This window comes from Pseudoalteromonas sp. NFXS53 (genome assembly GCF_056629255.1).
The window spans coordinates 1-57671 of record NZ_JBWVBR010000001.1; the positions used below are offsets into that span (position 1 = coordinate 1).

Annotated in this window: 46 protein-coding genes and 1 pseudogene; 33 read left to right on the forward strand and 14 right to left on the reverse strand. The window is 39.2% G+C overall.

All coding sequences use genetic code 11. The features are described from left to right. The first annotated feature begins 578 nt into the window (after positions 1–578). The 5 genes from AC1HJP_RS00005 (at position 579) to AC1HJP_RS00025 (ending at position 7751) form a co-directional block, all read left to right on the forward strand. A complete protein-coding gene (locus AC1HJP_RS00005) occupies positions 579–1496 on the forward strand; it encodes a WD40 repeat domain-containing protein (protein ID WP_480359573.1) in 918 nt (305 codons plus the stop codon). Positions 1497–1507: 11 nt separating this feature from the next. Further along, positions 1508–2494: a WD40 repeat domain-containing protein gene (locus AC1HJP_RS00010; protein ID WP_480359574.1), complete on the forward strand. Its 987-nt coding sequence runs from the start codon at positions 1508–1510 to the stop codon at positions 2492–2494. Between the two features lie 90 nt (positions 2495–2584). Beyond that, positions 2585–3919, forward strand: a complete 1335-nt coding sequence (locus AC1HJP_RS00015) for a nuclease-related domain-containing protein (RefSeq protein WP_480359575.1) — start codon at positions 2585–2587, stop codon at positions 3917–3919. Between the two features lie 103 nt (positions 3920–4022). Further along, on the forward strand, positions 4023–4913 hold the full coding sequence (locus AC1HJP_RS00020) for a cation diffusion facilitator family transporter (protein WP_480359576.1): 891 nt from the start codon (positions 4023–4025) through the stop codon (positions 4911–4913). A 75-nt stretch (positions 4914–4988) separates the two neighbouring features. Further along, positions 4989–7751 carry a hybrid sensor histidine kinase/response regulator gene (locus tag AC1HJP_RS00025; protein ID WP_480359577.1) on the forward strand — a complete coding sequence of 921 codons (2763 nt, stop codon included), beginning with the start codon at positions 4989–4991 and terminating at the stop codon, positions 7749–7751. An 84-nt stretch (positions 7752–7835) separates the two neighbouring features. On the opposite strand, the gene AC1HJP_RS00030 is transcribed toward AC1HJP_RS00025, so the two are convergent. Next, on the reverse strand, positions 7836–12332 hold the full coding sequence (locus AC1HJP_RS00030; protein ID WP_480359578.1) for an EAL domain-containing protein: 4497 nt from the start codon (positions 12330–12332) through the stop codon (positions 7836–7838). Between the two features lie 269 nt (positions 12333–12601). Here AC1HJP_RS00030 and AC1HJP_RS00035 point away from each other — a divergent pair, with 269 nt between their 5' ends. Continuing rightward, a complete protein-coding gene (locus AC1HJP_RS00035) occupies positions 12602–12796 on the forward strand; it encodes a bacterioferritin-associated ferredoxin (RefSeq protein WP_349286917.1) in 195 nt (64 codons plus the stop codon). 140 nt (positions 12797–12936) lie between these two features. Continuing rightward, a complete protein-coding gene (locus tag AC1HJP_RS00040; protein ID WP_480359579.1) occupies positions 12937–13518 on the forward strand; it encodes a thymidine kinase in 582 nt (193 codons plus the stop codon). A 9-nt stretch (positions 13519–13527) separates the two neighbouring features. Here AC1HJP_RS00040 and rlmF read toward each other — a convergent pair whose 3' ends face one another. Beyond that, entirely contained in the window at positions 13528–14424 is an 897-nt protein-coding gene (rlmF, locus tag AC1HJP_RS00045) for a 23S rRNA (adenine(1618)-N(6))-methyltransferase RlmF (protein WP_480359580.1), read from the reverse strand. Positions 14425–14545: 121 nt separating this feature from the next. Here rlmF and AC1HJP_RS00050 point away from each other — a divergent pair, with 121 nt between their 5' ends. After that, positions 14546–15451: an alpha/beta fold hydrolase gene (locus AC1HJP_RS00050; protein ID WP_480360241.1), complete on the forward strand. Its 906-nt coding sequence runs from the start codon at positions 14546–14548 to the stop codon at positions 15449–15451. Here the strand turns inward: AC1HJP_RS00050 and AC1HJP_RS00055 are convergent. The 3 genes from AC1HJP_RS00055 to AC1HJP_RS00065 form a co-directional block, all read right to left on the reverse strand. Then, on the reverse strand, positions 15411–16868 hold the full coding sequence (locus tag AC1HJP_RS00055; protein WP_480359581.1) for a tetratricopeptide repeat-containing sulfotransferase family protein: 1458 nt from the start codon (positions 16866–16868) through the stop codon (positions 15411–15413). The two genes, AC1HJP_RS00050 and AC1HJP_RS00055, sit on opposite strands and share 41 nt — an antisense overlap. A gap of 93 nt (positions 16869–16961) precedes the next feature. After that, the gene (locus tag AC1HJP_RS00060) at positions 16962–19568 is read right to left on the reverse strand and encodes a TonB-dependent receptor plug domain-containing protein (protein ID WP_480359582.1); all 2607 of its coding nucleotides are present in this window, start codon (positions 19566–19568) and stop codon (positions 16962–16964) included. 276 nt (positions 19569–19844) lie between these two features. Continuing rightward, entirely contained in the window at positions 19845–20006 is a 162-nt protein-coding gene (locus tag AC1HJP_RS00065; RefSeq protein WP_138479592.1) for an oxidoreductase-like domain-containing protein, read from the reverse strand. A gap of 86 nt (positions 20007–20092) precedes the next feature. On the opposite strand from AC1HJP_RS00065, the gene AC1HJP_RS00070 reads away from it, so the two are divergent. Beyond that, positions 20093–20464, forward strand: a complete 372-nt coding sequence (locus AC1HJP_RS00070; RefSeq protein ID WP_480359583.1) for a hypothetical protein — start codon at positions 20093–20095, stop codon at positions 20462–20464. Positions 20465–20523: 59 nt separating this feature from the next. Further along, the gene (locus tag AC1HJP_RS00075; protein WP_480359584.1) at positions 20524–21888 is read left to right on the forward strand and encodes a leucyl aminopeptidase family protein; all 1365 of its coding nucleotides are present in this window, start codon (positions 20524–20526) and stop codon (positions 21886–21888) included. 62 nt (positions 21889–21950) lie between these two features. On the opposite strand, the gene AC1HJP_RS00080 is transcribed toward AC1HJP_RS00075, so the two are convergent. Both AC1HJP_RS00080 and AC1HJP_RS00085 read right to left on the reverse strand, forming a co-directional pair. Beyond that, complete coding sequence (locus AC1HJP_RS00080; RefSeq protein ID WP_480360242.1) at positions 21951–23420, reverse strand: aminoacyl-histidine dipeptidase; 1470 nt, start codon at positions 23418–23420, stop codon at positions 21951–21953. 72 nt (positions 23421–23492) lie between these two features. Continuing rightward, a complete protein-coding gene (locus AC1HJP_RS00085) occupies positions 23493–24557 on the reverse strand; it encodes a beta-ketoacyl-ACP synthase 3 (protein ID WP_480359585.1) in 1065 nt (354 codons plus the stop codon). 129 nt (positions 24558–24686) lie between these two features. On the opposite strand from AC1HJP_RS00085, the gene AC1HJP_RS00090 reads away from it, so the two are divergent. The 17 genes from AC1HJP_RS00090 (at position 24687) to AC1HJP_RS00170 (ending at position 46229) form a co-directional block, all read left to right on the forward strand. Next, entirely contained in the window at positions 24687–25088 is a 402-nt protein-coding gene (locus AC1HJP_RS00090) for a nuclear transport factor 2 family protein (RefSeq protein WP_480359586.1), read from the forward strand. A 98-nt stretch (positions 25089–25186) separates the two neighbouring features. Further along, on the forward strand, positions 25187–26416 hold the full coding sequence (locus AC1HJP_RS00095; RefSeq protein WP_480359587.1) for an ATP-binding protein: 1230 nt from the start codon (positions 25187–25189) through the stop codon (positions 26414–26416). Further along, the gene (locus tag AC1HJP_RS00100; protein ID WP_480359588.1) at positions 26413–26940 is read left to right on the forward strand and encodes a response regulator transcription factor; all 528 of its coding nucleotides are present in this window, start codon (positions 26413–26415) and stop codon (positions 26938–26940) included. Before AC1HJP_RS00095 ends, AC1HJP_RS00100 begins: the two co-directional genes overlap by 4 nt. A gap of 68 nt (positions 26941–27008) precedes the next feature. Beyond that, a complete protein-coding gene (locus AC1HJP_RS00105) occupies positions 27009–27413 on the forward strand; it encodes a DUF1761 domain-containing protein (protein ID WP_480359589.1) in 405 nt (134 codons plus the stop codon). Positions 27414–27634: 221 nt separating this feature from the next. Next, positions 27635–27895, forward strand: coding sequence for a CBU_0592 family membrane protein (locus tag AC1HJP_RS00110; protein WP_138479577.1), 261 nt, complete (start codon positions 27635–27637; stop codon positions 27893–27895). A gap of 123 nt (positions 27896–28018) precedes the next feature. Further along, positions 28019–30013, forward strand: coding sequence for a TonB-dependent receptor plug domain-containing protein (locus AC1HJP_RS00115; RefSeq protein ID WP_480359590.1), 1995 nt, complete (start codon positions 28019–28021; stop codon positions 30011–30013). 422 nt (positions 30014–30435) lie between these two features. Next, positions 30436–31869, forward strand: a complete 1434-nt coding sequence (locus AC1HJP_RS00120; RefSeq protein ID WP_480359591.1) for an imelysin family protein — start codon at positions 30436–30438, stop codon at positions 31867–31869. A 72-nt stretch (positions 31870–31941) separates the two neighbouring features. Next, positions 31942–33648 (forward strand): di-heme oxidoreductase family protein, encoded by a 1707-nt coding sequence (locus AC1HJP_RS00125; protein ID WP_480359592.1) that lies wholly within the window; start codon positions 31942–31944, stop codon positions 33646–33648. Beyond that, positions 33645–35051 (forward strand): di-heme oxidoreductase family protein, encoded by a 1407-nt coding sequence (locus tag AC1HJP_RS00130; protein ID WP_480359593.1) that lies wholly within the window; start codon positions 33645–33647, stop codon positions 35049–35051. Before AC1HJP_RS00125 ends, AC1HJP_RS00130 begins: the two co-directional genes overlap by 4 nt. A gap of 12 nt (positions 35052–35063) precedes the next feature. Then, entirely contained in the window at positions 35064–36239 is a 1176-nt protein-coding gene (locus AC1HJP_RS00135; RefSeq protein WP_480359594.1) for an imelysin family protein, read from the forward strand. 12 nt (positions 36240–36251) lie between these two features. Beyond that, positions 36252–37346, forward strand: coding sequence for a DUF1513 domain-containing protein (locus tag AC1HJP_RS00140; RefSeq protein WP_480359595.1), 1095 nt, complete (start codon positions 36252–36254; stop codon positions 37344–37346). 272 nt (positions 37347–37618) lie between these two features. After that, a complete protein-coding gene (locus AC1HJP_RS00145; RefSeq protein ID WP_480359596.1) occupies positions 37619–39067 on the forward strand; it encodes an SLC13 family permease in 1449 nt (482 codons plus the stop codon). A 13-nt stretch (positions 39068–39080) separates the two neighbouring features. Further along, complete coding sequence (locus AC1HJP_RS00150) at positions 39081–40838, forward strand: sensor histidine kinase (protein ID WP_480359597.1); 1758 nt, start codon at positions 39081–39083, stop codon at positions 40836–40838. After that, positions 40839–42191, forward strand: a complete 1353-nt coding sequence (locus AC1HJP_RS00155) for a sigma-54-dependent transcriptional regulator (RefSeq protein WP_480359598.1) — start codon at positions 40839–40841, stop codon at positions 42189–42191. Positions 42192–42357: 166 nt separating this feature from the next. Next, entirely contained in the window at positions 42358–43302 is a 945-nt protein-coding gene (locus AC1HJP_RS00160) for a porin (RefSeq protein ID WP_480359599.1), read from the forward strand. A gap of 10 nt (positions 43303–43312) precedes the next feature. Continuing rightward, entirely contained in the window at positions 43313–44761 is a 1449-nt protein-coding gene (locus tag AC1HJP_RS00165; protein WP_480359600.1) for an SLC13 family permease, read from the forward strand. 64 nt (positions 44762–44825) lie between these two features. Continuing rightward, positions 44826–46229 (forward strand): coniferyl aldehyde dehydrogenase, encoded by a 1404-nt coding sequence (locus AC1HJP_RS00170; RefSeq protein ID WP_480359601.1) that lies wholly within the window; start codon positions 44826–44828, stop codon positions 46227–46229. Positions 46230–46266: 37 nt separating this feature from the next. On the opposite strand, the gene AC1HJP_RS00175 is transcribed toward AC1HJP_RS00170, so the two are convergent. Genes AC1HJP_RS00175 through AC1HJP_RS00190 form a run of 4 tightly spaced genes read right to left on the reverse strand, consistent with a single transcriptional unit; the run spans position 46267 to position 48808 of the window. Then, positions 46267–46992 (reverse strand): tetratricopeptide repeat protein, encoded by a 726-nt coding sequence (locus AC1HJP_RS00175; protein ID WP_480359602.1) that lies wholly within the window; start codon positions 46990–46992, stop codon positions 46267–46269. A 60-nt stretch (positions 46993–47052) separates the two neighbouring features. Then, a complete protein-coding gene (locus tag AC1HJP_RS00180; RefSeq protein ID WP_480359603.1) occupies positions 47053–47691 on the reverse strand; it encodes a flavin reductase family protein in 639 nt (212 codons plus the stop codon). 3 nt (positions 47692–47694) lie between these two features. Then, positions 47695–48441, reverse strand: a complete 747-nt coding sequence (locus AC1HJP_RS00185) for an SDR family NAD(P)-dependent oxidoreductase (protein ID WP_480359604.1) — start codon at positions 48439–48441, stop codon at positions 47695–47697. Next, entirely contained in the window at positions 48422–48808 is a 387-nt protein-coding gene (locus AC1HJP_RS00190) for a thiol-disulfide oxidoreductase DCC family protein (protein ID WP_480359605.1), read from the reverse strand. Before AC1HJP_RS00190 ends, AC1HJP_RS00185 begins: the two co-directional genes overlap by 20 nt. Positions 48809–48986: 178 nt before the next feature. On the opposite strand from AC1HJP_RS00190, the gene ppc reads away from it, so the two are divergent. The 3 genes from ppc to cdd all read left to right on the forward strand — a co-directional run bounded on the left by ppc (position 48987) and on the right by cdd (position 53214). Beyond that, the gene (gene ppc / locus AC1HJP_RS00195; RefSeq protein WP_480359606.1) at positions 48987–51620 is read left to right on the forward strand and encodes a phosphoenolpyruvate carboxylase; all 2634 of its coding nucleotides are present in this window, start codon (positions 48987–48989) and stop codon (positions 51618–51620) included. A 318-nt stretch (positions 51621–51938) separates the two neighbouring features. After that, positions 51939–52307, forward strand: coding sequence for a hypothetical protein (locus AC1HJP_RS00200; RefSeq protein ID WP_480359607.1), 369 nt, complete (start codon positions 51939–51941; stop codon positions 52305–52307). Positions 52308–52353: 46 nt separating this feature from the next. Beyond that, entirely contained in the window at positions 52354–53214 is an 861-nt protein-coding gene (gene cdd, locus AC1HJP_RS00205) for a cytidine deaminase (protein WP_480359608.1), read from the forward strand. Between the two features lie 32 nt (positions 53215–53246). On the opposite strand, the gene udp is transcribed toward cdd, so the two are convergent. Further along, positions 53247–54005, reverse strand: coding sequence for a uridine phosphorylase (gene udp, locus AC1HJP_RS00210; RefSeq protein ID WP_480359609.1), 759 nt, complete (start codon positions 54003–54005; stop codon positions 53247–53249). Positions 54006–54162: 157 nt separating this feature from the next. On the opposite strand from udp, the gene AC1HJP_RS00215 reads away from it, so the two are divergent. The 3 genes from AC1HJP_RS00215 to AC1HJP_RS00225 all read left to right on the forward strand — a co-directional run bounded on the left by AC1HJP_RS00215 (position 54163) and on the right by AC1HJP_RS00225 (position 57111). Then, a complete protein-coding gene (locus AC1HJP_RS00215; RefSeq protein WP_480359610.1) occupies positions 54163–54942 on the forward strand; it encodes a DUF2189 domain-containing protein in 780 nt (259 codons plus the stop codon). A 283-nt stretch (positions 54943–55225) separates the two neighbouring features. Further along, complete coding sequence (locus AC1HJP_RS00220) at positions 55226–56338, forward strand: arginase family protein (RefSeq protein WP_480359611.1); 1113 nt, start codon at positions 55226–55228, stop codon at positions 56336–56338. A 56-nt stretch (positions 56339–56394) separates the two neighbouring features. Beyond that, positions 56395–57111: an amino acid ABC transporter substrate-binding protein gene (locus AC1HJP_RS00225; protein WP_480359612.1), complete on the forward strand. Its 717-nt coding sequence runs from the start codon at positions 56395–56397 to the stop codon at positions 57109–57111. A 24-nt stretch (positions 57112–57135) separates the two neighbouring features. Here the strand turns inward: AC1HJP_RS00225 and AC1HJP_RS00230 are convergent. Beyond that, positions 57136–57333: pseudogene (locus tag AC1HJP_RS00230) on the reverse strand (VF530 family protein); the annotation flags it as partial. A gap of 17 nt (positions 57334–57350) precedes the next feature. After that, positions 57351–57650, reverse strand: coding sequence for a DUF1496 domain-containing protein (locus AC1HJP_RS00235; protein WP_480359613.1), 300 nt, complete (start codon positions 57648–57650; stop codon positions 57351–57353). Positions 57651–57671: the final 21 nt, after the last annotated feature.

Sequence of the window (57671 nt, forward strand, 5' to 3'; positions counted from 1 at the left end):
TCAAGGAAAGGTTAGAGCAATCAAGGAAAGGTTAGAGCAATCAAGGAAAGGTTAGAGCAATCAAGGAAAGGTTAGAGTAATCAAGGAAAGGTTAGAGTAATCAAGGACTGGTCAATACTCGCAACTTCGCAAGGATGGTAATCGCGATTTATTTACAAGGATTGACAAAGGAGACTATATGGCAAGGACGCATAATGTTTGCAGTTGAATTCGATTACAGTTTGCATTGATTGAGTCATAAACATTGTTGTTCCTAACTATAATATTAATCAACAAAAGTTAGGCGCATAACCGTAACAATAAATGGTGCTAACTTTATTAATGCTAGAGTCATTAATCTTTGCCAGTCTTGTAGATTGGCTTTCTTCATTTTATTCACCAATTGCTTAAATTCTAGCTATTTTTATCTCTTCATAAAACATACAATCACATCATTCAAATTTGATTTTATTTTCAGCACTAAAATTGCATATCTGTGTCGGGTTTTCGGTTTTGTCTTGAGGTTTGTTTTGCATTATTTCAAAATTTTCTGCATTTTTATCATCATTACTTTATCTGGTTGTGATAAAGAGATTGTCTTGCAACAAGGTGTCATATCAGATCTCAATGAACAGCAGTTGCTCAATGCTCAATTTGCAAAGCAGGGAGCATTGTTAATGACATTAGATTTTGATGGGCAAGTGGCTGTTTTAAATGCTAATGATTTTTCAATAGAGTTTCAGATCGCTAAAAAGGAGCAATTGGAGAACACCAGGCTTGCAAGACTTTCTTCAGACGGAACTATACTAATTGTTGCCAATGAAAATGAAGTTGCAATATGGTCGGTTGTTGGAAAAGCGTTAATTGGAAAAACAAATTTCGCAGGTCTGCAAACTCTTGCCACTATATCGTCTATTGCACTTTCGAATGACAACGACAAATTAATTGTAGGTATGTCTGATGGCGCAATTAATATGGCGACTATTTCTACAAGATTAAATAACCGCTTTAAACCTCACACCAGACCTGTCACGCATATTGTGTTCACAGATAATGATCATTATTGGTCAGCATCACAAGATGGTTTGTTGGCCCATCGTGTTTTTGCTTCACCTGAACCATTAACAGAGCAGGAGTTCTCACATAGGATCACAACACTTGCTATGGACGAACAAAAAGAGCGTTTATTTGTTTCTGATGCATTAAAAACACAGTTCATTAAATCTAAGAAAGGCGAAAATGCGCATGTACAGCTTAAGTATATGGCGCGTTTTATGGTCTTTAGACAGGCTTACTTTATTAATTATGCCAATATACTCGCTACTTCATCATCTAAAAACCACTTAACATTTTGGGATACAGTAACGGGAGAAGAACTAGGGACTTGGACGAGTGAAGTACAAACTCCTACAGCTACAATTTTGGCAATGCACAGCAATGACAGAGGGGAGTTGTTGACAGTTAACTCCGATGCAATGGTTGAAAAGTGGGATCTAACTCAGTTGAATAAACTGTAATAGGAGGTTACATGATAAAACCTATTGGGGTTGTAATCACGATATTGATGTTATTGTTAGTTGGATGTGAAGAGTCTATCCAGTATGAGGTAGAGCAGTTAAATAATCATCGTTTTAGTCAAAACCTTGTTTATAAAGCACAGTTCTCTGATGACTTAGAGCAGTTATTGGTGATAGACGAAAAGAGACTGGTTAATATATGGCAAGTTAATAGCAAGCAAAAGATATTTACTTTGCCTCCTTCACAAACTCCTGAAGACTTAAGAGCTACTTTTTTCAAAAAATCTGAAAACCTTTTACTTCTTAGTGGCGCAAATCATGTAGATTTTTGGGATTTAAAACACCGTGTTCTGATTGGAACTTTAAAGGTGCAAAGCGACGAGCCCCTAGCAAAAATCTCTTCAATAAATTTATCAAGTTATGGTGGGATTATTGCTGTTGGTATGACAGATGGGACAGTTTTCCTTTTTAACAAAGCAAGTAACTCTTCGATTAAGAAAAAAGTGCATGAAGGTACGGTTAACCATATTTTTTTCAATAGCGCTGATAGTTATGTTGTAACGAGTGGAACCGATGGTAAAGTCGTTAAGTCATCAGTGAATAATCTAGAAAGACGCTATTCAAAACAATTAAATACAAGAATAAGTTCACTCATTATTGATGAGCATAGTAATAAGCTATTTGTTTCGGATGTCTTAGACAACCAACAAATTCACAAGCTAGATAATGGTGAATTATTATCTAAACTAAGTTATACCGCTAGATTCAGATGGTTTAGAAGTGGTCTATTTTATGATGGTGCTCGACTATTGATAACGACCACTCCGAAAACCGATATATCTTTGTGGGATACGTCTTCTGGAAAAGAGATATTTACATGGCATAGTGAAACTTTATCTCTGGGGAGCACAAATTTGGATATTAAATCGTTGGATAATAAGATTGTCACTATGACAAGTGAGGGCGTTTATCAGGAATGGGCTCTTAGGAAAAAATAATTAAACTACAAAAATTAATAATTTGGTTCTAAAATGAAGTTGTAGTTTAAGTATCAAGGGTAAGTAGGCTAAACAAGTTGAAGGACAAACATGTCAAATAGAATCTCTATGTTTTTTTTGGTTGTTATTTCGTTTACCTCGACCGCTTTTCAATCAAATCTATCTTATGAGCAATGTGCTCGCTTTTATAAAGAATATCAAAGTATTGCTGTGAAGATGGACACTGCCACAGGTGTTGAACTTCAATCTCTAGGGAATCGTTATGGCCGTTTGCAAGAGAGACTAGAAGCATTTTGTCAACACACTGAATTCTCAGATTCTACAAAAAACAAAACTAGTAAAGAGATTCAAACTCAGCCACAAACACAGCGGTTATTTTCAGATGATATGAAACAACAAGCATGGGAAGCATTTTATACTGCCCCTAGCTATTGCTTGTCTAATCCGCTCAGCTCTATCAACAAACTACGCTGTAATAACGAATTAACAAGATTTAAGGAGTTGTTTGAACAGCAGTGGCAACAAAACAAAGATATTACTCTTACTCAGTTAAAATCCGATCAACAAAATGGCGCTTTGGAGCTTGAACAACAAGGTGCAAGCTCAAAAGGCTCTGAGCCAAACAAGTCGCCTGAAATTAATGACACAAGCACACAAGTCAATCTCGATAGTCAGTTAAATGAAAACTCAAAACCTAAAGGCGAGCAAATTGCTACGGTTACTCACTTAGCCACAGAACAAGAATATCAAACCCCAACGACAGGGTTAGATACGCTTTTTTACTATGTTGATGATTACCTGTATTTGCTAATTCTATTGTTACTACTCTTACTTTCTATTAAATATATTCTTCCAAGCGCGAAGAAGCTGTTTACTAGACACTTTAGTTACGTGGCGGTCAATAAGTATTTGATGAAACATTTATCAGTTGATGACTATACACTGTATAGCAAAATCAGTTTACCAATCCCGAGTGGTATGGCAGATATTGATGAGCTTGTTTTATCTCCTTATGGTATTTTTGTGATTAGTTGCCAGTCACAAACAGGCCGAATTTATGCTGATACGACATCAGAAGTTTGGTCAGAGCAAATTGGAAAAGATAGAAACAATTTTCCAAATCCAAGCAGGCAATTACCAATGAGGCTTGCCGGTGTCAAACAACTCTTTGGTATTGAAGAGCACATTCATGGCTTGATAGTGTTTGACCAAGAGGCAGACTTCAGAACGAATATGCCAAATAATGTGTTTCATACAGGTCAGTTGCTTGCCAAAATTGAGCATTATGAAGAAAAAGTGTTTACGGAAGAGCAGATTTCACATTTTGTTCTTTTATTGAGTGAATATAAACCGAGTAATCCTTTTAAGGATATTTTGAGCAAAATAGGTGATAAGACTTCTCAAAATTCTGAGTGGGAAAGTTAAGATATCTAAGCTTTGTATCTATATTTTTGTGCACAACGACTACATTTTAAGATACAATTGCGACTGTATATCATTTCTCTTTGCTCAGGTACTCGCTTCTTAAATGACTGACATCACTACTCACCAGGCTTCCAGAAGACGTCTTTTAATCGCTCTGTCTATTACCTGTACTTTCATGTTGATCCAATTGGCAGGCGCTTATTATTCAAATTCTCTAGCTGTATTGGCGGATGCCGGCCATTTATTTGTTCATAATAGCTCTCTTTTTATTGCGCTCATCGCATCTTCTGTCGCAGTTCACTTAGCTAAAAACTACAGCGATGGTTATAAAAAAGCTGAATTCACCGGTGGCTTAATTAATGGTATGCTTTATTTGATGATTTCTGTCGTGATTTTGTATGAAGGCAGTGAAAGATTAAGTCATCACCATGACGGAAATGGTGAAGTTGTTAATACTTATCTTATGTCAGTTATAGCTGCGTTAGGGTTTTTATTTCACGGTTTGTCTGCTTGGGTACTTTATAAAGGCCGAAAAGAAAGCATCAATGTTTATGCTGTGTTTCTTCATTCATTTTTCGATTTGTTATCGACGGTCTCAACATTTATTGCAAGCATCTTGATTTACCTCACTGGTTTTCAGGTGATTGATATTATCTCTAGTATGCTTATTTCTGTGTTTGTGATGTTTACGGGTTTTAAAGTAGTGAAAACTTGCTTAAAAGGAATTTTAACCAAAGAAATGCATCTTCCCACTTCTGATCAAATAGAAGAAAAAATCTTAACGACAGATCATGTCGAAAGTGTACACAGTGTCACCATTTCACGAGTCGATGATGAGGTTGCTGTTGGTGCACATATTGTTTTAAAGCATCATTGTACAATTGATTTGCATGATCAATCCTGTCGTGAGCAGGTTGAGCAAGTATTAAATGATACCTTTGGTGTATCTCAGTGTGTACTTCAAGTAGAAAGTCATAACTGCCCTGAACATTAACTTAATGAATGCTTGGCAGAGAATGATTTTTATTTTACTTTATTAATACATAGAAAAAACAAGTCTTATTTTGCTTTGAATAAATCTATTTCACCTATTTTACTTGCATTTGTGTTGGGTATTTTGGGTGGTGCTATCAATCTATTACCTTTATGGTTCTTAGATAACTCAGAGTTTCTATTTGGGCAAGCGTTTGTGCTTGGCGCATTGGTAACGATTGGTTTTAGACATAGCTTATTGGTGCTGACAATTGTTACAGCATTCATTTTCTATCGGTGGGGCCACTCTTGGCCGACAATTGTTTTTCTTCTTGAAATCATTTGGTTGAATCAGTTTGCTTTATCAAAAGGCAAAATGGTGTTTTTCCGAGGCATATTATTTTGGATAATATGCGGATTACCTTTACTGTATTTTCTTGGCCATTTCCAATTACAGCTTCCAAACTTAGTCGTCTTCACTGCGTTATCTAAATATTTGGTGAATGCGATCGTCTGTTTAGCAATCGTTGATTTAGTCAGTCTATTTGTAAATAAAGCTAGGTGGCAAGAAATGCCACTTTACTCCATTCTCAATCGAACCGTTAATTTACTGGTTATTCTTATTATTGTAACGACTTCGATTGTCTTAACGAATAATCACTACAATAGAGTAGAGTCCGAAGTGAAGTCTAAGCTGTTAGACTCTGCAGAGAATATTAATAAGCAAATCGATGATTATTTACAAAGTTACCTTAGAGCTGTTCGCATAAGTGGGCATAGCATATCTCAAGGTGTCGATATCAACTTAACGCTAGAACAGTTAGTTGAAATGCATGAGGGCTTTAGAACCAGTATTTATATTTCGCCTGAAGCTGAAGTGTTGAATTTCTACCCTCAATTATTGGGTGATAGCTTTGTAGGTGACTTTCCTAGCGTAGCAGACCGTGAATATTTTATTGAAGCACCAAAACACCCTGAAGGCTATATCTCAAGCGTATTTAAAGGGCGAGGATTTGGTGATGAGCCAATTGTGGCTTTGTCGGTGCCTGTTTATGAATATGATACTTTAGTTGGCGTGCTTGAGGCATCGCTTAAATTTGAATCTTTTGAGCAATTTATTCCAACACTATTATCTCACCACGGTGAATTAGTTGTATTAGATACTAAACATCAAGTTGTTTACAGTTCTATGGAAAATGAGTTTAGCACTTTAGATGTGCTTGACTCGACAACTTACACTTCAATCGCCAATTCGCAGCAAGATATTTATACAGATAAGCAGGGGACTGTTTTTTATCAAAAAGTATTTGAGTCTGATAAGTTAGGTTGGACAGTCGTTACTTTTTTAGACAGAGCTCACGTTAATATTACAACCATAAATTCTCTACTTACTCCTTTATTTCTGACACTTATTATTATCATTATTTGTCGGTTTATTATTGGTGTATTAACTAAGCAACTCGTTGCGCCTATTACAGCTTTGAGTACAGCAATAAATAAATTTGATCCAAGTAAACTAAGTGAAAATAGTTATGAAAAAGGCAATGATTTTTTAGAAATTTTGACCTTACAGCAGCAATTCAATCAATTGACGAAAAATTTAACACTCAGCTTTACTAAACTTGATAAAGCAAATTCGGAAAACCAAAAACTGAATGAACGCCTCACTGAGTTTAATCTAAGATTGGAGCAGCAAGTTAACGAAAAAACCAAAAAACTGACAGAAGCTGTCGCGGATGCTAAAAATGCCAGTAAGGCAAAAAGTCAATTTTTGGCAAATATGAGCCATGAAATAAGAACACCATTAAATGGCATTATAGGTCTAACAGAGTTACTGATTAATGAGCGCGAAAGTGACTCAGATGATGTAAAGCAGTTAGGAATAATTCAAACATCAGCTAAAAACTTGCTGCTAATTTTAAATGACATTTTAGATTATTCTAAGATTGAAGCTGGGGCTTTAAAGTTGGACATTCGTGCAATTAGCCCCGTAAAAATATTTGATGATTTATCAGCAATTCACCGCACTTATGTGTCTCAAAAGCAAGTGAATTTCAGTTATCAGATCAAATCTGATTTACCAGAATTTTTAGAATTAGATTCACTTCGAGTGACGCAGATCACTAACAACTTGTTAAGTAATGCAATTAAATTCACTGAAGAAGGTGAGGTTAGTTTGTTAGTTGAGTACCGAAACAATAATTTACTCATTTCTGTAAAAGACACTGGTATTGGCATCTCTAAACAACAGCAGCAGATACTATTTAGTGAATTTACTCAGGCTGATGTGTCAACAACCAGAAAGTATGGTGGCACAGGCTTAGGCTTAACAATTTGTAAGCGCTTGGCTGAACGAATGGGCGGAACCATTGAGCTTGAAAGCAATGAAGGGGTTGGGAGTATATTTGTGGTAAGTATTCCTGCCAAAGTATCTACACCAGAAAATAATACAGAAGAAACGACGAAACTTGCAGATCTTAATGGTCAAGATGTGTTGTTAGTTGAAGACAATTTGGTAAATCAGATTGTTGCCACAAAGATGCTAGCAAAGTTTAATTGCCAGGTTTTTACTGCTGCTAATGGCGAAGAAGCACTTCAAAGGTTAGCTGATAAACCTTTCTCTTTAATCTTTATGGACTGCCAAATGCCAGTTTTAGATGGCTTTGATTGCACAATAAAAATAAGAGAACAAGATTTAAATTATGGCACTCCTTATATTGTTGCAATTACTGCAAATGCTTATAATGAAGACCGTAAGCGTTGCTTAGAAGTGGGTATGAATGATTTTGTAGCTAAGCCAATTGAGTTTGAGTTACTTAACAAAGCTATCTCCAAATACATATCAAAAGCTAGTTCATGACCTAATAGTCATAATATAAATTTTAACTCAAAGACAGTTAGCCCTTTCAGTGTAACTAGCAATTAACTGCTGGAGAATGGTGGATTACCTCCAGCTTGTTGTATTCTCATCTTGCTCTAAAAGCTCTTCAATAGGCAGTGGCTTTGAGAAGAAGTAGCCTTGCATATAGTGACAGCCCAAGTCAGTCAAGAATTTTAATTGAGCTTGTGTTTCTACCCCTTCCGCAATACAAAACATATTTAAATTGCGGGCCAGTGAGTGGATAGTTTTTACAATCGACTTATTTGTGTGCTGCTCATCCATTTTTCTCACAAAAGATTGGTCAATTTTTATTATATCAATTGGAAATTGATTTAAGTAAGTAAGTGAAGAGTAGCCTGTACCAAAGTCATCAAGCAAAAGTTTAAAGCCTGCATCTTTCAACATATTAAGCGAAGCCTTGGCTTTTTCTTTATCTTCCATTAACGAGGTTTCTGTAATTTCAAGCCTTAGCCTTGATGTTGGTAACTGGTAAGAAGTCAAAATATTACACAAGTTTTCAGCCGTTTCAGCTCTAATGATGTGAATCGGAGATAAGTTAAGTGATAGATAAAACTGGTGATTCTTATCAAATAAAGGCTTAAGCTCAACAAGCGCTCGTTTTAGGGCTTGCTCTGTCATTAGTTCAATTAATCCGGTTTCTTCGGCAATCGGAATGAAGTCTGCTGGCGAAATATTTTCGCCATCTAACTGCCACCTTAATAGCAATTCAACGCCTATCATTTTACCACTGGAGGTATTAACGATCGGTTGATAGTGGTTATAGAAAGCGCTGTCTTTATATGCCGTTTTTAGGGCGGTTTCTAACACCATTTTACGGTTATACTGTTCGATCATAGAGGTTGTGAAGTATTTATAACCATTACGACCCAGTTGTTTAGCTTGAAACATGGCTATATCAGCATGTCGAATTAGCTCTTCAGATGATTTTGCATCAAATGGGTAAAGTGCCACGCCGATACTGGCTGAAACACTCACAGATATACCGTCTAAATCAATCTTCTCTGGTAACACAGAAATAAGGTTTGATGTTAAAGCGGTTAAGCTTTCTGGGGTCATCACATCTTTGACTAATACCAGGAATTCATCTCCGCTTTGTCTACCCAAAATGCAATGCTCAGGTAATAGCTCGTTTATTCTTTCAGAAATTTTTATTAATAATTTATCACCAGCTTGATGTCCGTAGGCATCATTAATCGGTTTAAACTTGTCTAAGTCAATGAATAGTAGTGCACACGTGGAGCTGCTATTTTGTGCATCAAATATCGCAAATTCAATATGTTGCAACATTAAATTACGGTTAGGAAGATTAGTTAAGCTGTCATAATTTGCTAAATATCTCAGCTCGTTCTCAGCTTTCTTTTGCTCAGTCAGATCTGACATAACAATAACATAATGTTCAATCACGCCTGCATCATTGGCAATGGCGTTAACACTGACATGGATTGGTTTAACGAGGTGATTTTTCGTTTCAACCGTTAATTCCATCTTAAAGTTCTGATTCGCATTTAATGTCTTAATTTTATTGATAAGTTGCCTAAGCTTCTTTTTTCCTAATATCTTGGCAAACGTCATAAAGGTTAAGTCATTTAATGCATTATCTTCGTTTAAGCTAAATGCATCGCAAAAACTGTGGTTTACTGAAATAGGGGTGAGCCGGGTGTCGAGAATGAGCAGCCATTCATCAATTTGTGAAAATGCTTGCCCTAATATGCTTGCTTGTAAGTTAGTTGCTTTACTGTCGGTAATATTTGAATAAATACCAGATACAATGCGCGGGTTTCCTTCATTATCCCACTCTGTTACCTGACCAATATCTTGGAACCATAACCATTCTCCGATTAAGTTCTGCAATCGATACGTTAAATTGATATTTGGGTTTTTAGATGCTGATAAAGCCTCCCATTGTGAAGATACCTTTTGTCTATCTTCTGGATGCACCAGTTCGATAAACCGATTGAGTGGCAACTCATTTTGTTGTCCTGATTCTCTTGTTGACGTTTTATTTCTGTACTGATAAATCAACTCTTTGTTTAAATCGACCTTCCAGGTGCCACTTTTAGTAGACTTTAGCGCCATCTCTGTTTGTTGCTTAGAGGTTGTTACGGCTAACAGAGCTTTTTGAATGGTTGTTTGTCTATTTTTTCCTTGCCTATATGAAAGCAATAATAGTGATGCCACGACAATAAAATAAATCAGCCATGATGTTGGAGAGTTTAAAAAGTAGTATTCGACCTCTATCGGAATGGTCAAACTATCTATAACACTGTTACCGTCTAAACTTGTTTCGCTTATGGTTAAGATGTAATTGCCTGGTGCTAACTTTGGGAAGAATAACTTAGTTTTGTCTAAGTTGTTTAATACAACATCTTCAGCACCACTTATACGAGCATTAAATTTGCTTATACGTTGTTGAGTAAAATCAAAATTCGTGAACTTTATTTCTAGTCCAGCATCGTCATGAGACAACTTGAGTGGATTTTCTGATAAAAATGAGGGGCTATAATTAAGCGCTGAGGACGTGAGTTTAATGTCTGTCACACTTAAAGGGGTTTTGATTATGTTACCGTAATCAATAAAGTGTTCTGTATTTAACCAAGTTAAACCTGACACTGTACCAAACACAAAGGTTTGATTATTAAGCTTTAAACTGGCGCCTGCATTAAACTCATTATTTGGTAAGCCATTTTTAATCGTGTATTTCTCGAGGGTACCAGTGTTTAACTCGTAGCGAAATAATCCTGATTGTGCCGTAAACCAAAGAAAGCCATATGGATCAGACATTACTTCATACAAAGCTTGTTTGTCTAAGCCATAGTCTTCGTTCAGTGATTTTATGACTTTAAAAGTGGCTAAGTCTAATTCAATTAAGCCATGGTGAGATGAAGTTAACCAAAGACTTTCATTTACAATTTCCCAGTCATCAATCACTTGGAAAACTTTGTCGTTTACATTGTCAAATTCAAAAATTGGGGTTAATGCCTTCGAATCGACTGAATAAGCATATAAGCCTTTAATCGTGCTTATAACTATATCGTCTGGCCTAGTCGGTAGGGGAGAAAGGAAGCGATAAGCAGACGAAATTGGTAACAGTTCAGCCAAACCCTCTACGGTTACTACAGTTTGGTTTGACGTATCGTATATGTAGTAATCACTTTCAGTTAAAAAAGCGATTTGTTTAGCATTAATGCGTTGTGCAGAACTATTTAAAGAGTCAAACGGTTCATCTATGCTGCTTTTGACAACTGTTGGGTTCGTTACTGTTTTAGTTTCTAAATCTAGTAACTTTAATCCTTGAAATGTATCCAAATACACAAGCTGAGAATCTATGTCAGTTTGAAAAATTTCGTATACCGCATTAGCGCCATATACATCCTTTTTATTTTGAGATTGGAAGTAAAATTTTGGATCAGAAGGGTCACTTAAAGACGATATATGCACAACACCATTATCGGTACCATATAAAATCGAACCGTCGGAAAGCTGATAAATAGACCAGACGTTATTGTTTATAAACTCAGAGCCTGTTTGGTTGACTGTATTAAACATTAATGAAGATAAGGGCCAGTAATATGTCCCATTATGCGTTGCCATCCAAAGTACATTATTGGCGTCTAGCTCAAGCGCCAGAATGTTTGGTTGATTCAGCTTAAATTTGGTTTTATCTAGGGATAGCGCTTTTGTCAGTTCTTTTGTCTTTCGATTAAATTTATACAGGCCAAACTCTGTAGCGATAAACTCACCTGCGGGGGTTAATTCATGATCCCAGATATTCAACGACGCGATCAGGTTTGTAGTTTGTTCATAATCAAAACCCGCATCAAGTATTGGTGTGGCATATAAGCCCTCTACTGTGCCAATAAGTAAGCCAAGCTCTTCATCTAACTTCAATAATTTTACATTCTGATTGAGTTCATTGGCTTCTTGTTCATTTAAAAAAGTATGCTTAGTTAAAACTTCTGCATCGGCAGATAGAGAATAAAGGCCATCAGTGGCGCCTACTAATAAGTGTTTGCCATGATACAAGAATGTTCTAATGGATTGCCCTGTTTCAACGGAGCCTATGAGTTGAGATTCATAGCTGACAAGACTAATTTTATATACATGATTATTAATTGCAGCATATAAATGTTTATCAACTTTTAATATGGCATTAATTGGAGAAGTAAAGCTCTGGCTGTCAGATAATCTACCAGAATAAAATTTCTTCTTTTCTAGCGTGTGAATGTTTATCAGGTAGCTGCCGTCAAAGCTGGTAGACACGAACAAAAAAGTGTCATCTACCATATTGATATGAAAGATTTGTTCGTGGAGAAAGTTATTTATTTGTTTCGGAAGGGATACGTCAATTCCATCATATCGGTTTAAGCCCTGCTCAGTGGCAATCCAAATATAGCCAAGAGGATCTTGAACTATGTTGTTTACATTTGCTTGAGAGAGGCCTTCTTCTGTAGATAGGCGATAGATTTGCTGATTTGAAAACGAATTAAAGCTTATAAAAAATAAGGAAATGATAAAAAAAAAGTAAGGCTTCAAATGCATTAAACTCTACCAAGCAAACATTCACAATTTTTAAATTATGAATTTTGTCGAAAACAATAGTTAACATTATGGTCATAAATTTAGCATAGTCATCTAAGTAGGGCTAGATTTATACACTTTTACATCCTTAACCGCTTATATATAAACCAAATTAATGAATGATAGTTGCAGCAATAAAAATAATTCTTATTAAACTCATGGTTTGTTATTGATAATTGTTTTTGTTTAGAATAAAATTCTTATAGTTTTTAACGTAAAGAGTGACTTTCATGTATATCTGTATTTGCCACGGTGTGACTGATTCAAAAATTGAACAGGCTATTGAGTCTGGTTCTACGAGTATGCGTGATTTGAGTAAAGAACTTGGTGTTGGTACTCAATGCGGTAAGTGTACAAATTGTACAAAGAAAATCCTTAACCAGAAGCTGATTGAAATTGTCGATATAACAGAACAAGTTGCCTAATCAGCCTTAGCATACTTACTTCTTTGGCATCATAGACAGCTTCTTTCAGTGCCTTACAAACTATAGAAAACTATCCCTCGTAGTATTCAAGCCGAGTTTTATGTAGACTCTCATCCCACATTTATTTTCAGTGTTCTATTATGGCTCAGCTTTATTTCTATTACTCGGCGATGAATGCCGGAAAATCAACAACACTTTTACAATCTGCCTTTAACTATAGAGAAAGAGGTATGACACCACTCATTTTAACCGCTGCCATAGACAACAGAGCAGGAGTGGGGAAAGTGGCTTCTAGAATTGGCCTTGAAGCAGATGCGCACATCTACGACAGAGAAACAGATGTGTTTAGCTTAGTTGAGCGTTTAAATCGTGAAAGTAAGTTAGATTGCTTGTTGGTAGATGAATGCCAATTCTTAAGCAAAGCACAGGTTAATGCCTTAACAGATGTTGTTGACAAGTTGAATATACCCGTATTGTGCTATGGATTACGCACTGACTTTAAAGGGGAGTTATTTGAAGGTGCACAATATTTGTTGGCTTGGGCTGACAAATTAGTTGAACTTAAAACTATATGTCATTGCGGTAGAAAAGCTAACCGTGTTTTAAGGACCGATGAACATGGCAACGCTATTCATGACGGCAACCAGGTTGAAATTGGCGGCAATGATAGATATGTATCGGTTTGCCGCACCCACTATAAAGAAGCTTTGTCTCTATTATAAATAATATCTTTATTTATAATGGTACATTGCTTGTCGCTCGGAGTTAGTTAGAAAGCTCCAAGCGATAAAACGGCTTGTTTTTTGCCCTTGAGTCATTCTTACAACCTTCACTTCAACAGCGCCAATTTTCTTTAGTGCAAGCTTTATGGTACTGAGAGACTCTTTTTTAGACACCAAAGAAGTAAACCAAGCACATTGCTTGGCATAATGCTTACTCTCCTTAATCATTTTTTTGATGAACAATGCCTCACCACCTTTACACCAAAGTTCAGGTGAATGTCCGCCAAAGTTGAGTGTGTTTTTAGGTTTTTTACCTAACTTTTGCCATTTGGTCTGTGTTGCTTTATTTGCTGAATGCTCACTGTCATGGAAAGGAGGGTTACATAGCGTCACGTGTAATGTTTGATCTTTTTCAATCACACCATGAAAATATTTTTCATTGTCTTTTTGCAACACAAGTTTGGTATTTAAAGTGTTTTCGATGCGAATCTTTTCGGCGTTTTGCAATGCTTTGGGGTTTATATCCGATGCTGTGAATGACCATTTATAAACTCTTTCCCCAAGAATAGGGTATATCAGGTTTGCACCTGTGCCGATATCTAGTGCCCTAACATTGTCGACTATCTTATTCTGATTATCGCTTTTTAGTAAATCTGCCAACGCATGAATATAATCAGCTCTGCCTGGTACTGGCGGACATAAAAACTCTTTTGATATGTCCCAGTAACAGAGTTTGTAATGGTGTTTAAGTAGTGCTTGATTTAAGCATTTGACAGCATCCGCATTACTAAAGTCTATGCTCTTTTTACCTGTAGGTGTTCTTATAAGGAATTTTTTCAATGAAGGCGTTACACTGATGAGCTTATCGAAGTCATAGCCTTGTTTGTGTGCGTTTCTTGGATGCATATCATTACTTTTATTAAATTTAAGCGTGGATTATACCGAGTTCTTGAAATAGCTTAAATAGTGTTGAAATGACAATTGCTATCAAATACAGTAACTGGTACGACGAGTTAAAAAGACTTCAATCATGATCACGCAAAATTCACATTTTATTCCCTTCGAAAATGAGCAAGTTCTTCATCTGAGACACATTTATAATCCTGAAAATAAAGGGGATGCTGTTTTTTTTCTGCATGGTGCTGTCGAAAATGGCAAGATTTTCTACACTGAGTCAAATAAGGGGTTAGCGCCATTTTTAGCGGCGCAAGGTTATCAATGTTTTGTCGCTGACTTACGTGGTCGTGGACAAAGTTTGCCTAAAATATCTTCTTCCTCTCATTACGGTCAAACAGAAGCCATCCTTGAAGATATTCCCACTATGCTCAATTTTATTAAATCGCAAACAGGTCACTTTCCGAAGTTCTGGGTTGCGCATTCTTGGGGAGGAGTTTTACTGAATAGCTTTTTAGCGCGTTATCCTGAGCATAAAGAGTATGTTTCAGCATGTGGCTATTTTGGAACAAAAAGAAGTTTATTTAACAATCACCCAAGCAAACTCTTACAAGCCAATTTAATTTGGTACACATTGGCGCCACTGTTGAGTAAACGCAAAGGTTATTTAGATGCGCGCAAATTGAAATGGGGCAGTGATAACGAGACTGTTAAGTCACATTATCAAAGCATGCAGTGGGCGAAAAAGAAGCCTTGGATAGACAGTGATGACGGTTTTGATTACGCAAGCGCAATAGAAAATATAAAGTTACCACCTATTTTACATATCGCAGGTGCAAAAGATAAAGCCCTTGCACAGCCAATTGATATTCAGGCTTTTATAGAAGAGTCAGGAAAAGGCATACAAGACTTGAGAATATATGGAAAAAAATATGGTCATAAAGTTGATTATGACCATATTAATATGCTGACAAGCCCGCATGCTCACAGCGATCAGTTTAAGGAGTTATTAGATTGGTTTGCTCAGCATCGAGCATAGCCATCATTTGTTTTTCATAAACCTGCCAGTTTGATCTTGGGCCTTGATCTAAAGGCCTTCTAACTTGAGCTTTGCTAAGTGTAGATACTGGACGCTTCGATTTATAAAACTCCAAGCATTCAGGCTCAAATTTTTGATACAAGAAATTAAGTAATTTATTCAGCTCTTTTGGGGTCTCATCTAATAAATCTTCATAACTGAGGGTATAAATGTTTCTAGGTATGTAATGTTTAAAATGTGCCATCATTTCATCTTGAAAATCAGCATACTGCTTATATTCAGTTAATGAGCAAAAGTAGGGTTCGTTTTCAGCGAAATGATTACTATAAACAGACCACGCATTGGCATTAAATGAGCGGGTCAAATGGATGATCCGAGCATCAGGAAATATCTTTTGAATTAGTCCTATGTTTTGAAAGTTGGCAGGTAATTTATTAATAACGACTTCTTCACCAACTCGATGCTTCTTAATTTCATCTACATACAAGCTACGGCAATGGTCAAGCATAGATGTGGTTAATGTATGAAGGCATTGTGGAAAAGGTGCTTCATTACGCATCTGTAAGTAAGGTACAATTTTGTCGCTGATGACTGTGCTTTCTCCCATGCTGCCAATGTTACTATGCTGAACGAGCATTTGTTCTAGCAATGTAGAACCTGTTCTTGGCAGTCCAACTATAAAAGTAGGTGTGAATGTGGCCTTTACTTTATCATTGGGTTGGCTAAAGAATTCTTCTGAGCACTGCTCTTTTAGTTCGTCAAAAAAAGACCTCATATCGGCAGTTTTAAACTCACATAGACTGAGTTGTAGTTCGTTAGCAAGTCTAAAATAGTCAAATGCTTGAGTGTGATCTTGTAACCTGTGATTACATCTTGCTAAGGAATAATAAACAACGATTTTTAAGCGCTTGTTATCATATTCAGTTAACAGTGAATGAAGTTTTTCAATATGTGCTTCTAATTTATTTGTGGCTGAAATCTGAGAGAGTTCATGTAACATGAAAGCGGTAACCGCACTGGGCGGGCACGCTAAGCCTGCTTCAAAGGTACGCTCAGCATTTTCAATAAAACCGTGGTCTAAATAGAATAATCCTAATTGATAATGTGCTTGTGCATTGTGTCTTGCAACGCTTAAGGTGTACTCAAGTACAGTTTTAGCATCAACAGAAGATCCTACAGCCATAAATGCATCAGCGAGCGCAAACAGGGGCTCGAGCATTTTTGGTAAGTGCTCACAGGCACGTTTTAAATAATAAATGGCACTGTCGTAATCTTCTAAGCGCATACAAATTCGGCCAAGACCAAATAATGCGGGACCAATTTTATTATTTTCCTTTAATACTGCTTTAAACATAAACTCAGCTTCTCTGAGTTTCCCTTGTTCTAATAATTCGTTGGCTCTTTTAAGTAATAGCATTGTTGTTTTAAGTTATTGCTTTGTACTAATCATAAAAATAAAAAGGCGAAATAGCTATTGCCATTTCGCCTTTTGCTGCTGGGTTACAGTAATCTAGAAAGTGTAAGTTGCTTTTACGTAGTAGAAGCCACCGTTAATACCATATGGAGAGGTCTCATAGTACTTACCACCCCAGTTATTATTTGGAATACCCGTTGCTCTCTCAAAGTCTAGTTTTTCAGGCTCTTGATCAAACAGGTTGTTTGCGCCAGCTGTAAAACTTAAAGACTCTGTAGCATAGTAAGTTACTTCAGCGTCGATCGTGAATGATGGATCTGCCATGATAGCGGTTGCATCATAGTCTACGTGAACGCCCTGATATTCACCGAAGTAGTTGTAACGAATGAAGCCTGAGAAATCTTCCCACTGTTGTGACCAAGTATAAGTTGCACGGTGTTGTGGTAAGTCTTCTTCAAGACGTTTAACTTTAAAATCACCAGTGATTGCTGAGAAGCGGTCAACTTTTGTTTCATTCCAGTTATAGGCCATGCTGAATGTAGAATAGCCACCCAGTAAATCCATTGAATAGTTAGCTACTATGTCAACACCTTGAGTTGTTGTATCAAAGTCATTTGTAAAGAAACTAACCTGAGCAATACTGTCAACATTCGGTACACCATCTGCTTTTAATGCAGCTTTTTGAGCGTCAGTTAAATCAATTTTATTTGATTGACTGATACGGTCTTCTACTTGAATGTTGTAGTAATCAACAGTCAGGAATAAATCGCCAGATTGATATACCGCACCAAATGTGTAACTTTCAGATTCTTCAGGTTGTAATTCTGTACCACCAAGGATTTGCGACACCGGGTTTGTTGGAGGAAGTAATGCTGAATCAACAAGCACACCGCTACTTAAGTTTGTTTGTACGTTACTTACGTTTGCTTGACCTACTGTTGGTGCTCTGAAGCCAGTACTCATTGAACCACGTAGTGATAGGTCATCAGTCAACTGATATTGACCTGTAACTTTGTAGTTTGTTGTAGAGCCAAATGAATCATAATCTTCATAACGCAATGCCCAACCCATTAAGAACTCATCTGTAAATGGTGTTTCGATATCAACATACGCTGCGTAGTTACGGCGAGTGAATTCACCTGCTGCTGAAGGTTTGAAACCAGGGAAACCATTCGAACCAATACCGAAACCTTGTTGAGTAAGTGGACCTGCAATGAATGAGGCTTCATCACCAGCAATAACTTCAAAAGTCTCTTCGTGCCATTCTAAGCCTGCTGCGACATTAACGTCATACGCAAGACCGAAATCATAGCCTTTTGAAATATCAGCATTAAAGTTCTTTTCTAATTGGATATATTTACCAGGGCTGAAATCCATTGGTGTTTCAGCACCAAGCGATGCATTCACTGTATTGGTGATGAAATATCGAGATTCATTACGCCCCACTGAACCACTCAAGTCATAGTATGCACCTTCAAATGTACCACTTTCGATTTCGCCTTTAGTACCAACTGTGAATGATGTATCAGTGATATTACCACCGAAGAATGGGGTGAAGCCTGCTGGTAAAATTTCATTAAATGCAAAACAGTTTTGGCCAATGTCAGAATTTGAAGCAATTTGTTGATACGCTGCAATTTGCGTAACATCTAAAATACGGTTGCCGTCTGCATCTTTAAGGTTAACTGTTGGACAAGATATGCCAGTATCAAGGCCGTCTAAATCAGCAACTAGTAATGTGTCACCGCCATCGTTTGAATAAACTTGAGGACGAGTTTGCGGGTTACGATAGTAGAAACCACCTTTCACATCTCGCTCTGAATAGTTACCAAACATGTAAAACTCAGAGCTGTTTGACAGTTCTAATCCGACATTACCAAAAAGAGTGAAATCATCTTTAATTTCAGGTGCACCCCAAACTTGCGCTGGGTTTCTTACACCAGGTACACCAGCGGCATCGTATGCTGCAGCATCAGGACGCTGCAAGCTTCTGCTAGTCGCATCTGCGTTTTTGTATTGGAAGCTTAAGTTGGCAAAGCCGTCATCAGAAAATGGTAAGCCCACATTACCTTCAATAGTTGTTGTGTCACCATCGCCTTCAAAATATTGGCCTTGTTTTACTGCAAATGAACCACCTTCAGAGGCATCTTTTAAAACAAAGTTCATCACACCAGCAATTGCATCTGAACCATATTGTGCGGCTGCACCATCACGAAGTACTTCGACTTGTTTTAATGCAATACTTGGGATAACCGAAATATCAGGGCCTTGCGCACCATCATTAATACCACCGCCAAGAAAAGCGATAACCGATGAACGATGGCGGCGTTTACCATTTAAAAGGATTAATGTACTGTCTGCTGGTAAACCACGTAAGTTTGCAGGACGGACTAATGAGGCTGCGTCGCTAATAGGGTTTTGGTGCACATTAAGTGACGGAACTGAGCCTTTTAATAGTTCTAGCATATCGTCACCCCCAGCTTTTGAAAGCTCATCACCACCGATAATATCAACCGGTACCGGCGAGTCACCAACTGAACGTGGAGCAGCACGAGAACCTACAACTGCAATCTTTTCGATATTCTTTTTTGCACCTTCATCACTTTCTTCTGCGTAGGCTGTTGTACTTAACATGCCAATTGTAGCAGTAGATGCTAATGCGTAAGTGATTGCACGGCTTACGTTTGATAATTTTAACTTCATCCTGTTTCCCCAGATTAATGTTGTCATTAAGGTTTCTTTTAAATTTTTAACAAGCACGTTGTTATCTTGCAGAAAGCAAATTTAACCTGTTAATTATTGATACATTTAGTTAACACATAATGCAAATAAAATTTGCATTAAAGTTAAAAGTAGACATGACAATGGGAAAGCGCAAATTGAAAACGTAACTTTTTGTTAAATATAAAATAGTTTTCTAAAATAGGGAAGGCGAGGAATGCATGTACATTCCTACTAAAGTTTATGCTTTGGTCTAATTTATGTCTTGTTAAGTTTTTCGTTAACCTCTAACCATGCTTTTCTTTGCGCTCTGTAGGTATCCCAAACGCATGGGCAGCAACTACCCCCGCCACAGCATTCATCAGGTTTGGGTTTTTGTGGTTCTGTTGTAGGTTGTTGTGTTTCTGAGTTTTTTAACATAAGTAGTGAGAGAATGTTTAAATACTTGGTGAGAGTTTATCAAGTTTTGCTAAACTATCAGAGTGATTAATATATTATGGTGAATAATGCGCCTAATTAAAGTTGTACACAAAGCTCCCATTAGGGTCGCCAGGATCAGTAAGAGGCGACAGCAGGTTAGGTTAAGACGTTCTATGCTGGCTTTGAAAATTGCGCTTGCACAAGAAAAACAAGAAACTAAAGAAATGCTAGATATTTACAAGCGCTACAGTTTTGGCGAGGCACATAAATCAGAGCTAAAAGTAGCCAATGAGCAACTTGTCGATATTCTTAAAGGGTTAGGCCTAGGCGTATTTGCTGTCCTTCCATTCGCTCCCATTACTATTCCGCTAATTGTTAAGCTGGGTCAGTGGGTTGGTGTTGATGTGTTACCAAGCTCATTTTCATTATCTAACAAATCTTCTAAATCACGTAAATAAGTGATCTCTTTACGCTAAATTGTTATTCTCTAAATAGACGCAAAAACACAGAGAATAATATGCAACTTCCAATCATTCATGCCGATACAGGCACACCGATTAAATTTATTGAAAAATCAAATTTTGATACTTGGCTTTCATCGCAAGAAAGCTTTGTAAAAATTTATGTTGATGCAACGCGCTCTGCAAATAGCAACATAATTGTGGTGCCTAAACAAAACGCAACTGGACTTGAATTCGTTGTTGTAATTGTTACTGATGTAACTGATATGTGGAATGCCGGTGATTTAGCAAAACAATTACCTAAGGGTCAGTACACGCTAGATGTTAACGATGACTCCTTGCTAGGTTATGCGCTGAGCTTTGTATTAGGTGCATATCAATTTGCCGTCTATAAGTCTCTACCAGCTATTGAATCTAAAATCGCGATTGCAGATGAAGAAATCTTTAATAAAGTAAAGCAGCAAGCTGAGGCCATTTATTTGGTTCGTGACTTGGTTAACATGCCAGCAGCAGACATGATGCCTCAGCACCTTGCTGAAACCATGGAAGAATTAGCAGCTCGCTTTGATGGTCAGTTTAGCCAAATTATTGGTGACGAATTATTAGAGCAAAATTACCCAACAATTCACATGGTGGGTCGTGCAAGCGACAACAAACCAAGATTACTCGATTTAGTATGGGGTAATGAGAGTGCACCAAAACTGACACTTGTAGGTAAAGGTGTTTGTTTTGACTCAGGTGGTTTAGATTTAAAACCTGCTGCAGGCATGCGTAATATGAAGAAGGATATGGGCGGTGCTGCTCATGTTATCGGTCTTGCACAAATGATCATGGCTGCAAACCTACCTGTTAGACTTCGTGTGCTTGTTCCTGCCGTTGAAAATGCAGTGTCTCGTAATGCGTTTAGACCTGGCGATGTGATTAAAACACGTAAGGGCATTACGGTTGAGATTGATAACACAGATGCTGAAGGTCGCCTAGTATTGTGTGATGCATTAGCTGAAGCACAAACCGAAAATCCTGATCTGCTAATCGATTTTGCAACCTTAACAGGCGCTTGTCGCATTGCATTAGGTACAGAACTTCCAGGTTTTTATTCAACTGACCAAGCAATTGCAAGTGACATCATGGCTCAAGGTTTACAAAACCAAGATCCAGTTTGGCAGCTTCCTCTTTTCGATCAATATAAAACTTTGTTTAAGAGTGATGTTGCAGACATTGCTAACTGTGGTTCAACGCCATTTGGTGGGTCAATTACTGCAGCGTTATATTTGAAAGAGTTTGTTGAGCCAGCAACTACGCCTTGGCTTCATTTTGACGTGATGGCTTATAACATCAGACCATTACCGGGTCGTCCAGTGGGTGGTGAAGGCTTAGGGCTCCGTGCTACGTTTGACTATTTAGCTACACGCTATAAATAGTACTCGAAAATTCATATAACAAAAATGCGAACCATTGGTTCGCATTTTTATATTAAGAGGCATTACTTAGCTGGAATGTTCTCTAAGATAGCTTTCATTTGTTGCCAATATAAACCCACAGATTCAATGTTTACCTTCTCATCAGGAGAGTGCGGGAATTTGATTGTAGGGCCAAATGAAATCATGTCCATTTCAGGGTATGGTTCTTTAAATAGTCCACACTCAAGGCCAGCATGAATAACCATGATATGTGGCTTGTGGCCATAAATATCTTCATATACGTCACGGAATGTATGCAAAATTTGAGAATCAGGATCTGGTTTCCAACCAGGATATGCACCACTGAATTCAATCGTTGCGCCTGCTAAGTTTGCCAGTGAAGCAAGTGTACCTTCTACGTCAGTTCGACCAGAATCAATTAAAGAGCGGATCAAACAAAGTACTTCAATGCTGTATTCACTTGTTTCAATGACACCAATATTCAATGATGTTTCAACCACACCTTGAATGTCATCGCTCATGCGTACTACACCATTTGGACAGGCATTGATTAGTGACAACACAGTATTTTGGCTGCTTGCGTTTAATGGCAAGGCATCACTTTCAAATGTTTGCGCTTTAAAAGATAAGTTTGCTTCAATGGCGCTTAATTCGGTTTTTGTTAGTGTTTCAAACTCAGAGATTGAGTTATGAAATGCGTCTAATTGTGCATTTTCAACTAACACTTCAGCATACGCTTCACGAGGAATAGCATTTCTCAGTGAGCCACCATTAAAACCGACTAACTGAACATTAAAGTTGTTTGTGTGATTTTTTAAAAAACGTGCAAGGAGTTTGTTAGCATTAGCACGGCCAGTATGAATGTCTACGCCAGAGTGCCCACCTCTTAAACCGTTAAGAACAAGCTTTAAACGAGTTGTATCTTCATTGATGGCTTGACGTTCTAATTGCAAAGTAAGGCTTGCATCGACGCCACCGGCACAGCCCATGTAAATCTCACCTTCTTGCTCAGAATCTGTATTTAGAAGAATGTCACCTTCTAACCAGCCAGCTTCTAAACCGAATGCGCCAGTCATACCTGCTTCTTCATCAATGGTTAGAAGTACTTCGAGTGGACCGTGTTTAATGTCATCAGCGGCTAATACAGCAAGGCACGACGCCATACCAATGCCGTTGTCAGCACCTAAAGTAGTGTCAGTTGCAGTAACCCATTCACCGTCGATGTAAGGTTTAATTGCATCAGTTACAAAGTCATGATCAGTGCCGTTATTCTTTTGTGGCACCATATCAATATGAGCTTGAAGCACAACCGGCTTTTTATTTTCCATGCCCGGATATGCAGGCTTTTTGATAAATACGTTACCCGTGTTATCTCTTTTAACTTCTAGAGATTGGCTTTTTGCCCACTCAATAATGAACTGTGCAAGTGCTTCTTCGTGTTTTGAAGGATGCGGAATAGAACAAATTTGATCGAAGAATTGCCAAATTGCTTGAGGTTCTAGTTGGCTAATTTCTGAATGTGGAGTGAACAATGTTTTCAATGTTTTGCCCTTATTTGAATGTAACGGTTTAATATTACCATTCAAATAAGGGCTGGGGATAGCTTACTGGCAGTACTTGATGGCGTCAGCCATTATCTCTAGCCCAGTTTGTTTACACTCTGGCAGCTCAGCTTTACTTTCAATGATAGGCGTAACGCGCTCGCCCCATTTTATATAACTTGCAGCCCAAGTTAATCCTGCACCAAATGCTGCACTCATTATATGACTGTGCGGTTTGATTTTGCCTTGCTCTAACGCTTCACACAGTGCAATTGGAATAGTAGCAGCAGAGGTGTTTCCATAGTGTTGGATATTGACCATCACTTTGTCATCGTTAAGCTGTAATTGTTTGGCAATGGCTTGAATAATTCTTAGATTTGCCTGATGAGGAATAAGCATATCGATGTCTTCGAGTGCTAAATTTGCTTGTGACAGCACATCATCACAGGCCTCGCTCATACCTTTTACCGCGCGCTTAAAGATATCTTTACCTTGGAACAGAATATCAGAAGGTTGAGCTGAATTATGTTTATCTATGTCAGTGCCGAAGTTTCGGATATGAAGAATTTCTCTGTCTTCTGAATCACAGCCTGTTTTTGTTGCTAACAGGCCAAATTCTTCACTTGAGGCTTCAAGTACAACAGCACCTGCACCATCACCAAATAAAACGGCACTGTCACGCTTTGCCCAGTTTACATGCCAAAGCATTCGTTCGGCAGCAATAACTACTGCGCGCTTTACCATACCGGCGCGAATTTGTGCGGTTGCATTTTGTAATGCATATAAGAACCCAGAACACGCTGCATTTACATCACATGCCGCTGCACCGGTTGCCCCGATTTGTTGCTGAACATATGAGGCTGTATTTGCAACAAGTGTTGAAGGGGTGCAAGTAGCAAGTAAAACAAGGTCAATGTCTTCTCCTGCAATACCAGCACAATCTAATGCACGTTTAGCTGCAACAGTCGCTAATTCACCAGTACCAACATGACTGACTCTTCTCGATTTTATGCCTGTGCGAGTTGAAATCCACTCATCGGTGGTGTCAACTACTGTGCTTATATCTTCGTTTGAAAGTGTTGCTGGGGGTGTACATTTACCCCAGCCAATAATTTTGGCGTATTGCATAGTTTTATATCTCATCTGACCAGACGGGAGTTTATAACAAACTTCTTTTTGTAATTCTAGTCAGGATACTTTATGAAGCGTTAAGAAGTAGTCTAAGCTTAGATTAAAGTCTTTGAATTTGGTGTGATTATGGCAAATAAAATGACGACTTCGCTATTAAGCCACCTTATTGAATTGGAGAGGCGATTACTGGACCCAGTTGTTAGAGCATCGAAAAACCAATTAAGCCATTTACTTCATGATGACTTTTATGAGATTTCGGCAAATGGCTTAATGTTTAATAAGCAACATGTGATTGGTCGGTTACCGCTTGAGAAAATTCCACAGATCTATAACCAAGACTTTAAGGGACAAGTGTTGACCGACACCCTTGCTCAACTGACCTATCATGCAGCTTATCGTATGAATGTTCATCATGCCTTGAATTTTTCAATTCGAATGTCAATTTGGGCTAAGACTGAGAAAGGGTGGCAGTTATTCTTCCATCAAGGCACACCTTGCCCTGAGTTCACCTTGAGCTATAAAGAGTAGGTGCATTTTTTGTTTTATATCAACGAACCCTAGGTTTAGTTTTACCCGTTAAGCAGAGTCCGTTAAAGTATCGCTCAAATTTTTTATGAGCATGTTAAATGATCAGCTTTTCGCCGCAATCCGCCATTGGTCGCTTATTATTACTTAGAACTATCGCCATTTTAATGCAGTTGCTTTTGGTATTAGCTTCGGCATTTTGGTTTGATAAGTCCATTGAGCTTTTACCAGTATTGACTGTTATTGCTATTGAATCTTGTTTTCAATTAGTCAGCGTGTTCGCTTATAGAAAAACCAGTGAAGCTGCACCTTCGGGTATGATGCTGCAGTTACTAGCCGATATTATGTTTATGACGGTTCTACTGAGCTTGTCAGGTGGTGCGAGTAATGCGTTTGTGTCAATGCTGATTATCCCAATCGTCATTGCTGCTGTGACCTTGCCTAGCCAGTTTGTGATAATTATCTCGCTCTGTTCATTAGTCGCATATGGTTATTTATTTGTGACTATGGGGGGGCATCACATGCATCACATGGACATGGAGCTACATTTTAAAGGCATGTGGGCAAATTTTGTATTAAGTGTATTTATTGTTGTTATGGTTGTCATGGCAATGGCGAAGCAATTAAGGGTTAAAGAGCAGTCTTTAGCTAAGGTAAGAGAAAAACAACTTAAAAATGAGCAGCTCATTGCGTTGGGCAGTGCCGCTGCGCAGGCAACTCATCAATTGGCAACGCCACTGGGTAACATCAATTTATTGTTTGAAGAGTTGAAAGAAGACTACCCGGAACATCCAGCTTTAGTAGATATGGGTAAAGCGATTGATACTTGTAAAGAGCAACTTGATTTATTTAGAGCACAAACCGAAAAATTTAAATCTTCAGATAGTTTTGGTGTACAAAGCACACTTGCTATCTTGCAAGAGCTTGAAACCTTGATGGCATTACAATTCCCGGAGCAGAGCCTAATTATGGACGAAGTAGTTGATATTTTCGTCAGTGATGATCCTATGCTGATCCCTGCTTTATTGAATGTACTTGCAAATGCCGCGCAGGCCAATACTAAAACCAATGCAAAGGAAATAATTTTAGAAAGTTCAATTGAAAAAGGTACTTGGGTGCTATCAATAACAGATCATGGCCCGGGGATCGACCCAAAAAAGATGGAGCGTTTGGGTCATACAATAGTAAAAAGTGAATCAGGTCTTGGTATGGCCTTGGTTTTATCTCATGCATCAATAGAGCGATTAAAAGGGACTATTCGATTAGAAAACCAGTGTAAATATGGCGCTAAAACAACAATTACTTTGCCAATTAAAGAAAATGAGTTATGAAGTTACTTATCATTGAAGACGATGAAGCATTTGCAAGAACACTTGCCAGACGATTGCAAAAGCATGGATTTGATAGTCATGTTGAAAACAACGAAGCGAATGTCATGCTTGCGCTTGAGAAAATTGCCCCTGATTTTGTGCTACTAGATATGAAACTGCAGACTAAATCTGGATTACATTTCATTGAGCCTATTAAGGCATACAAACCTAGTATCAAACTTGTGTTGTTAACTGGGTTTGCAAGTATCGCAACTGCAGTTGAAGCGGTTAAACTGGGCGCTGACGATTATTTAACTAAGCCGGCTGATACTTTGTTGATAGTTCAAACGTTATTAGGGACAGAGGGTGCTCAAAAAGCAGAATTGCAATCAGAAACGAGAATGTCAGCAGAACGGTTAGAATGGGAACACATTCAACAGGTACTAAAAGCGAACCATGGTAATGTGTCTGAAACTGCAAGACAGTTAAACATGCATCGAAGAACGCTACAACGTAAATTACAGAAAAAACCTGTACAAAAATAGTCAATAATTGCGAGTTTGAAGTTTATTAACTAGATTTGAATTTACGAATGGTTTGATGCTTCATTATTATGCAGTTGGCAGAACTTAATTATTGGGCAATTTTACTTGCCGCGTTATCTTCTTTTATGCTGGGCGGTTTATGGTACTCCCCGGTTTTATTTGGCAAAACTTGGTTAGAGGGGTGTGGGTTAACTGAACTTGACTTACAAAATAGCGATCCAAAACTGATTTATGGTTTAGCATTTATACTGTCATTGTTGGCTGCGTTTGTTTTGGCATTTATATTAGGACCTGATCCTAATATTACACAATCAATCATCATTGGCGCGGCAGTAGGTATTGGTTTAGCGTCAAGCTCATTAGGGATTTCCTATATTTTTGAACAAAGACCCCTTAGTTTGTTTTTAGTTAATGGGGGTTACCATACTTTCCAGTTTATTCTTATGGCAGTGATACTGAGTGTCACAGGCTAGTAATAACAACTCAGAATTGTTGAAATACATATCATCTCATCGGGGCGGACATTTGCCCTGTTTTCATTTTTCTCTCTCATTTAACTTAGATACGTTTTGCTGTTTCAATGAGTGAAAGTAACCCTTCCCATGGAATGGGCCAGTGTTTTCGGGTTAGCTAATCTTATATTGCTTCAAACTCTGCTAAGCGGGCAGGTAGCAATTGATAGTGGATACAAAACGTGATCGATATTCTTTTTGATGTCATTGGTATGACTGGAACTGCGCTTGTGGTTGGTGCTTTCTTTATGCTTCAACTAGGCAAAGCTGAACCTACCGGTATTGTTTATAACTTAATGAACTTAAGCGGTGCAATACTCTTGCTTATTAGCCTGTGCTATAACTTTAATCTTGCTAGTTTTGTTATTGAATTATTCTGGATAGCCGCGTCTTTAATTGGTTTATACAAATATTTCAAAGGAAAACGCACCCAACTCGCATAATGTTCTCAAAATAGAAATATAAAACTTGCACAGTCTGTTAACATTAGTATTATTAAACTATGTAAATAGGCTGTGCATGGAATTGCATTTAGCTGCTCTGTCGCTGAAATAATGAGCCAAGCTATGAGAATAATAATACCTACGATTTCTTTACTTTCAATTTTGTATTCTGGTCATGTGTTATCAAATATTGAAAGTGATGAAGATCTATTTGACTTATCATTTGAGCAACTTTTAGACGTTAATATTTCTCTTGCCACTAAAACGGACGAAACTCGCTCGTCTGTTCCATCAAGTATTACCGTATTTAATCAACAACATATTTCACTTTTAGGCGTAACGAATGCCTATGAGTTAATGAACTTTGTGCCTGGCTTTCAGTCAACTCGAGGTGATTGGGTAGGGGCTGTGCCTAAAGAGCATACGCGAGGCATCTATCTAGACAGTGGTAATGTACTGGTCATGATCAATGGGCAGAGACTGAATGACCCTTCTTTTGGCAAGGCATCTGTTTATATGCCTTTTATTCCTGTTGAACTGATTGAACGTGTTGAGTTTATTCGAGGCCCTGGTTCTGCGCTCTACGGTAGTAATGCATTTTTGGGCGTTATGAATGTTGTGACCACTTCTGAACGTACTCAATTCAGTGCCTCAATCGGTGAGCACGGTGAGCTACAAGCTGGCTTTTCATTTAATAAAGAGCTGCATGAAGGTTTAAAAATTCACAGTAACTTATCTCTAAATAAGCGTGATGGTGAAACCTACTCTTTTGGTACGAAAGACCCCTTAGAATCCTACTTTTTTGAGTTAGGTGCTCAATGGCATAATCTAGACATTAATGTAAGGAAAAACGCGACACAATTAGATGAGTTCATCAATCTTGCCGGTGCGTCGAAAGGCAATCATCATCACAGTGAAAACACCGCTTTGCAGGCGACTTATACTTGGTTAAACGATGACTTATGGCATTTATCTACTTCATTCGATTTTATCCGTCATGAAATTGAAAGTAAGGGGTTAATTGTTTCTGCACAAAACACAAACTTGGCTGGTGACTTTTTTGTTGGTCCAGCATGGTCAACCAAAGATATGGCTGTGAAAGTTGATGGCAGTTATCAATTTAGTGACTCCTTACAAGTCAATTTTGGTGCTGAATATTCGGAAGAAGAACAATTTAAAGCTGGTGTGATCAGTAGTTATTATGACTATCAATCGGGTAATACCTTAGTCGAAAACCAATATTACTTAGGAGAGACTAGAACGATTGAATCTCATCCCCCGTTCAAAAATTTGTTGGCCTCGTTTGATTCTTATGCTTTGTATACTCAGGCTAAGTATGTAGCGTCAGAACAATTAACGATGTTTGTTGGCGCACGTTTTGATGAAGTGAAAAGTATAGATAGCAAGCTATCACCCAGGCTTGCTCTCATTTATGACCTAAATGAAAAGCATACTTTAAAGTTGCAATATGGCGAATCTTTTAGAACACCGGTTAGTAACGAACTTTACTCAAATGACGATGTGACTGTCGGTAACCCTGATCTGAAATCAGAGTATGTTAAAACGACGGAATTGGTCTGGCACACTGAAAACCAAAACTGGCAGATGGATGTGGTGTTTTTCAATAATGAGTTGAAAGACTTCATAAATTTAGTGGCGACAGATCAAGCTCAAACTCGCTTTACTTTTGATAATGTATTTGAAGCAAGTATGCAAGGGGTTGAAGTTAATAGTAACTTTAACCTTACAGAAAGTACTTGGTTTGAAGCTGGCTTCACTCAATTGTTTGATGAACCCATTAACCCGAGCTTTAAGCGATTTGCTGCAGCAGCCATTACCCATCAATTCGATGTAGTACAGTTGAGTGTGAATGCAATTTGGCGTGATGAGGTATTTGTTGAATCTGAAGATCAAACAGTCTCAGCAGATTTTAAACAGTCAGATTATTTCTTGCTAGGGCTAACCGCCAGTTGGAATATTGATAGTGACAGCTCGATAATTCTTAAGGCTCAAAATCTACTCGATAAGCAATACAAAGTGTTTGATCCAAGAATGACTGACGGCGTTGTACCGACTCAATCAAGAAAGTTACTACTTCAGTATCGCCAAACTTTCTAAATATCAAAGTTCATCAAAAGCGCCGGTGTCGGCGCTTTTTTGTTTTTTAGCCTAATAATACCAATCCGCAATAACACTTAATCATTTTGAGGGATTAAACCTGATGATAGCTGCGTTAAAGATTTCTCATTTAGAACAACTAAATAACGAAATATTTGCCTAGCTACCAACAGGGTTTTCTTGCCTCAAAATAGACCACTTAGTTAAGCTGATTGGTATAAAAAGCTTTCAAATTCTCTCTAATATCCTTCAGTTGTACTTCTCATTAAATAATCGAATTCAAACAGAGCTGATCATATTTGATCTAACTCAAAAACAAACACCAAAATAAATGCAAATAAAAATAATTCTTGAATGCATTTGTTTGGTTCGTTAATATTTGCTGAATAATAAACTATAAACTGATAATTAAAGGGATAAGAGTGAAAAACTTTAAGAAATTTGCGCTTACGCTAGTTTGTACAGCAGTATTATCTGCATGTAATGGTGATGATGGTAAAGACGGTGCTGTAGGTGCGGTTGGTCCTCAAGGGGAGCAAGGTGCTGCAGGTCAAAATGGTGTTGCTAATTATGTAACAGCGGAAGATGTTGTTAAAACTAACGCACAGCATGCCTATGCTGTTTTCGCTGACTCTCTGATTGCAGCTAAAACAATGCAAAAAGCGATTGACGAATTTGTTGCAAATCCGACAGAAGCAAACTTCATTGCTGCAAAAAAAGCTTGGCTTTTTGCACGTGAACCATATGGTCAAACTGAAGTGTACCGTTTCCGTGAAGGCCCAATCGACGCACTTACAGAAATTGATGGTCAACCAGCATTAGTTGATGGCGAAGGCCCAGAAGGCGCAATTAATGCTTGGCCTTTAGCAGAAGCGTTAATCGACTACACGATTGATATGGACGGTCATCAGGCGCGTGGTACTGCTGCGGTTTATCAAGCCGGTGGTAATATCATTTCAGATCAAGAAAACTTCCCAGAAATTACAAAGCAGTTATTACAAGATAAATTCGAATTAGATGGTGAAGAAGCCAATGTAACGTCAGGTTATCACGCAATCGAATTCTTACTGTGGGGTCAAGATTTAAACCAAGATCTTACTTACACAGCTGCACGTGATTATACAGCAGGTCACCGTAAAGCCTCTGATTTTTATACTATTGACAATATGCCAACAGATTCAAATGGTGCAACTTGTACATCTGGCGAGCAAGGCGCAATTGACGCAATTTGTGCGCGTCGTGGTCAATACTTAAAAGTAGCCGCTGAGTTATTAGTTGATGACCTGCAAGCGGTGACTGAAGCATGGACTCCTGGCACAGGCTTCCATTATTTAGAATATGTAAAACCTGAAAATGCAAAGAAAAACTTAGGTGCAATGCTAGAGAGTATGGGACGTTTAAGCTTCGGTGAACTTGCGGGTGAGCGAATGAGTATTGCTGTTCGCACCGATAGTCAAGAAGATGAGCACTCTTGTTTTTCAGATAACACACACCGTGATATCTATCTAAATGCCAAAGGTGTTCAAAACCATTATTTAGGCAAATATACACGTATTAATGGTGAAGAGTTAGTAGGCGCAAGTATTCATGACCTGTTAGTAAAAGAGGGTAAGCCTGAGCTTGCTAACGAGCTACGCGCAGCCCTTGAAGCGTCAATGGCAAGTGCCTCGGTTATTGATACGAATGCCAAGCTAGGTGTGTCTTTTGACGTTCAAATTCAAAATGAAGACCGTAAAAAAGAAGTGTATGCGACTATCTCTGCACTTGCGACACAAACAGATCTGATCCAAAAAGCCATCGATGAGCTTGGTGTTTCAGCTGAAGACCTAAAACAAGATACTGAAGAAGATATCTAATTTAATATGGCTGGCCTTTGTGCCGGCCTTTTCAGTTTCTGGTTACAGTAGTAAGCAGTTCAGGGGCACTGAATGAGTAATAAAAAATCAATGTTAGCTTTAATCATCGCGCTTATTTTTCTGCAAGGCTGTGGTGGTGGAAGTAGCACGCAAGATACAAACTCTCCAACAAATTCAAACAATAACGGCGACAATACATCCGAAGGCAATCAAGGCAATAAAGATAATCTGGCTTTTCCTGATCTCACCTTAAATGATGGCCTACCTGATTTACTCAAAGATACACCTGACGAGTTTGAGCACTTAGCAGCAGGGGAAGCATCGGTTAATATTTTTAATGAAGATGCATTTAGCCAAGCACTGCCTGAAATCGTTGATACGCCAAGTCTTGATGCCGTTTTCAAAGCGGGCGACCATGTTTTTCGCTCTAATCATGAAGGGCAAGGTCCTATTTTTAATAACACCACTTGCCAAGGGTGTCATATCAAAGATGGTAGAGGCGTTGTGCCTAAATCAGCCAATGAGCCGATGATCAGCATGTTTTTGAGAGTAGGCGATAGTAATGGCAAAGTTGACCCTGTTTATGGCGACCAAATTCAAGTTTTTGGCACCATAGATGGTCAAACGGATGTGTTAGCAAAACATAACGGAGCCATAGAAGAAGGGTTGGCTTATGGCGAAGCATACACTTGGGTCGAATATGAAGAAGTGACCGGACAATTCGCAGATGGCGAAAGTTATTCCTTAAGAAAACCCGTCTATAAAGTAAAAGACCTTGCTTATGGTGAGTTTAATCAAGATGTGCAGTTTTCTCCGCGCGTATCTCCCCATGTTTATGGCTCAGGTTTATTAGAGAGTATTCCAGCACAAAGTATTTTAGCTTATGCCGATCCAGATGATACAAACAATGATGGTATATCTGGTAAAGCAGCCTATACAACTCACCCAATCAATAATGAAAAGATGCTCGCACGTTTCGGTCAAAAAGCGGTAACAGCATCTGTATTACAACAAATTTCTGGTGCATACCGAGGTGATATGGGCGTAACGAATACGGTTGCAACAGGCGAGCCTTGTACTGAAGCTCAAACTGCGTGCCTTGCTCAAGCTGAAAAAGAACAAAACAAGCACCATGATGGTGTTGATTTAAACAACGTCGATTTGGCTCAAGTCGAGTTTTATAACCGTACACTAGCAATACCAAATCGTCGTGGTTTTGATACTGAGAATAACCTTTGGAATGATGATGTACTAAAAGGAAGAAGCCAGTTTTTTGCTGCTAATTGCCACAGTTGCCATGTGCCAAGACATAAAACGGGTGAAGCGAAAGGGAGCTTGCTTGGTGATGTAGATTTAGTGCAAGTGTCTACAGACACACGAACCAACATTTCAGCTTTACAAAATTTAGTGATTTATCCATATACCGATTTACTTCTCCACGACATGGGCGGCAGTTGCAAAGTAACTCGTGAGTTGGCAAGTGGTGAAGCGTGTGACAGCGGTGAAAGTTGCTATTACGTGCAGCGCTGTGAGGGACTTGCTGATGGTCGTCCTGAAGGTGATGCATCTGGCACTGAATGGAAAACGCCAGCTTTATGGGGGTTAGGTTTAGTTCAAACGGTGACACCAAAAGCAACATTTTTGCATGATGGCCGTGCACGCACCTTATCTGAAGCGATCCTTTGGCATGGCGGTGAAGCTGAACCAGCAAAGCAAGCTTATTTAAATATGGATAAACCAGCACGTGATGCGCTGTTGGCTTTCTTGAATTCACTATGATGTTAAATCTACAAAAAAGCAGTTTGCTTACAGCCGCTCTTATTTGTTTGTCTATGCCTGTCAATGCATCAGAATCAAACGAGCAAGCGGCTAAGCCTGGCGGGGATGCAACAGGGCGATTGAATTATCGCTCTTTTGTTGAACCCGCTAAAAATATACCGCGCATGGAGCAGTTGGATTTTTGGGATGGCTTTTCATTTTTTCGAGATCCTTGGGTTGCTTCACCTTCGATTACCAGAGACAGAGATGGGCTCGGGCCGCTGTTTAACGCGCGTTCATGCAAAACCTGTCATGCCGATGGTGGACGAGGCAGGCCGTCAAAACATGGGGAGATAGCAGAGCCTGCATTGCTATTTAGGTTTTTACAGGCAAATGCAAGCAAAGGAGATAGCAGATATGGCGGGCAACTTCAGCCTCTGGCAATTCGTTTGTCTCATGAGAAGCTTACTAAGCCTGTTCAAGGTGAGGCACAAGTACGCGTATTTTATGAGGAAATAACAGGGCATTACGATGACGGCGAAACTTATACGCTCAGAAAGCCTCGTTACGAAATTGAAAATCTCGCCTACGGATCGCTTGAAAAAGGCACTTATCTATCTGCCCGCTATGCCCCAGCTGTATATGGTATGGGCTTATTAAATGCAATTCAGGAGAAAGATTTACTTATCCTTGAAGATATTAACGACGCTAATAAAGATGGTATTAGTGGTAAATATAATCAGGTGATAGATGCGGTAAGTGGCGAAAAGCGCATAGGTCGGTTTGGCTTTAAGGGCTTACATAGCACACTAGAACAACAAGTCGCAGGCGCATTTGTTAATGATATTGGTATTACTAATCCTATCTTTAAGAACGAAACCTGTTTAGCTCACCAAGTTGCTTGTAAACAAGCTGCAAGTGTCGACCCTGAACATGTACTGGACATTCCAAAAAAACTCCATTATTTAACCGTGTATATGAGTCAATTGATTGCTCCCCCTCCTGCAAGAGATTTACAAAGTAGTAAGTCAAAGCAAGGGCAAACTCTATTTTACAAATTGCAGTGTCAGCAATGTCATACACCCAGTTTTACCACAGATACCTCATACGAGGTAAAAGCGTTAGCAGGGCAAACTATTTGGCCTTATACCGATTTAGCTTTGCATGATATGGGCGAAGGTTTAGCAGATAAAGGCATTGAAAACCTCGCATTAGGGAGTGAATGGCGAACCCCGCCTCTTTGGGGGATAGGTTTACAGCATAGAGTTCAGGGCTTTTCTGCATTTTTACACGATGGTCGTGCACGCACTATTGAAGAAGCGGTGCTTTGGCATGGCGGTGAAGCACAGCCACATCAACGAAAATTCAAATCATTAACGAAGCAGCAACGAGCAGCACTGTTGTACTTCTTAAAACAAATTTAATTCGGATAAACAATGAAAACAATCAACGCTTTAATGCCAACAACAATTGCAGTCGTCCTAAGCCTTTTATTATCAGGTTGTGGTGGAGGCGGCTCTAACGAGCAAACACCTACGACTTCGCCAACAACAGATCAAGGAAGTGGGTCAACAGATAACTCGAATGCTTTGACTGAAGCACAAGCGCTTGAAAAAATAACAACAGTGTTAGTTGATGATGTGATCTTACCGAGTTATCAGCTCATGCTGACTGAAAGCGAAGCCCTGCAAAATACAACCAGTGAAGTGTGTAATAAGTCGGAGTTTACAGAAGCAGATTTAACCCGCTTGCAAAACGCTTGGAACAAAGCAAATAGTGCTTGGCAGGTAGCACGTACCATTAAGTTTGGGCCTATATCAGACACCTATATTTACTCACAAATTCAATATATGCCTATTGAAGCAACTAAATTAGCCAATGATGTTGAGTCTATTTTGATTGAGGGGGAAACATTTACAGATGGCTTTCCAAGTTCAAAACACCAACTCCAAGGTCTGCCTGCATTTGAATATGTGGTCTTTAATCAAGATGAAGCCAATGTATTTCTTTCATCTCAAAACCAAGGGCAACGCTGTGCATATTTAAATGTGATTGCAAATAACACTTTCACACTGATGGATGAAGTAGTTACACAGTGGCAAGGTGAGTATGGCGAACAATTTAAGGCTGGAACGGGGAGTTTTAGCGGCCATAAGGGCGCCATCGAAAAGTATTTAACTTTTTGGTTTGAATACCTGGAAATTATCAATGATGAAAAACTAAAAGCGACACTAGATACATCATTACCTGGTAACCCAGAATTATTAGAAAGTCCGTTTGCCCATGTGTCTGTGAATAACATTAAAACTAACATCACCGCTTTAGAGCAACAGTTTAATGGTGCAACTGAGTTTGGTTTTGATGATTTATTGGTTGAGTTACATGACCGAGAAGACGTCAAAAATGAAATTACTTTACACTTTAAAGCGGTTAATTCGGACCTAGAAGCGCTTGAAAACGAAACTCTGGCTGATTTAATCGCAACAGAGGCAGGCAGAGAAAAACTGACAGCTGTTCGTACTTCGATCACAGAGTTGCGTGCACTTATGGCATCTGATTTTGTACAAGTAACCGACTTAGCGCCTGGTTTTAATACCAACGATGGTGACTAATAGGGTGGCGTTATGAATCGACGTAGTTTTATAAAGGGCGCAATAGCATTAAGTGCATGTTCGACACTAATGCCATGGTTGTCGGCGTGTTTTGTATCGCCGAAAACCTTGTTTGCGAGTGCGTTCACAGATAAAGCCAACCGACATTATGTTGGTTGGTTTGACGAGCAGGGTCATTTACATGGACGCGTTGAGATCTCTGAGCGCGCCCACGATTTAGCCTATATTAAATCGCAAAATAGAATAATCGCCTTTGCTAGAAGGCCCGGCGTTAAGTTGCACGTTATTGATGTCGCATCGAAGCTGGTAGTTAAAGAAATTGACGCCCAGCCTCAGCATCACTTTTTTGGGCATGGTGTATTAAATGCTGACGAAAGTTTATTGTTCACCACAGAAAACTACTTCGATGAACATATGACAGAGCGAGATGGTTTAATCACCGTTCGTGAGAGTAAAGATTTTTCTATTGTTCGGCAGTTTTCAAGTCACGGAGTAGGACCACATCAACTTGCACTGTTAAGTGACAATCAAACTTTAGTGATTGCCAACGGTGGAATTCATACTCATCCAGCTAAATCGAGAGAAAAGCTAAATCTAGACACCATGCAACCAAACTTAAGTTATATAAATACGCTAAATGGTGAACTTGTTGCTAAGCACCAGTTACGCGACAAGCATTTAAGTATTAGACATTTGTGCGTGGCGAGTGATGATACCGTTTACTTTGGTTGTCAGTATCAAGGTGCTGTATATCAGGTGAATCCGCTTATTTATGTTCATAGAATTGGTGAGCAGCTCCAGCCAATGCAAGCAACTGATAATGAATGGATGCGTTTTAAACAGTACATTGCGAGCCTTTCAGTTAATGAAAAAAATGAGCTGGCTGTCACTTCTCCTCGCGGGAGCGTGGTGAGTATTTGGGATAGAAGTACGCGAGAATTAAAGTCTTTATTAACGCTGGATGATACTGCTGGCGTTGCGAGTAGCAAAACTACATTTATCGCAACAACAGGGCGGGGTAATTTAGTTGGTGTAGACAAAGCGTTAAGTGCGATTAATCAACATCAGATCCGGTGGGATAATCACTTGATCAGTTTTATGGCTTAAATTCTATACCACTGAGAAATTTCATTCTGAACACAGGTAAAATTTGCTGCGTTTTCAGTTATTAACGACTGAAAGCGCATTTTCTCTTTTAGATCCCTCTTTTTTAGAATTGCGTCTTGTCGTTCAAAACCCACTCATTCATACTCACTCCTTAATTACGAAGTAATCTGCACGCTGAATACTAAATTTATCTCTAGCGGTTACTTTCAATACAAACGGCATTGAATGTATTTACAAACAAAATAACGAAAATAATAAAGTAATGTACGAATATGATTTCAGATAACAATAAAACACTTTTCCACTTTTTTTATTTATTACTCGGACCAGCCATTTTCTTATCAACCTTTTTAATTGAAACGCCATCGGGTATGCCTGACGTCGCTTGGAAAACCGCAGGTTTAGCACTTTGGTTGGGTGTGTGGTGGGTGAGTGAGGTTGTGCCTATTCCTGTGACCTCATTAGTGCCCATCATTGCTGTGCCATTGGCAGGAATTAACGATATAAAATCCGTGACGAGTGTGTACTCTCATCCGCTTATTTTTCTATTTTTAGGCGGCTTTTTAATTTCTATTGCGATGGAAAAGTGGCACTTACACAAACGAATTGCCCTGATCACCATGCTGAAAAGTGGTAATAATCCAAAATTCCAGATCTTGGCCATGATGATGGTCAGTGGCTTTTTATCAATGTGGATCAATAACACAGCAACAACCCTAATGATGTTGCCGATTGCTTTGTCAGTTATCTATGTTTTACGAGAAAACAATAGTAGTTGTGATAATTACGGTAAGGCGCTGCTATTGGCGATTGCTTACAGTGCGAGTATAGGCGGTGTAGGGACTATCATTGGGACTGCGCCAAATGCATTGATGGCCGCTTATTTATGGGAAAACCATCAAATCAAAATCGGCTTTGCTCAGTGGATGATTTTCGCTGTGCCATTCGTCTTTACCATGATTGTCATTTGTTGGTATTGGTTGACTCGATTTGCTTTTAACGTGAAGCAAGTCGGCAATAATGCTCAGTTAAACACACTGTTTCAAAAACAAGTAGATGATCTGGGTAGCATGACACTTGCCGAGAAGAACGTTCTGTTTGTGTTTGTTTTTGCTGCAGTGAGCTGGGTGTTAAGGCCTTATTTGGCAAGTTGGACAGGGTTAAATTTCACAGATACCGGTATTGCTATTATTGCGGCGTTATTGCTTTTTGTACTCCCAGCAAAGAAAGACAATAAAACCAAGGTGATGGATTGGGAAGCAGCGCAAGCTGTACCTTGGGGTATTCTATTGTTATTCGGCGGTGGTCTTGCGCTTGCTGCACAAATTAAAAGTTCTGGCCTAGCGCAATATATTGCGGATATGTTGTCTGGCGCATCAGCTATCCCACTAATTTTAGGTGTATTAGTGGTTGCAACATTAATTTGCTTTTTAACTGAGATCACATCTAATACTGCCACAGCCGCTGGTTTCTTGCCTTTACTAGGCCCTGTTGCAGAGCAAATTGCAGGTACACCACTAATTTGGGTGATTCCAGCAGCAATCGCTGCGAGCTGCGCATTTATGATGCCAGTTGCAACACCGCCTAATGCTATTGTATTTGGTTCCGGGGAGATAAAGATAAAAGACATGGTAAAAGCCGGCTTTATGATGAATATCATTGCGGTCTTACTCATAACCCTGTTAACTATGACACTCGGCTCTTGGGTATTCGGTTACTAAAACAGGCAGACTTTTGCAGCAAAAACTATCGACCAAACTATTTGTTTATTTTTTAGGTTTAATTATCGGGTTGTGCGCCATCTATCATGTTGGCGTGCAATACGATCTTAAACAGACTCGTCAAAACAGCACTGAAAATCTAGAAAAGCTTCATCAATATTTTACCTCAGAACTTGCGCGTTTTACTTCAATTCCAAATTTAGTGCGACAAAACACGCACATGTTGAATCTGCTCGATGAAGAAACTAAACATGATTTAAAGCCGCTTAATGAATACCTTGCAGACATTCAAATTGCCAGTGGCGCATCAGATGTGTATGTGTTGAATAAGCAAGGATGGGTGACTGCCAGTAGTAACTGGCAAACACCGCATAGTTACATAGGGAGTAACTTTGCATTTCGAAAATACTTTTATGAAGCGGTTGAAAACGGCAGTGCGATAGATTTTGCCGTTGGGCTGCGCTCTGGCGCACGAGGCATTTATATTTCTCAGGCAATAGAGCAGGAAGGCGAAGTCAAAGGCGTTATTGTTGTTAAGGTAAATGCAAGTCATTTTGAAGAGGTTCGTGACAGTCTAGATACAGGTCATCAGCATAGTTTTATCTTGATGGATAAATCAGGCATTGTATTGATGTCCGATCAAGAAAAATGGCGATTAATCTCAACGCAACCTTTAACCCAAACTGACATTGCTGAATTTGATGCTTCACGGCAGTTCTCGGGACGTGAGATCAACACGCAGCCTTGGCGCTTTGACGAGCAAGCAGAGCAGTTACAAATTTCGATAGAAGGGCGTTTAGCAAAACACTTTGTGTATGCCAAAAAGTCACTTGATCCACTTAATGCGTCATTGTATTTACTTTCAGCCATTGATGATGTGACAGCCAATCAATGGAGCCGCTTGGCACTGAGCTCAGTGTTATTGCTGGCATTGTTTATAATTTTTGAAGTCATTTTAGTTAAGCTGGCAGGCTACAAGCAGTTACTCTTTACTCAAAGAAGTTTGGAAGCGCAAATTAATGCCCGCTCTGAGCAGCTACTTGAAACACAACAAGCCTTGTTGCGCGCCGCGAAATTGGCAACCATAGGTCAACTCAGTGCCGGAATTAACCATGAGATCAGTCAGCCACTTACGGCTATGAGTGCCTATTTGGCCAGTAGCAAGCGATTATTGCTCAAAGGTCAGTTTGAAAAAGTCCAAGAAAACTTAGTGTTGATTGAAGCGCTAATAAAACGCACCCATACAATCGTTGCGCAACTTAAGCACTTTAGTAAATCTCAAAAGCCTAAGTTAGCATTGCATAAACTTAAGGACTTATTTTCTAATGCATTAATTATCATCGGTCCTGAACTTAAAAAACATGATATAAAGTTGAGCCTTGAATTAGATGACATAGCAGTGTGGGTTGACCCAATTCTCTGTGAGCAAGTTATTGTGAACCTACTTTCAAATGCCTGTCATGCGATGCAAGACGTCGAAATAAAAAAACTAACAATCTCTAACCATACCGATGAAGATAAATCATCAATCAAAATATCTGATACAGGCACAGGTATTGAGTCGCATACCCTTGAGAGTATTTTTGAGCCTTTCTTCACCACTAAATCGGGTAATGGGTTGGGCTTAGGTTTATCTATTTCTAAACAAATAATACACTCTTTCAAAGGTGAACTGAGCGCTGAAAATAATCCTGATATCGGCGCGAGCTTTATCCTTACACTGCAAACATCAATCGGTTCAGAGCCACTTTCTAATGAGAAGAGAATTTAAATGAGTCATTCCAGCGTCATTGTTATTGATGATGAAAAGAGCATTCGTGATGCCCTAAAACAGCTATTAGAATTAGAAGGCTATGAGGTGTTTTGCTATGGCGATGCCAATGCTGCGTTGACCAAATTAAGTCGTCGTTTTAATGGTGTGGTGTTAAGTGACATTAATATGCCTAAACTCAATGGCCTCGAATTTATTGAACAAGTTAAGCAATTCGATAGCGAGCTACCGGTTATTTTTCTAACAGGGTTTGCTGATGTAAACATTGCGGTTCAGGCCATGCACCTTGGTGCCTATGACTTATTTGAAAAACCAATTACCGACAAGTTGTTAGATTGCATAGCAAGAGCCTGTGAAAAGCGCGCTTTGGTGCTTGAAAACCGCGACCTTAAGCAAAGTGTGAAACAACATTCGGGACCTGGGGTTAGAATTTTAGGTCAAACTCAAGTCATGCAAGACATGCTACATCTACTCGATGCGGTGTTAGATACCCCAGCTGATGTGTTAATTGAGGGGGAAACTGGAACAGGTAAAGAGCTGGTGGCACGTTACCTTCATGAGCACAGTAACCGCGGTAAACATAACTTTGTTGCCATTAACTGCGGTGCCATTCCAGAAGAGCTGATTGAAAGTGAATTGTTTGGTGCAAAAAGTGGTGCTTATACGGGAGCACATAGTTCGCGTATTGGTAAGTTTGAATATGCGCAAGGCGGCACTGTATTTTTAGATGAAATTGAAGCTATGTCACCTAGCTTACAAGTTAAGTTATTACGGGTGTTAGAAGAGCGTAAAGTCACGCCCGTTGGTGAAAACACGCCGATTGATTTAGATGTCAGAGTCATTGCTGCAACAAAAGTAGACCTACAAACCTTGGTTGATGCACAGCAGTTTAGAGCCGATCTTTATTATCGTTTGAATTTACTTAAAGTGCCTATTCCGGCACTGCGTGAGAGAAAAGCAGATATCCCGCTGTTGTATAAGCATTTTTGCTCAATTGCGGCGACTCGTTTTCATAAGACATTTGAGCCTATTACACCCGAGCAAGCCTTGCTCCTTAGAGAAAAGCCTTGGCCGGGCAATGTACGAGAGCTTAGAAATCATGCTGAAAGAACGGTTTTATTGGGTAAAGCATTGGCCCTTAAAGATTTAGAGCAAGTCTTGCAAACTGATGAGTCACTGAGCTTACAAGAGAAGGTCAGTTACTTTGAGCAATCGTTAATTGAAGAAGCCCTCTCTCAATCACAAGGCAGTATCAAAGAAGCCATGGCGTTGTTGCAATTGCCGCGTAAAACCTTATACGACAAAATGGCAAAATATGGGCTAACCCGCACTATGTTTACCGAGTCAGAATAAATGTGTGGTTTTGGTGACAAGTGCAATAAAACTGTGTGTGAAAATCCACACATTATTTTGGGTTTTATTGTTGAATAATTCAATAAGCATATGAAAGTATTGGTTTTTATCTTTTTGGCAACCATCTTGTAACAATAGAGAATAAACATAAAAAAGGTAAAACAAGATGACAGCAAGTAAAACTTTAATCGCACTCGGTGTGATGGCCACATTTTCAAGCACCGCTTTTGCGGCCGATTACAATGTGTATGGCAAAGCAGAAGTACAAATTGCAGATACTGATAAAGGTTTAATGCGTTATACCAAAGCGGGCACGCAAATTGACGCACCATTTTCACGTATCGGCATTAAGGGTGATCACAAACTGAGTGATTCTCTTAAAGTGGTCTTTAAATACGAAGTACAAGTAAAAGGCTTTGAAAATGACGACACTAAATCGCCATTTTCATCGCGTAACACCTATGTAGGTTTGGCTGGCAACTGGGGTACCTTGGTTGTTGGCCGTAACGATACGCGCTTTAAATACAGTGAAGGTAAAGTTGACCAATTTAACGAAACTCAAAGTGATATTGCGCAAATCTTACCGGGTCAAGACCGACTCGGCGATACCCTCACTTATAGCAGTAAAACCTATAATGACCTGTCATTCTCTTTCACCTATGCACCTAAAGATGATGCTTCAAATGAAGAAACTGGGTTCGCAGCAACCGCGATTTATGGCGATCGAGCTTTAAAGACTAAGCCTTATTATATCTCATTAAGTCACACTGATAGCTTGAATAATTTGGTTGCGACACGTGTAGTTGCGGCGTATAAGTTTGATGCATTTCAACTGGGGGCTATCGTTCAAGACAGTGAAAGCCTAGATGGCAGCAAATCTGGCACAGGCTATTTAGTCAGTGCAAGTTATAAAGCGGGCAGCTGGGTACCTAAAATTCAATTAGGTAAAGATACCAGTAAATTACGTCATGCCGAAGAAGCCACACAATGGACCCTTGGTACAGACTACATTTTGGATAAACAAACTAATTTGTACGCATTAGTGACACAACTAGACCTTGAGTCAGACGATGATACATCAATCGCTGTTGGCATGAAGTATAAGTTTTAAGGGTTAAAGAATGTCTGATTATTCATCTGCACATCCAATCAAATATGCCATGTTGTTTTTAGGACCACTGGCAATGTTACTTACTTGCCTTGTGTCTCCACCCGAGGGCATGAGTGTTGAAGCTTGGCGAACAGCAGGTTTGGCCTTTTGGCTAGCCTCTTGGTGGGTAAGCGAAGTCGTGCCTATTCCTGCGGCATCATTGTTACCTTTGGTGGTATCACCACTTGCTGGCATCGCGCCAATTAAATCGGTTGCAGCACCTTATGCGCATCCACTTATTTTCTTATTCTTAGGTGGCTTTTTAATTTCAATTGCTATGGAAAGATGGGGCTTACATAAACGTATTGCCTTAAAAACCATGCTTTATGCCGGTTCAAAGCCAAGTGTACAAATTCTAGCTATGATGTTAGTGACGGCATTCTTATCTATGTGGATGTCGAATACGGCCACTGCGGTGATGATGTTGCCGATTGCATTATCGGTTATTCATCTTGTTAAGGAGCGTGACAGCAGCAACGAAGCGTTTGGTAAAGCGCTGCTGCTTTCGATTGCTTATGGTGCCAGTATTGGTGGTATTGCTACCCTGATAGGCACGCCTCCAAATGCATTGATGGCAGCTTATTTAGCTGACAGTTATCAAATCGAAATAGGATTTGCGACTTGGATGGCGGTAGGCTTACCTTTATCTGTCACCATGTTATTCATTACTTGGTTTTGGTTGACTAAAGTGAGTTATAAAGTCGATAACTCTGACGCAGAAGTCGATACCAAATCGCTTTTTAAAAAACAGCTAGATAAATTAGGTGACATGTCTCGCGCGGAAAAAGGCGTTTTAGCAGTATTTATTTTCGCAGCCTTAAGTTGGATCTTCAGACCGCTACTGGGTGATTGGACTGGCCTGAAGATCTCAGATACGTCAATTGCGATTGCAGCAGCGCTATTGTTGTTTGTGATCACCGCTGATAAGAAAACCGGTGAGCGTATCTTGGATTGGGATAGTGCGGCAAAAGTACCTTGGGGCATTTTACTACTGTTTGGTGGTGGTTTGACGTTGGCTTCACAAATTAAATCGTCAGGTTTGGCTACTTACATTGCTAATCTATTGGTTTCGGCTGACACCATTCCATTGGTAGTAAGTGTATTGCTGGTGGCAGGTTTGATTACTTTCTTAACCGAGATCACATCAAATACAGCAACGGCTGCTGGCTTTTTACCATTATTAGGTCCTGTCGCAGAGTCTATTACTGGCACCCCATTAGTATGGGTTATTCCTGCCGCCATTGCAGCGAGTTGTGCCTTTATGATGCCAGTTGCAACGCCACCAAATGCCATTGTATTTGGCTCTGGCGAAATAAAAATGCGTGATATGATCCGTGCAGGTTTTGTGTTGAATATTATCGCGATTGTACTTATTACTGTACTAACGCTAACCGTTGCAAGAAGCGTCCTTTCTTTCTAATTTGAAACAACTAACAGGCTCATTTATAGTGTATTTATTCAAATACCGATAAATGAGCCATGTTGTGCAATACGAGATAGATCCCCAACTGACAAAGCAACTTGAATCTCTCAAAGTTGCTTTTATGCATCATCCTAATTCATCCGTAGAAACACGCATTTCTTTATTAAAGAAAATAAGAACTCAGCTTGTTGCAGCCGAGCATGACTTTATTGCAGCCTCTAACAAAGACTTTGGAGATCGCTGCACGTTTGATACACAAATGGCAGATTTTATGCCAGTGATTGGCGGGCTCGATAATATCACTAAGCATCTAAAATCTTGGCTTAAGCCGAGCAAACGCAAAGTCGGTATTCAGTTTGCACCCTCAAGAGCCCATGTTGAATATGTGCCAAAAGGTGTAGTGGGTGTTATTTCTCCTTGGAATTACCCGATACAGCTTGCTTTGATGCCAGTATTCACAGCGTTGGCAGCGGGTAATCGAGTCATGTTAAAGCTCAGTGAGTATACGCCTGCAACAAATCAAGTTATCAAAAGTGTACTAGAGCCTTTTTCAGATCATTGCTGTGTTGTGGAAGGGGGCCCAGCTGTTGCAAAAAGCTTCAGTGCCATCCCTTTTGATCATTTATTTTTTACAGGTAGTACAGAAATCGGCAAGCATGTGATGCGTGCCGCATCAAATAATCTAGTGCCTGTCACTTTAGAGCTAGGTGGTAAGTCTCCCATTATCGTGATGGACGATGCAGACATCAAACACGCCGCAAGAAGTATTGTATTTGGTAAAACCGCCAATGCAGGACAGATCTGCGTTGCACCAGATTACTTACTTGTTCATGAGAAATGTAAGGGCGAGTTAATAACCGAGATTAAAAAGCAGTATAAAAAGCAATTTAAATTAGGTGCAAACTCAGACAATTTAACCTCAATTATTAATCAACAACAGTATGAGCGACTGATTGAATTAATTGGTGATGCACTGCATAACGGCGCTGAGGTTTGGAGCGAACCGCATAGCGAAAATAATGAAACTCGAAAACTAGGCTTACATCTCATCGATAATGCCTCGAATCAAGCTCGGGTAAATAGTCAAGAAATTTTTGGCCCACTCTTACCAATAAAAACCGTATCTAGTTTTGATGAGGCTTTAAAGGTTATAAAAGAAAACCCCAATCCACTCGCGTCATATTTATTTACCGAAGATAAATCACTCATTAAGCGTGCTGAGCGAGAACTACAGTGCGGCGGATTAGTGATAAATGATGTACTTCTGCATGTAGCAGTTGAAGATTTACCTTTTGGTGGTGTAGGGGCCTCAGGTATGGGGCAGTACCATGGTAAAGAAGGCGTGTTGACTTTCAGTCATGCTAAGAGTGTTTTTAAAAGCGGCAGTTTAGGTAAGCCTAGAATGCAGCTATTGCTATCAAGGTCAAAACTGCTTACCTGGTTTGTAAAAAAATTACAGAAATAATGTAGATATTAAAAAAAGCGCCTTAGCGCTTTTTTCATTAGTCGATTTTAGAACCTGGGAAATAGGTTTTTTCTTGAATACGCCAATACAGCTTGTTGGCTTTTTCAATCGCTTTTTCAACCTGAGAAGGTGAAAGCTGTTGTTCATCAAGTTCCCGGCTTTTCATTGCTTGGCGGTTGCCATTATATTCAGCCAATGTATTCCAGATAAATGACTTTTCGATGTTTTTCTCAACACCTAAGCCTTCATAGTACATTAAAGCAAGATTAAACATAGCCAAAGTGTAGTTACTCGCAGCGGCCTTTTCGTACCAGTCCATTGCGACAGCGTAATCTTTTAACACGCCATCACCATTGGTATACATCACACCAAGATTAAATTGCGCGGCAGCTAAGTTTTTGTTTGCAGCCTGAGTGAACAACTCAATAGCACGTTGTTTATCTTGCTTCACACCACGGCCTTCTTCATGCATAACCGCTAATGAAAACATGGCATCAGCACTACCCAATTTTACTGCTTTTTGAAATAACTCAGCAGCTTTACGCTGATTCTTAATAACCCCAAAACCGCCTTCATGTAATTTAGCTAACTCATAAATGCCTGGTGCATAATTCATGTCAGACAGATACTGAAATTCCTGTAAGGCTCTTTCAAAATCACCTGCATTTGCAGCTTCAATCCCTTCCTCTAATCCTGCAGTTGCAGTAAAGCATACGCTCATTAAGCCGGCGAGTGCCAACTTCTTTAAGTTATTACGCCACATGGTTATTCTCTTTGATGGTCGGTTTTTTGAGTTTAAAGCAACCCAAAGAAAAAACAAACCTTAAAGTGTAACTAAAGGCTTAGGCTTAGAATCAGGTTTGGCATAACTTAAACGGTTGATTTTGCTTGTAGTGTGATAACTGTCCAATCCAGTTATTGCGACGGTGTTTGCCGCTTCTATATCGATAAAACCATCAGGTTGTATGACAGTGTCAGGACAGTGAAGCGCAATCAATTCACCAATCACTAAATGAGTTTGGTTAAGTTCAATAACTTGCTCGCTAACTAATTTTAGGCCCATTTTAATTTTAGACTCTTTGACGAACGGTGCTTTGAAGTCATATAAATATTCTGCAGTTAAACCTGTTTCAGTAAATTCTGATTGTTCTTTTTCGTAACGCGCTGATGTTTGGTGTGCTTGTGTAACTATTTCTTCACTCACATGGTTAAGGGTATAAAAGCCTGTTTCTAACAGGTTTTCAAATGAATGTCTTGGCACCGAATGTGGGCGAATGATCATACCAAATAAGGCTGGATTAGCGCCTAAATGAAAAACAGAGCTGACAATAGATAGGTTTTCTTGACCATTTTTGTCAACGGTGCCTAATAAGTTTGCACTTTTAAAACCTGACAAACTATTAATCAAATGAGCACGATATCTTTGTTCTAATTCATTGAGAGACTGGGTATTAAAAAACATAATTCACCATTGTATTAACTGACCTTGCCAGTCAAGATAATTAATTAAATCGTTACTGTTCGATTCTACGATTTGGTTAAATAAGCACTCAGCGACAAACTCGGGTTCAAACAATTTGCCTACCGGTACATTCTTTTGAAAAGGTTTAGACAGTGGGGTATCAGTGGTCCCCGGATGGAAGAGTAACACTGTACTTTGAGGGCTTTGACGTTTTAGTTCAATCGCAAAGCTTTTCATCATCATATTAAGGGCTGACTTTGAGCTTCGATAGCTGTACCAACCACCGAGTCCGTTATCTTCGATGCTGCCCACACGAGCTGACAGCGCAGTAACAACGCATTTATCAGAGCGCTTGAGCAATTTAACAAGATGCTTAAGCCACAGCATGGGAGTAATGACATTCGAATTAAACAGCGACTGAGCATAAGCTGGGTCAAATTGTCGGATGCTCTTTTCTGGGCCATGTGAGTCTGAATGTAATTGACCATTAAAAAATGTGATGGTTTTTATTTTTACATTTTCTGACAAGTAAGCATTTTGAAAAGTCGATACAGAGTCAGAAATAGATTCATCAGAGTAATCTGTGGTGAGGTGATGAATATTTTTAGAATCAAAATTTAATGACTTCTGGCTAAAACTCACCACTAAGTCAGCAGGATTTTGTGCGGTAAGTTTGTTAATAAACGCTAAAGCAATTTTACTGCTTGCACCGATAACAAGATGCAGTGATTTATCTTTGGCATTGTCCATTATTACACCCGTCTTTGACTAAAAAGCGTGAAATCTTCGTTCTATGCTTGGCAAAAAATAAATAGCTTTTATCGGCGAACCACTTTATTGGTTGCACTCTTAACAGTCTTAACCAAGGATATTTACCGACAGTTTGCCAAGCTTGTACGTTTGCATCTAAGCCTAAAAGTAACCTGCCATCATCAGAGTAACCATGTAATATTTTCAGCGTATCTGATTTGGTGATGTTTGGATAAAGTCGTTTGAAATCGAGTTCATGAATATCATGTACGTTAATCAAAGTGAGTTTGTTTTCAACGTCGAACTGCTTGAGTTTTCTCATTTCTTTGGCACACAAAGGACACTGGCCGTCATAGAGTAGTTGCATTGCTTTTATGCTGCTTAGTAATTAAGTAGTTAAAATTACGCTTAAAATTCATAATGAGATCACTCGATCTGCCTTTAATTCTCTGTATAGTAGAGAATAATTATTGAACAATGAGTGTTTAGAGTAAGTTGTGTTTTAAGCAGTTTTTTTTGAGAAATAATAATTAAAAGGAGTCGTTATGGGAGAGCAGTATGAAAGCCTGAGAGCGAATGTGAGCCAATTAGGTGGCTGTCTAGGTCGTATTATCCAGCAAACACTGGGTGAGGGAATGCTAGAAAAGATTGAACAAATTCGTCTTTTAGCAAAGTCATCTCGTCAAGGTGATAGTGATGCCCGAGTCAGATTGCTAGACACTTTACATAGCCTGACTGACCAAGAACTATTACCTGTTGCACGTGCATTTAACCATTTTTTGAATCTAGCGAATGTAGCAGAACAATTCCATACAATTTCCGTTACAGGTGCGCCTGAAGGTATTTACAAAGCATTGAATGAGCAAGTCGAAAAGCTCTCGAATATGTTAGCAAACGGCGAATTAAATCATGCGCAAGTTGAGTCTGTGCTTGCAGGGTTAGATATCGATTTAGTACTTACAGCTCACCCCACCGAAGTGACACGTAGAACCATTATTAACAAACACGTACAACTGAGTGACTGTTTATCAGCCCTTGAGTTACAGTGTCTTGATGTAGACGAGCGTAAAGTCATTATTAGCCGAATTGAGCAATTGATCAGTCAAGCTTGGCATACCAATGATATACGGGCTAAACGCCCAACTCCGCTTGATGAGGCGAAATGGGGTTATGCGGTTATTGAAAATAGTCTATGGCATGCCGTCCCTCAGTTTATTCGTTACTTCAACCAAGTTACTCAAGATAAATTAGGTATTCAGTTAAAGAAAATTCATAGTCCAATCCGCTTTACTTCATGGATGGGGGGCGATAGAGACGGTAATCCATTTGTGACCTCTGAAGTGACTCAATCTGTGCTAGATCATGGCCGCTGGATGGCGATTGATTTAATCTCTCGTGACATTGATATGCTCAGTAGCGAACTTTCTATGTATCAAGCAGATGAGCATGTGAAAGCTTTGATAGGGGAGCAACACGAACCGTATCGCTATTTATTGAAGCAGTTGAAAGGCGAACTTGATGAAACCATTCAAGCGCTCGAGAATAAAATAAAAGGTGAAGTAGGCTCAGAGCAAGAAGTGATCACACATATTGAGCAAGTAAAATCACCGCTTATGCTCATTTATAACTCGCTGCATAACTGTAATATGTCGCAAATTGCAGATGGACTGCTACTCGATACGCTACTCAGACTAGAGTGCTTTGGTATTAATCTTTGTAGCTTGGACATCCGTCAGGACTCTGCTCGACACGCTGATGCAATAGGAGCCATTGTCGAGCACTTAGAACTGGGCGACTATAATGCTTGGAGCGAAGCCCAGAAGCAGCAGTTTTTGATTGAAGAATTAGCGTCAAAAAGACCACTATTGCCAAAAAACTTCTCTGCGTCTGATGAGGTTCAAGAAGTTTTAAAAACTTGCCAATTGGTAAGTCAGCAAACCTCTGATAGGTTAGGCATTTATATTATCTCAATGGCACAATACGCGTCCGATGTACTGGCTGTTAAATTACTTTTAAAAGAAACAGGGTGTCGTTTCAATTTACCCGTTGCGCCGTTATTCGAAACTTTGGACGATTTAAATCGTGGGGCAGATGTCATAACCCAATTGCTAGCCTGTGATTGGTATCGAACTCATATCAATCATAAGCAATACGTGATGATTGGCTACTCTGACTCAGCGAAAGATGCGGGTATGATGGCCGCTGGATGGGCACAATATCAAGCTATGGACAAACTATTAAAAGCTGCAAAAGACTTTGGCGTTGAGCTGGTATTGTTTCATGGTCGTGGTGGCACAGTGGGTCGTGGCGGAGCACCTGCGGCTCAGGCTTTACAATCACAGCCTCCTGGCAGCTTGAGTAATGGCTTAAGGGTGACAGAGCAGGGTGAAATGATCCGTTTCAAATATGGATTACCGAAAGTCGCGGTGCAAAGCTTTTCGATTTATACCAGTGCAATCATTGAAGCGAACTTAACCCCAGTACCATCACCTAAATCTCATTGGATTGAAGTGGTTGAGCTGATTGCCCAAAGTTCATGTAAATATTACCGAGAAATCGTCAGAGAAAATCCAGATTTTGTCGCATACTTCAGACAAGTTACCCCTGAGTTGGAACTTGCCAAATTACCCCTTGGTTCACGACCTTCTAAACGTAACCCTAATGGCGGCGTTGAAAGTCTAAGGGCCATTCCATGGATATTTGCTTGGAGTCAAAACAGATTAATGCTGCCAGCTTGGCTTGGTGTGTATCAAGGCTTACAAGCCGCAATTGATAAATACGGCGTTGAAATGTTACATGAAATGCGTGAGCAATGGCCGTTTTTTAGAACACGTTTAGAAATGCTAGAAATGGTGTTTTGTAAAACAGACAGTTGGCTATCTGAGCATTATGAAAAAGTATTGATGACAACAGATGCTAAAGCACTTGGTGCGCAGCTCAGACTAGACCTTAAATCAGCTCAAGCACTGATTACAGAGTTGGCACCAGAAAATACCTTATTATTAGAGCAACCTTGGTTAAGACAATCTCTGCAATTGAGAAACCCTTATATCGATCCACTTAATTTACTTCAGGTAGAGCTACTAAAACGCACCAGAGAGCATGAAAATGAACGAATTGATCAGGCGCTTATGGTCACTATGACAGGCGTTGCTGCAGGAATGAGAAATTCAGGATAAATACCGCGTTAATTAAAGTGATGATTTTTGATCAAATGTTAACTCGTTAGCAAAAAGCATGAATAAAAACTCATACTTTTTGCTATTTTTTAATCTTTAGTTGGTTTTTTTGTATTAATTTTATTGACTGTTTAGATTGTATACATAGAATCTCATCCGACGTCTATGCCCCCGTCATTCGAATAAGCGCATTTTATTATAATGAAACGCTTATTGTGTATGATAAGTACACGCATCAAATCGAATATCGTTAAACACATATGGGATCTTAGGGTAAAGGAGATGGCGTTTTAGAGTTAACACGTTATTTGAGGTTCTATGCAAACGCTATCTACCAGTATTACTTATGATGAATCAACTTCGCTTGTGATGATGACACTCAGAGGTGTTGTGACCGCTGAGGACGTAATAAAGACCTATCAAAGAGCGAACAATTATGCACAAGATTATAAGTCTTCAAAATTGCTGATAGATGTGACTGAGCTTGAACATAACTTCGCCGCGATTGATATCGTTTCTTTAATGCCTAAAGTGGCAAATGCTTTGCAGAATATAAAATTGGCACGTGTTGTTAGCTTTGATGGTTACATGCATGATTTATTTTTGCAGAAAGCAAAACGTTTTGGGATCACGGTAGAGAACTTCGACTGTTTCAAGAGTGCCAAGCATTGGTTGTCTAACACATGATAAAGGGATAAACTATTCGGCCTTTTTCATAACGTGTGGCATTTTTATGCTAACGATACCAAAAGAACTAGAACAAGAATTACAACAAAAAATTCAATCTAATGGCGGTGTTATTCCTAAAACATTGCTTGATTCGTTAATAGCTAGGTTTGACGTAGAAATCCAACCTCTTTTACAAAGCCTACTACCTATTGCAGCCAGATTTTCAATAGCACCGATTTCTAATTTTAATGTCGGCGCGATTGCGTACAGCGACACCTCTGGTTGTGCATATATAGGATCAAATTTAGAGTTTAATCACGCCGCATTGTGTTTAGTGGTTCATGCTGAACAATCGGCTATTAATACAGCCTGGTTAAATGACGAAACACATATCTCACACATTGCCATCACAGATGCGCCTTGTGGTCATTGCAGACAATTTATCAATGAAGTGAAGCTATCAGAACAGATAGAAATACTTTTACCAGATACGAATACTTCTTTACCCGAGTTATTACCTCACTCATTTGGTCCTGCAGATCTGGGCAATGAAACACGTTTACTTGATGTTTCTGAGCTTCATGCTCGCGATTCAAAACTACCTGTTTCACCTGAATTGCTAAAACATTTCCAGGCCTCATATGCACCATATTCAGGTAACAAATCAGCAGTAGAAATAAAAACGGCACAGCATGGAAATTTTTATGGTCGCTATGCTGAAAATGTGGCTTACAACCCGAGCCTTTCGCCATTACAAAGCGCTTTAAGTCAAATGGCACTATCTGGGCTTAAGTTAGATGAAGTTGAAGTGGTTGAAATTACACTAGTTGAAACTGAGCAGTATAAAAATCAATCGGGTGTAACTGACGTAGTATTAGACAGTTTTACTGGCAACTATGAAATAAAAAAAGCGTATGTGAGCTAGGCTTACATACGCTTTTTTCAAAATCTTAGAGACTATTTTTCTAACACAATTTCTGCAGCTTTTAAAACCACAGCAATTGCTTTTTGTTCAATCTCTTGATGATCTACATTAGGGATCTCTTGACGTGTTCTATTAACTAGCACACCCGCGATACAAGCCGCTTTTAACCCTAAAGCTGCACACATAGTAAATAAGGTTGCAGACTCCATTTCATAGTTCATCACATTGAGCTTTTGCCACTCTTCGCAACTGCCTTGGAACGCTTTATTCACATAACCCGAGTATGTATCGTAACGTTCTTGGCCTGGATAGAATGTATCACTCGATGCCGTTATACCTGCATGATATGTCACACCGATTTCTTCACAGGCTTGCACCATTGCAGCGGTTGAGTGGAAGTCAGAGACTGCAGGGTAAGATAGAGGAGCAAAATGCTGGCTAGCACCATCAAGTCTCACTGACGCCGTGCTTACTAAGATATCACCTTCGTTGATATGAGGTTGAATAGCGCCTGTTGTGCCAATTCTTAAAAATGTTTTTACACCGAGTTGAGCAAGCTCTTCAACTGCAATTGACGTAGAGGGGCCACCGATCCCAGTTGAGCAGATCACGACAGGTTGTTGTTTTAGTTCTGCGAGATAGACGTGAAACTCTCGAGTTTTTGCTAGGCAAATACTGTTATCGAGTTTTTTAGCAATACGCTCAGCTCTCTCAGGGTCGCCAGGTACAATTGCTAAATTAGCACCTTTTAATTGCTCGGTGCTTAGGCCCAAATGAAATACCTTATCCATAGTAAACCTTATTTATTATAAAACCGTAGTTTGAAAGATTAGCGTATAAAGTACAGGACAGATGTCCGATTGTCTTTGTGCACGATCATGCAATTCCTTGCAAGATTGGAGTTGTTCTTCTAAACATTAATATAGCCGCAACAAAAAAGGGGTTATTATGCCAGCTTCACCACCAATCGATAAACATACAGAATTTGCTCGCTGTCTCGAAAGTAACAAAATTAGCTCTCTTGCACCATTTCATTGGTTATCACTTGCAGTTTCAGATATGGTGAGAGCGCCATTATTGAGCTTAATATACGGGCTTGTTTTTACTGCTATACCCGTCACTATTTTATATTTAATTTACCAATTAGATACACACCTTGTGATTCTTCCTGCCGCAGTTGCCTTTGCATTGATTGGCCCGGCATTCGCTGCCGGTTTATATGATGTCGCATGGGAGTTAGAAAAAGGTCATAAACCAACGCTAGGACATAGTTTGAAATCTATGTTCAGAAATCCTGCGGGAGAATGGGGGTTTGCGATACTTCTCATGGTCATTATGATTGTTTGGATGCGTTTAGCGGCGCTTGTACACGCACTATATCCGAACGTGCCGAATCCGACATTTGAGCAGCTACAATCATTTTTAGCGCTAGGCAGTTTAATTGGCGGTATCTTATTAATGAGTGTGTTTGCAATATCAGCATTTACACCACAGATCATGATGGAGCGCCGTGTTGATATTATGACTGCCGTGGTGTCGTCTATAAATGCGGTTAAGAACAATGCATCAGCCATGATAGTATGGGCATTCATCATCTTATTTTTAGTTTTGTTTGGTTTTGCCACAGGTGGAACGGCCTTTATAGTGATTATGCCATTATTAAGCTATGCCAGCTGGCATGGTTATATTGCAATCATAAAGACCAAGAAACCAAGAGGTTATGAGTAAAATATTCATTTAAACTGAATATTAAACCAAGGGCTGTTTTGCAATAAAGCGGCCCTTGTTGACATACAACGACAGCATGCTATATCTCTGCCCATAAACAAAAATTCTGTTTTACCATTTAACGTCAAATTAAACCTAAGGCATTGTATTTTAATAAATATATAAAAATGTTTTTGTCTTTTTTAACGTATATTGCTGTGCGCTTTAGTGAGCACAGTATTAGGTGAGATATTTTTTCTTAACAAAGTTTTAGCATGAATATGCAAAGCAAGCAGAGGTTTCTATGAGTATTAGCAAAGAACAATTTTACAATAAAATGACCCAGTGTTTATGTCCTCCGGGAGATGGTGTGTTTACTGTTAATACTGCAAAAGAAAGAAAAGATGCACTGCGCACAAAGCTTTATGGACAAACAGATGGTATTGAGCAAATCTGGAGAGAGTCGCTACTAAAGATTGAAGAGTCAGAGTATAAAGCGGCAATTTTAGGTATCAGCTCAGACTGTGGCGGCGGTATTTTAAGAGGCGCTAACTGGGGGCCATTATTTCTAAGAAGCACTTTAATCGAGCAGCAGCCTCATATTGATGCGTTTGATTTAGGTGATGTTCGTGTTATTCCACATCTATTGCACGATAAATATCTTAATGAGGGCACCATAGAGAATTGTCAAAAGGCGCTTTATCAAAGTACTGAAGAAGGGTACCACGTATCACCTCTCTCTATTACTGAAGATGTATGTGATGGTTTCTATCAGCACTACCCAAATAAAGGTATCTTCGGTATTGGTGGTGACCACTCTATAAGTTACCCACTAACAAAGTCGTATTTGAAAGCGAAACGAGATGCAGGTAAACGTGCCGCTATTATTCACTTCGATGCTCATACAGACTTGCTAGTTGAGCGCTTAGGTATTGATCTATGTTTTGGCTCTTGGTGTACGCATATTCTTGAGTTCTTGCCAGCTCCGCATCATTTAATTCAGTTTGGTATTCGCTCAAGTGGTAAAGATAAGTCGCATTGGGAGTCAACGTTTGGTGTTAAGCAACATTGGGCACATGAAATCAGAGAGCGTGGTGCTCAGGCAATCGTAGACGATGTTATCGCACAGCTTCAAGCAGACAATGTTGATGAATTATACGTTAGTTTTGATATTGATGCCTTAGATGAGCAGTGGGCATCTGCAACTGGCACACCTGAAGGCAATGGCATGACGCCTGATGAAGCCATGGTTATTTTGAAAGCATTGTCTGAACGTTTCCCAATTACAGGCGCTGATATGATGGAAATCGCTCCATTTACTGATAGCTCATTAGTCGGTCAATCAAGTTCAGAGACAACTTTACGTGAAGGCGCGAAAATATCAGCATTTCTTCTAGATGCGATTAATAGAAGTTAAGCTATAGTATTAGGTGATGGTTTGAAAACCATCACCTTTTTATTATAGGGAGCGATATGAAATCAGCGTTGTTTTTTTTCCTCTTTTTGTTATCAACAAAAACTTTTGCTTATACATTGAATATCGTCACAGAGTTATTTCCGACTTATCAATATCTAGATAATCAAGGTAACTTGGTAGGTCCAACTGTAACTAAAGTAAAAAATATCTTGGCAGATGCTGATATTGAATACAACCTTTCAGTTGAGCCTTGGCATGTGGCATATAGTGCCGTTAAACGAGATCAAAATACATGTATCTTTTCTATAGGTAGAAACAACCAACGTGAAAATATGTTTAATTGGGTGTTCCCTGTTGGTCAGTTTACTAGCTCTTTTTATGCGCTCAAAAGCCGCAATTTAAAACTCTCTGTATTAGAGGATGCATTAAAATATAGAACAGCGGTTATTAGAAATAACTTTAGCCATCAGTACCTTAAAGAGCATGGGTTTAATGAACAAGAGCAATTAGTTGTCATATCTAGTTTTAGCAAAGTGTTAGAAATTCTAGAAACAAGAAAGAATCAATTAGACTTGGTCGTTTTGGGGAATAGCCAGGTTCAAGATGCTTCGAAAGATAATAAACTCATGCAGCACCTAGAACCTTTATTGAAACTCGATAATATTAACAATCAGTTATATTTTGCGTGTAATAAGTCAGTACCTGATTTTATTTTAGATAAATTGCATAGTTCATATAAAAGTTTGTATCCGCAATTACTTCTTAATAGGTGACCACTTAAACCCATGAAAAGTATCAAGATAGAGTTGTTCAACTTTGTCCCTTGCCCAAGGTGTTTTGCGCAAAAACTTTAGACTCGATTTGATGCTCGGATCATGGGTAAAGCAACGAATATTGACAATATTTCCCATCTCTTCCCAACCAAGCTCTGCTTCAAGCTTAATTAATATCTCTTCTAGTTTTACACCATGAAGTGGGTTATTTGGTTGTTCCATAAATAATGACTTCTTGTTTAGTTAATGCGAATGGATTTCTTTGGCTTGTGTGGGATCGGTTGCCCATTTTCATCAGCAATTCGCCATGTTAGTTGACCATTTGTTTGATTATCGAACTTATTAGCACAAACGAATAGTTTTTCAGCCATGACAATCAATGCACCTTCACTGTATTTGGCATCTTTATACCAACAGACAGGGCTGAGGTTGTCTAAAAATAAATTAGCTTTGTTTAACCTGGGGTTAGCGTAAACATAGCCTGAAATAAATACAGAGATTATAACTAGGCTAAAATAACTAAATTTGTTGTAAGTCATGGCATAACTCCTATTTTTAGC

What these genes read in the sequence shown, in the direction of transcription:
- AC1HJP_RS00010 (WP_480359574.1), top strand. Translation starts at nt 1,508, where the DNA reads ATGATAAAACCTATTGGGGTTGTAATCACGATATTGATGTTATTGTTA.
- AC1HJP_RS00015 (WP_480359575.1), top strand. Translation starts at nt 2,585, where the DNA reads ATGTCAAATAGAATCTCTATGTTTTTTTTGGTTGTTATTTCGTTTACC.
- AC1HJP_RS00020 (WP_480359576.1), top strand. Translation starts at nt 4,023, where the DNA reads ATGACTGACATCACTACTCACCAGGCTTCCAGAAGACGTCTTTTAATC.
- AC1HJP_RS00030 (WP_480359578.1), bottom strand. Translation starts at nt 12,332, where the DNA reads ATGCATTTGAAGCCTTACTTTTTTTTTATCATTTCCTTATTTTTTATA.
- AC1HJP_RS00035 (WP_349286917.1), top strand. Translation starts at nt 12,602, where the DNA reads ATGTATATCTGTATTTGCCACGGTGTGACTGATTCAAAAATTGAACAG.
- AC1HJP_RS00040 (WP_480359579.1), top strand. Translation starts at nt 12,937, where the DNA reads ATGGCTCAGCTTTATTTCTATTACTCGGCGATGAATGCCGGAAAATCA.
- rlmF (WP_480359580.1), bottom strand. Translation starts at nt 14,424, where the DNA reads ATGCATCCAAGAAACGCACACAAACAAGGCTATGACTTCGATAAGCTC.
- AC1HJP_RS00055 (WP_480359581.1), bottom strand. Translation starts at nt 16,868, where the DNA reads ATGCTATTACTTAAAAGAGCCAACGAATTATTAGAACAAGGGAAACTC.
- AC1HJP_RS00060 (WP_480359582.1), bottom strand. Translation starts at nt 19,568, where the DNA reads ATGAAGTTAAAATTATCAAACGTAAGCCGTGCAATCACTTACGCATTA.
- AC1HJP_RS00065 (WP_138479592.1), bottom strand. Translation starts at nt 20,006, where the DNA reads ATGTTAAAAAACTCAGAAACACAACAACCTACAACAGAACCACAAAAA.
- AC1HJP_RS00070 (WP_480359583.1), top strand. Translation starts at nt 20,093, where the DNA reads ATGCGCCTAATTAAAGTTGTACACAAAGCTCCCATTAGGGTCGCCAGG.
- AC1HJP_RS00075 (WP_480359584.1), top strand. Translation starts at nt 20,524, where the DNA reads ATGCAACTTCCAATCATTCATGCCGATACAGGCACACCGATTAAATTT.
- AC1HJP_RS00085 (WP_480359585.1), bottom strand. Translation starts at nt 24,557, where the DNA reads ATGCAATACGCCAAAATTATTGGCTGGGGTAAATGTACACCCCCAGCA.
- AC1HJP_RS00090 (WP_480359586.1), top strand. Translation starts at nt 24,687, where the DNA reads ATGGCAAATAAAATGACGACTTCGCTATTAAGCCACCTTATTGAATTG.
- AC1HJP_RS00095 (WP_480359587.1), top strand. Translation starts at nt 25,187, where the DNA reads ATGATCAGCTTTTCGCCGCAATCCGCCATTGGTCGCTTATTATTACTT.
- AC1HJP_RS00100 (WP_480359588.1), top strand. Translation starts at nt 26,413, where the DNA reads ATGAAGTTACTTATCATTGAAGACGATGAAGCATTTGCAAGAACACTT.
- AC1HJP_RS00105 (WP_480359589.1), top strand. Translation starts at nt 27,009, where the DNA reads ATGCAGTTGGCAGAACTTAATTATTGGGCAATTTTACTTGCCGCGTTA.
- AC1HJP_RS00115 (WP_480359590.1), top strand. Translation starts at nt 28,019, where the DNA reads ATGAGAATAATAATACCTACGATTTCTTTACTTTCAATTTTGTATTCT.
- AC1HJP_RS00125 (WP_480359592.1), top strand. Translation starts at nt 31,942, where the DNA reads ATGAGTAATAAAAAATCAATGTTAGCTTTAATCATCGCGCTTATTTTT.
- AC1HJP_RS00130 (WP_480359593.1), top strand. Translation starts at nt 33,645, where the DNA reads ATGATGTTAAATCTACAAAAAAGCAGTTTGCTTACAGCCGCTCTTATT.
- AC1HJP_RS00135 (WP_480359594.1), top strand. Translation starts at nt 35,064, where the DNA reads ATGAAAACAATCAACGCTTTAATGCCAACAACAATTGCAGTCGTCCTA.
- AC1HJP_RS00140 (WP_480359595.1), top strand. Translation starts at nt 36,252, where the DNA reads ATGAATCGACGTAGTTTTATAAAGGGCGCAATAGCATTAAGTGCATGT.
- AC1HJP_RS00145 (WP_480359596.1), top strand. Translation starts at nt 37,619, where the DNA reads ATGATTTCAGATAACAATAAAACACTTTTCCACTTTTTTTATTTATTA.
- AC1HJP_RS00155 (WP_480359598.1), top strand. Translation starts at nt 40,839, where the DNA reads ATGAGTCATTCCAGCGTCATTGTTATTGATGATGAAAAGAGCATTCGT.
- AC1HJP_RS00160 (WP_480359599.1), top strand. Translation starts at nt 42,358, where the DNA reads ATGACAGCAAGTAAAACTTTAATCGCACTCGGTGTGATGGCCACATTT.
- AC1HJP_RS00165 (WP_480359600.1), top strand. Translation starts at nt 43,313, where the DNA reads ATGTCTGATTATTCATCTGCACATCCAATCAAATATGCCATGTTGTTT.
- AC1HJP_RS00175 (WP_480359602.1), bottom strand. Translation starts at nt 46,992, where the DNA reads ATGTGGCGTAATAACTTAAAGAAGTTGGCACTCGCCGGCTTAATGAGC.
- AC1HJP_RS00180 (WP_480359603.1), bottom strand. Translation starts at nt 47,691, where the DNA reads ATGTTTTTTAATACCCAGTCTCTCAATGAATTAGAACAAAGATATCGT.
- AC1HJP_RS00185 (WP_480359604.1), bottom strand. Translation starts at nt 48,441, where the DNA reads ATGGACAATGCCAAAGATAAATCACTGCATCTTGTTATCGGTGCAAGC.
- AC1HJP_RS00190 (WP_480359605.1), bottom strand. Translation starts at nt 48,808, where the DNA reads ATGCAACTACTCTATGACGGCCAGTGTCCTTTGTGTGCCAAAGAAATG.
- ppc (WP_480359606.1), top strand. Translation starts at nt 48,987, where the DNA reads ATGGGAGAGCAGTATGAAAGCCTGAGAGCGAATGTGAGCCAATTAGGT.
- AC1HJP_RS00200 (WP_480359607.1), top strand. Translation starts at nt 51,939, where the DNA reads ATGCAAACGCTATCTACCAGTATTACTTATGATGAATCAACTTCGCTT.
- cdd (WP_480359608.1), top strand. Translation starts at nt 52,354, where the DNA reads ATGCTAACGATACCAAAAGAACTAGAACAAGAATTACAACAAAAAATT.
- udp (WP_480359609.1), bottom strand. Translation starts at nt 54,005, where the DNA reads ATGGATAAGGTATTTCATTTGGGCCTAAGCACCGAGCAATTAAAAGGT.
- AC1HJP_RS00215 (WP_480359610.1), top strand. Translation starts at nt 54,163, where the DNA reads ATGCCAGCTTCACCACCAATCGATAAACATACAGAATTTGCTCGCTGT.
- AC1HJP_RS00220 (WP_480359611.1), top strand. Translation starts at nt 55,226, where the DNA reads ATGAGTATTAGCAAAGAACAATTTTACAATAAAATGACCCAGTGTTTA.
- AC1HJP_RS00225 (WP_480359612.1), top strand. Translation starts at nt 56,395, where the DNA reads ATGAAATCAGCGTTGTTTTTTTTCCTCTTTTTGTTATCAACAAAAACT.
- AC1HJP_RS00235 (WP_480359613.1), bottom strand. Translation starts at nt 57,650, where the DNA reads ATGACTTACAACAAATTTAGTTATTTTAGCCTAGTTATAATCTCTGTA.